This window comes from Streptomyces sp. NPDC001157, from assembly GCF_053598255.1.
The window spans coordinates 57,672-113,430 of record NZ_JBSFJW010000012.1 but is presented as its reverse complement, the minus strand read 5'-3'; the positions used below and the strand labels follow the sequence as shown (position 1 = coordinate 113,430).

52 protein-coding genes and 2 pseudogenes (2 of these 54 only partly in view) are annotated in these 55,759 nt (G+C 70.9%); 16 read left to right on the top strand and 38 right to left on the bottom strand.

Annotation, left to right across the window (positions count from 1 at the left end):
- Positions 1-657, top strand: the 3' portion of a protein-coding gene (locus ACWDAG_RS22555; RefSeq protein WP_450697344.1) for an FMN-binding protein. Its footprint begins 141 nt before the window's first position; only the last 657 of its 798 coding nucleotides appear in the window; the start codon falls outside the window, past its left edge; the stop codon is at positions 655-657.
- Positions 658-712: 55 nt separating this feature from the next.
- Positions 713-1,453 (top strand): FAD:protein FMN transferase, encoded by a 741-nt coding sequence (locus tag ACWDAG_RS22550; protein WP_450697442.1) that lies wholly within the window; start codon positions 713-715, stop codon positions 1,451-1,453.
- 83 nt (positions 1,454-1,536) lie between these two features.
- Here the strand turns inward: ACWDAG_RS22550 and ACWDAG_RS22545 are convergent, their stop codons facing one another.
- The 8 genes from ACWDAG_RS22545 to ACWDAG_RS22510 are packed head-to-tail and all read right to left on the bottom strand — an operon-like array spanning position 1,537 to position 10,380.
- Complete coding sequence (locus tag ACWDAG_RS22545; protein ID WP_115909266.1) at positions 1,537-2,076, bottom strand: arginine repressor; 540 nt, start codon at positions 2,074-2,076, stop codon at positions 1,537-1,539.
- Positions 2,077-2,083: 7 nt separating this feature from the next.
- On the bottom strand, positions 2,084-3,277 hold the full coding sequence (locus tag ACWDAG_RS22540; RefSeq protein ID WP_450697343.1) for an acetylornithine transaminase: 1,194 nt from the start codon (positions 3,275-3,277) through the stop codon (positions 2,084-2,086).
- Entirely contained in the window at positions 3,274-4,188 is a 915-nt protein-coding gene (argB, locus tag ACWDAG_RS22535; protein WP_450697342.1) for an acetylglutamate kinase, read from the bottom strand. The genes ACWDAG_RS22540 and argB overlap by 4 nt, the downstream gene beginning before the upstream one ends.
- Positions 4,185-5,336 (bottom strand): bifunctional glutamate N-acetyltransferase/amino-acid acetyltransferase ArgJ, encoded by a 1,152-nt coding sequence (gene argJ / locus ACWDAG_RS22530; protein ID WP_450697341.1) that lies wholly within the window; start codon positions 5,334-5,336, stop codon positions 4,185-4,187. Before argJ ends, argB begins: the two co-directional genes overlap by 4 nt.
- Positions 5,333-6,361, bottom strand: a complete 1,029-nt coding sequence (gene argC / locus ACWDAG_RS22525) for an N-acetyl-gamma-glutamyl-phosphate reductase (RefSeq protein WP_450697340.1) — start codon at positions 6,359-6,361, stop codon at positions 5,333-5,335. The genes argJ and argC overlap by 4 nt, the downstream gene beginning before the upstream one ends.
- 45 nt (positions 6,362-6,406) lie before the next feature.
- Positions 6,407-6,778, bottom strand: coding sequence for a GtrA family protein (locus ACWDAG_RS22520; protein WP_450697339.1), 372 nt, complete (start codon positions 6,776-6,778; stop codon positions 6,407-6,409).
- 35 nt (positions 6,779-6,813) lie between these two features.
- Positions 6,814-7,764: a glycosyltransferase family 2 protein gene (locus ACWDAG_RS22515; protein WP_450697338.1), complete on the bottom strand. Its 951-nt coding sequence runs from the start codon at positions 7,762-7,764 to the stop codon at positions 6,814-6,816.
- 21 nt (positions 7,765-7,785) lie between these two features.
- Positions 7,786-10,380 carry a YfhO family protein gene (locus tag ACWDAG_RS22510; RefSeq protein ID WP_450697337.1) on the bottom strand — a complete coding sequence of 865 codons (2,595 nt, stop codon included), beginning with the start codon at positions 10,378-10,380 and terminating at the stop codon, positions 7,786-7,788.
- Between the two features lie 248 nt (positions 10,381-10,628).
- Here ACWDAG_RS22510 and ACWDAG_RS22505 point away from each other — a divergent pair, with 248 nt between their 5' ends.
- Both ACWDAG_RS22505 and ACWDAG_RS22500 read left to right on the top strand, forming a co-directional pair.
- Entirely contained in the window at positions 10,629-11,051 is a 423-nt protein-coding gene (locus ACWDAG_RS22505) for a MerR family transcriptional regulator (protein WP_450697336.1), read from the top strand.
- Positions 11,048-11,488: a carboxymuconolactone decarboxylase family protein gene (locus tag ACWDAG_RS22500; protein WP_450697335.1), complete on the top strand. Its 441-nt coding sequence runs from the start codon at positions 11,048-11,050 to the stop codon at positions 11,486-11,488. Before ACWDAG_RS22505 ends, ACWDAG_RS22500 begins: the two co-directional genes overlap by 4 nt.
- Here ACWDAG_RS22500 and ACWDAG_RS22495 read toward each other — a convergent pair.
- On the bottom strand, positions 11,475-13,961 hold the full coding sequence (locus ACWDAG_RS22495; RefSeq protein ID WP_450697334.1) for an alpha-L-arabinofuranosidase C-terminal domain-containing protein: 2,487 nt from the start codon (positions 13,959-13,961) through the stop codon (positions 11,475-11,477). The two genes, ACWDAG_RS22500 and ACWDAG_RS22495, sit on opposite strands and share 14 nt — an antisense overlap.
- Positions 13,962-14,104: 143 nt before the next feature.
- On the opposite strand from ACWDAG_RS22495, the gene ACWDAG_RS22490 reads away from it, so the two are divergent.
- Both ACWDAG_RS22490 and ACWDAG_RS22485 read left to right on the top strand, forming a co-directional pair.
- Positions 14,105-14,356 carry a hypothetical protein gene (locus tag ACWDAG_RS22490; RefSeq protein ID WP_450697333.1) on the top strand — a complete coding sequence of 84 codons (252 nt, stop codon included), beginning with the start codon at positions 14,105-14,107 and terminating at the stop codon, positions 14,354-14,356.
- A gap of 2 nt (positions 14,357-14,358) precedes the next feature.
- Positions 14,359-14,802 (top strand): DUF6314 family protein, encoded by a 444-nt coding sequence (locus tag ACWDAG_RS22485; protein WP_450697332.1) that lies wholly within the window; start codon positions 14,359-14,361, stop codon positions 14,800-14,802.
- On the opposite strand, the gene ACWDAG_RS22480 is transcribed toward ACWDAG_RS22485, so the two are convergent.
- The 3 genes from ACWDAG_RS22480 to ACWDAG_RS22470 form a co-directional block, all read right to left on the bottom strand.
- Entirely contained in the window at positions 14,784-15,377 is a 594-nt protein-coding gene (locus ACWDAG_RS22480) for a histidine phosphatase family protein (RefSeq protein WP_450697331.1), read from the bottom strand. The genes ACWDAG_RS22485 and ACWDAG_RS22480 overlap by 19 nt on opposite strands.
- A gap of 103 nt (positions 15,378-15,480) precedes the next feature.
- Complete coding sequence (locus tag ACWDAG_RS22475; RefSeq protein WP_450697330.1) at positions 15,481-15,921, bottom strand: GNAT family N-acetyltransferase; 441 nt, start codon at positions 15,919-15,921, stop codon at positions 15,481-15,483.
- Between the two features lie 145 nt (positions 15,922-16,066).
- Positions 16,067-17,509, bottom strand: coding sequence for an aminotransferase-like domain-containing protein (locus ACWDAG_RS22470; RefSeq protein WP_450697329.1), 1,443 nt, complete (start codon positions 17,507-17,509; stop codon positions 16,067-16,069).
- Here ACWDAG_RS22470 and ACWDAG_RS22465 point away from each other — a divergent pair.
- Both ACWDAG_RS22465 and ACWDAG_RS22460 read left to right on the top strand, forming a co-directional pair.
- Positions 17,508-18,458, top strand: coding sequence for a DMT family transporter (locus ACWDAG_RS22465; protein WP_450697328.1), 951 nt, complete (start codon positions 17,508-17,510; stop codon positions 18,456-18,458). The two genes, ACWDAG_RS22470 and ACWDAG_RS22465, sit on opposite strands and share 2 nt — an antisense overlap.
- A 94-nt stretch (positions 18,459-18,552) precedes the next feature.
- Positions 18,553-18,747 (top strand): DUF1918 domain-containing protein, encoded by a 195-nt coding sequence (locus ACWDAG_RS22460; RefSeq protein WP_450697327.1) that lies wholly within the window; start codon positions 18,553-18,555, stop codon positions 18,745-18,747.
- Between the two features lie 151 nt (positions 18,748-18,898).
- On the opposite strand, the gene ACWDAG_RS22455 is transcribed toward ACWDAG_RS22460, so the two are convergent.
- The gene (locus ACWDAG_RS22455; protein ID WP_450697326.1) at positions 18,899-20,158 is read right to left on the bottom strand and encodes a glycoside hydrolase family 10 protein; all 1,260 of its coding nucleotides are present in this window, start codon (positions 20,156-20,158) and stop codon (positions 18,899-18,901) included.
- 184 nt (positions 20,159-20,342) lie between these two features.
- On the opposite strand from ACWDAG_RS22455, the gene ACWDAG_RS22450 reads away from it, so the two are divergent.
- Positions 20,343-21,218 carry a 3-hydroxybutyryl-CoA dehydrogenase gene (locus ACWDAG_RS22450; protein WP_450697325.1) on the top strand — a complete coding sequence of 292 codons (876 nt, stop codon included), beginning with the start codon at positions 20,343-20,345 and terminating at the stop codon, positions 21,216-21,218.
- A gap of 223 nt (positions 21,219-21,441) precedes the next feature.
- The gene (locus ACWDAG_RS22445; protein ID WP_450697324.1) at positions 21,442-21,699 is read left to right on the top strand and encodes a hypothetical protein; all 258 of its coding nucleotides are present in this window, start codon (positions 21,442-21,444) and stop codon (positions 21,697-21,699) included.
- Positions 21,700-21,752: 53 nt separating this feature from the next.
- On the opposite strand, the gene ACWDAG_RS22440 is transcribed toward ACWDAG_RS22445, so the two are convergent.
- The 10 genes and pseudogenes from ACWDAG_RS22440 to infC all read right to left on the bottom strand — a co-directional run bounded on the left by ACWDAG_RS22440 (position 21,753) and on the right by infC (position 32,823).
- Positions 21,753-22,292 carry an NUDIX hydrolase gene (locus ACWDAG_RS22440; protein ID WP_450697323.1) on the bottom strand — a complete coding sequence of 180 codons (540 nt, stop codon included), beginning with the start codon at positions 22,290-22,292 and terminating at the stop codon, positions 21,753-21,755.
- 74 nt (positions 22,293-22,366) lie between these two features.
- On the bottom strand, positions 22,367-23,707 hold the full coding sequence (locus ACWDAG_RS22435; RefSeq protein ID WP_450697322.1) for a transcriptional regulator: 1,341 nt from the start codon (positions 23,705-23,707) through the stop codon (positions 22,367-22,369).
- Positions 23,708-24,045: 338 nt separating this feature from the next.
- Positions 24,046-25,122, bottom strand: coding sequence for a PP2C family protein-serine/threonine phosphatase (locus ACWDAG_RS22430; protein ID WP_450697321.1), 1,077 nt, complete (start codon positions 25,120-25,122; stop codon positions 24,046-24,048).
- A gap of 301 nt (positions 25,123-25,423) precedes the next feature.
- Entirely contained in the window at positions 25,424-27,937 is a 2,514-nt protein-coding gene (gene pheT, locus ACWDAG_RS22425) for a phenylalanine--tRNA ligase subunit beta (RefSeq protein ID WP_450697320.1), read from the bottom strand.
- The gene (pheS, locus tag ACWDAG_RS22420) at positions 27,937-29,058 is read right to left on the bottom strand and encodes a phenylalanine--tRNA ligase subunit alpha (RefSeq protein ID WP_450697319.1); all 1,122 of its coding nucleotides are present in this window, start codon (positions 29,056-29,058) and stop codon (positions 27,937-27,939) included. Before pheS ends, pheT begins: the two co-directional genes overlap by 1 nt.
- 150 nt (positions 29,059-29,208) lie before the next feature.
- A complete protein-coding gene (locus tag ACWDAG_RS22415; protein ID WP_450697318.1) occupies positions 29,209-30,345 on the bottom strand; it encodes an ATP-binding protein in 1,137 nt (378 codons plus the stop codon).
- A gap of 55 nt (positions 30,346-30,400) precedes the next feature.
- Positions 30,401-31,249 carry a TrmH family RNA methyltransferase gene (locus ACWDAG_RS22410; protein ID WP_450697317.1) on the bottom strand — a complete coding sequence of 283 codons (849 nt, stop codon included), beginning with the start codon at positions 31,247-31,249 and terminating at the stop codon, positions 30,401-30,403.
- 92 nt (positions 31,250-31,341) lie between these two features.
- Positions 31,342-31,725, bottom strand: coding sequence for a 50S ribosomal protein L20 (rplT, locus tag ACWDAG_RS22405; protein WP_004933571.1), 384 nt, complete (start codon positions 31,723-31,725; stop codon positions 31,342-31,344).
- A 111-nt stretch (positions 31,726-31,836) separates the two neighbouring features.
- Positions 31,837-32,031: a 50S ribosomal protein L35 gene (gene rpmI, locus ACWDAG_RS22400; RefSeq protein WP_004933563.1), complete on the bottom strand. Its 195-nt coding sequence runs from the start codon at positions 32,029-32,031 to the stop codon at positions 31,837-31,839.
- Between the two features lie 110 nt (positions 32,032-32,141).
- Positions 32,142-32,823 (bottom strand): annotated as a pseudogene (gene infC / locus ACWDAG_RS22395) (translation initiation factor IF-3).
- Positions 32,824-33,159: 336 nt separating this feature from the next.
- Between infC and ACWDAG_RS22390 the strand changes: the two are divergent.
- Complete coding sequence (locus ACWDAG_RS22390) at positions 33,160-33,528, top strand: DUF1844 domain-containing protein (RefSeq protein WP_450697316.1); 369 nt, start codon at positions 33,160-33,162, stop codon at positions 33,526-33,528.
- 18 nt (positions 33,529-33,546) lie between these two features.
- On the opposite strand, the gene ACWDAG_RS22385 is transcribed toward ACWDAG_RS22390, so the two are convergent.
- Positions 33,547-34,278 carry an SseB family protein gene (locus tag ACWDAG_RS22385; protein WP_450697315.1) on the bottom strand — a complete coding sequence of 244 codons (732 nt, stop codon included), beginning with the start codon at positions 34,276-34,278 and terminating at the stop codon, positions 33,547-33,549.
- 160 nt (positions 34,279-34,438) lie between these two features.
- On the opposite strand from ACWDAG_RS22385, the gene ACWDAG_RS22380 reads away from it, so the two are divergent.
- Positions 34,439-35,434, top strand: coding sequence for a serine hydrolase (locus ACWDAG_RS22380; RefSeq protein ID WP_450697314.1), 996 nt, complete (start codon positions 34,439-34,441; stop codon positions 35,432-35,434).
- A gap of 13 nt (positions 35,435-35,447) precedes the next feature.
- On the opposite strand, the gene mycP is transcribed toward ACWDAG_RS22380, so the two are convergent.
- Together mycP and ACWDAG_RS22370 are read right to left on the bottom strand one after the other, a co-directional pair.
- Entirely contained in the window at positions 35,448-36,629 is a 1,182-nt protein-coding gene (mycP, locus tag ACWDAG_RS22375; protein WP_450697313.1) for a type VII secretion-associated serine protease mycosin, read from the bottom strand.
- Complete coding sequence (locus tag ACWDAG_RS22370) at positions 36,626-37,441, bottom strand: hypothetical protein (protein ID WP_450697312.1); 816 nt, start codon at positions 37,439-37,441, stop codon at positions 36,626-36,628. The genes mycP and ACWDAG_RS22370 overlap by 4 nt, the downstream gene beginning before the upstream one ends.
- Before the next feature lie 1,710 nt (positions 37,442-39,151).
- Between ACWDAG_RS22370 and ACWDAG_RS22365 the strand changes: the two genes are divergently transcribed.
- Positions 39,152-40,354, top strand: coding sequence for an amino acid deaminase/aldolase (locus tag ACWDAG_RS22365; protein ID WP_450697311.1), 1,203 nt, complete (start codon positions 39,152-39,154; stop codon positions 40,352-40,354).
- Positions 40,355-40,387: 33 nt separating this feature from the next.
- On the opposite strand, the gene ACWDAG_RS22360 is transcribed toward ACWDAG_RS22365, so the two are convergent.
- Genes ACWDAG_RS22360 through ACWDAG_RS22345 form a run of 4 tightly spaced genes read right to left on the bottom strand, consistent with a single transcriptional unit; the run spans position 40,388 to position 45,171 of the window.
- Positions 40,388-41,626, bottom strand: a complete 1,239-nt coding sequence (locus ACWDAG_RS22360) for a haloacid dehalogenase-like hydrolase (RefSeq protein ID WP_450697310.1) — start codon at positions 41,624-41,626, stop codon at positions 40,388-40,390.
- A 25-nt stretch (positions 41,627-41,651) separates the two neighbouring features.
- Complete coding sequence (locus tag ACWDAG_RS22355) at positions 41,652-42,434, bottom strand: 3-oxoacyl-ACP reductase (RefSeq protein ID WP_450697309.1); 783 nt, start codon at positions 42,432-42,434, stop codon at positions 41,652-41,654.
- Positions 42,431-43,804 carry an aldehyde dehydrogenase family protein gene (locus ACWDAG_RS22350; protein ID WP_450697308.1) on the bottom strand — a complete coding sequence of 458 codons (1,374 nt, stop codon included), beginning with the start codon at positions 43,802-43,804 and terminating at the stop codon, positions 42,431-42,433. The genes ACWDAG_RS22355 and ACWDAG_RS22350 overlap by 4 nt, the downstream gene beginning before the upstream one ends.
- A gap of 8 nt (positions 43,805-43,812) precedes the next feature.
- A complete protein-coding gene (locus ACWDAG_RS22345; RefSeq protein WP_450697307.1) occupies positions 43,813-45,171 on the bottom strand; it encodes a glutamine synthetase family protein in 1,359 nt (452 codons plus the stop codon).
- Positions 45,172-45,266: 95 nt separating this feature from the next.
- Between ACWDAG_RS22345 and ACWDAG_RS22340 the strand changes: the two genes are divergently transcribed.
- Both ACWDAG_RS22340 and ACWDAG_RS22335 read left to right on the top strand, forming a co-directional pair.
- Positions 45,267-46,001 carry a FadR/GntR family transcriptional regulator gene (locus ACWDAG_RS22340; protein WP_450697306.1) on the top strand — a complete coding sequence of 245 codons (735 nt, stop codon included), beginning with the start codon at positions 45,267-45,269 and terminating at the stop codon, positions 45,999-46,001.
- Between the two features lie 85 nt (positions 46,002-46,086).
- Positions 46,087-46,833: a gamma-glutamyl-gamma-aminobutyrate hydrolase family protein gene (locus tag ACWDAG_RS22335; protein ID WP_450697305.1), complete on the top strand. Its 747-nt coding sequence runs from the start codon at positions 46,087-46,089 to the stop codon at positions 46,831-46,833.
- Here the strand turns inward: ACWDAG_RS22335 and ACWDAG_RS22330 are convergent.
- Together ACWDAG_RS22330 and ACWDAG_RS22325 are read right to left on the bottom strand one after the other, a co-directional pair.
- Positions 46,793-47,773: a phosphotransferase gene (locus ACWDAG_RS22330; RefSeq protein ID WP_450697304.1), complete on the bottom strand. Its 981-nt coding sequence runs from the start codon at positions 47,771-47,773 to the stop codon at positions 46,793-46,795. The genes ACWDAG_RS22335 and ACWDAG_RS22330 overlap by 41 nt on opposite strands.
- A 246-nt stretch (positions 47,774-48,019) precedes the next feature.
- Positions 48,020-48,943 (bottom strand): LysR family transcriptional regulator, encoded by a 924-nt coding sequence (locus ACWDAG_RS22325; protein ID WP_450697303.1) that lies wholly within the window; start codon positions 48,941-48,943, stop codon positions 48,020-48,022.
- A 70-nt stretch (positions 48,944-49,013) separates the two neighbouring features.
- Between ACWDAG_RS22325 and ACWDAG_RS22320 the strand changes: the two genes are divergently transcribed.
- On the top strand, positions 49,014-50,186 hold the full coding sequence (locus ACWDAG_RS22320; RefSeq protein ID WP_450697302.1) for a TDT family transporter: 1,173 nt from the start codon (positions 49,014-49,016) through the stop codon (positions 50,184-50,186).
- Here the strand turns inward: ACWDAG_RS22320 and ACWDAG_RS22315 are convergent.
- The 6 genes and pseudogenes from ACWDAG_RS22315 to ACWDAG_RS22290 form a co-directional block, all read right to left on the bottom strand.
- Positions 50,098-50,817 (bottom strand): helical backbone metal receptor, encoded by a 720-nt coding sequence (locus tag ACWDAG_RS22315; RefSeq protein ID WP_450697301.1) that lies wholly within the window; start codon positions 50,815-50,817, stop codon positions 50,098-50,100. The genes ACWDAG_RS22320 and ACWDAG_RS22315 overlap by 89 nt on opposite strands.
- Before the next feature lie 5 nt (positions 50,818-50,822).
- Positions 50,823-51,398 carry a helix-turn-helix domain-containing protein gene (locus ACWDAG_RS22310; RefSeq protein WP_351466284.1) on the bottom strand — a complete coding sequence of 192 codons (576 nt, stop codon included), beginning with the start codon at positions 51,396-51,398 and terminating at the stop codon, positions 50,823-50,825.
- Between the two features lie 159 nt (positions 51,399-51,557).
- On the bottom strand, positions 51,558-52,238 hold the full coding sequence (locus tag ACWDAG_RS22305; protein WP_450697300.1) for a hypothetical protein: 681 nt from the start codon (positions 52,236-52,238) through the stop codon (positions 51,558-51,560).
- Positions 52,239-52,421: 183 nt separating this feature from the next.
- Positions 52,422-52,856, bottom strand: coding sequence for a hypothetical protein (locus tag ACWDAG_RS22300; protein ID WP_450697299.1), 435 nt, complete (start codon positions 52,854-52,856; stop codon positions 52,422-52,424).
- A gap of 23 nt (positions 52,857-52,879) precedes the next feature.
- A complete protein-coding gene (locus ACWDAG_RS22295) occupies positions 52,880-53,245 on the bottom strand; it encodes a hypothetical protein (RefSeq protein WP_450697298.1) in 366 nt (121 codons plus the stop codon).
- 211 nt (positions 53,246-53,456) lie between these two features.
- A pseudogene (locus tag ACWDAG_RS22290) lies at positions 53,457-55,759 on the bottom strand (ABC transporter permease/substrate binding protein); it runs 326 nt beyond the window's last position.

The window sequence follows — 55,759 nt, the reverse complement described above, 5'->3', positions numbered from 1 at the left end:
GCGCAGGAGTCGCCCCAGGGCGGCACCGCGGCGTCCGGGAGCGGCACGGTCGACGGCAGCGTGGCCCAGACCCAGTACGGAAACGTCCAGGTCCGGCTGACCGTCAGCAACGGCAAGATAACCAAGGCCGAGGCGATCCAGGCGCCCAAGGGCGGCACCAGTGACCAGAAGACCGCCCTGTCCATACCCAAGCTGACCAAGGAGACGGTCACCGCGCAGAGCGCGCAGATCGACTCGGTCTCCGGGGCGACGTACACGAGCAACGGCTACAAGCAGTCGCTGCAGTCGGCGATCGACAAGATGAAGGCGAGCGCCGGTTCCGCGCAGAGCAGCGGCGGCTCCGCGTCCGGCAGCTCCCAGGGCTCGGGCTCCGCGAGCACCCAGGCCAAGACCGTCACCGGCAGTGTCGCGCAGACCCAGTACGGGCCCGTCCAGGTCCGTATCACCGTCAGCAACGGCAAGATCACCAAGGCCGACGCGGTGCAGGCGCCCAAGGGCGGGCTCAGCGACCAGAAGACGGCGATGGCCGTCCCCAAGCTCAACCAGGAGGCGGTGGCGGCCGGCAGCGCGAAGATCGACGCGGTGTCGGGTGCCACGTACACGAGCAGCGGCTACAAGCAGTCGCTGCAGTCGGCGCTGGACCAGGCCGGTGGCTGAGTCGGTGGCCGAGTCGGCAGAAGCTCCCGCCGCGGTGCGTCATGCGGAGGAGGTCATGGGGACCGTCTTCTCCTTCGACGTCCGCGGCGGGGATCCCGGTGCGGTGCAGGCGGCGCTGGAGGAGGCGATCGCCGGACTGCACCGGGTGAACGAGGTGTTCAGCACGTACCGCGACGACAGCCAGGTCTCCCGGCTCGCGCGCGGTGAGCTGACCGTGGAGCAGTGCGCCCCCGAGGTCGCCGAGGTGCTCGCACTGGGCGCCGAGGCGGAGCGGGTGAGCGACGGCTGGTTCAGCATGCGCTACGAAGGGCGGCTGGACCCGACCGGCATCGTCAAGGGCTGGGCCGCCGAGCGCGCGGCCCGGCTGCTGGCGGCCACCCCCGGCGTGAGCGGCGTGAGCATGAACGGCGGCGGGGACGTCCAGCTGCTCGGCATGCCCGAGCCGCACCGGCCCTGGCGGGTCGGGGTGGCGGACCCGCTGCGTCCGGGCGGGCTCGCGGCGGTCGTCTCCGCGGCCGGCGCGGACGAGCTGGCGGTGGCCACCTCCGGCACCGCCGAGCGCGGCGCCCACATAGTCGACCCCCGCACGGGCCGCTCCGCGGTGACCGACCTGGTGGCGGTCACGGTCGTGGCCCCCAAGCTGACCTGGGCGGACTGCTGGGCCACAGCGGCCTTCGCCATGGGCTCCAACCAGGGCCTGCGCTGGCTGGAGTCCCTCCCGGACGTGGAAGCACTACTGATCACGGCGGGCGACGAGGTGAGATGCACAGGGGGGCTCGCTGCTCGACTTGGGTGACTGGAGCGCCTCTTCAGGGGCGCGGGGAACTGCGCGAGCAACTCCCCACAACCCGCAGCCGGCGAACGACCGCAAGCCCCCCTTCAGTGCCCGTTCTGAGCGAGCCTCAGCAAATGCTCGGCAAGCGCATTACCGCCACTGGGATCCCGACTGATCAGCAACAACGTATCGTCACCGGCAATCGTGCCGAGAATGTCGTGCAGCTCGGCCTGATCGATGGCCGAGGCCAAGAACTGCGCAGCTCCCGGAGGCGTCCGCAGAACCACAAGATTCGCCGACGCCTCGGCAGAGATCAGCAGCTCCTGCGACAACCGCCGCATCCGCTCTTCCTTCGCCGACTCCCCCAGCGGCGCCCGGGGGGTCCGGAAACCCCCCTCGCTCGGCACCGCATAGATCAGGTCGCCGTCGTTGTTGCGGATCTTCACCGCGTTCAGCTCGTCGAGATCCCGGCTCAGCGTCGCCTGCGTGACGTTCAGCCCGTCGTCGGCCAGCAACTTCGCCAACTGGCTCTGCGACCGCACCGGTTGCCGGTTGAGGATGTCCACGATCCGGCGGTGGCGTGCGGTGCGGGTCTGCGGCACGGCAGGCCCGGCGTGCTGTGCGTCGTCCTGCGCGTGACTCATCGTCGTCTCATTCTCCGGATCCGTCCCCGTCGGCCTGGTCCAGGATGCCGGGGAGCGCCCGGAGGAACGCGTCCACCTCGTCGTCGCCGAGAGTCAGCGGTGGCATCAGCCGTACGACGTCGGGGGCGGGTGCGTTCACCAGGAATCCGGCCTCCTGAGCCGCCTGGCGCGCCTGGGGCGCGAGCGGCTCGGTGAGCACGATACCCAGGAGGAGGCCCGCACCCCTGACATGGGCGATCAACGGGTGCCCCAGTGACTCGATTCCGTCCCGCAACTTCTCGCTCTGCTGTTTGACGTTCTCCAGCAACCCGTCGTTCGCAATCGTGTCCAGGACGGCGAGGCCGGCGGCGCAGGCGACCGGGTTGCCGCCGAAGGTCGTGCCGTGGTGCCCGGGCTGCAGCAGCTCCGCGGCCCGGCCGAAGGCGACGGTCGCGCCGAGCGGCAGCCCGCCGCCGAGACCCTTCGCCAGCGTGACGACGTCCGGCAGGACGCCCTCGTGGGCCTGGTACTCGAACCAGTGGCCGGTACGGCCGATTCCGGTCTGCACCTCGTCCAGGACCAGCAGCGCACCGGTCGCGGCGGTGATCGCACGGGCGGCCTTGAGATAGCCGGCGGGCGGTACGACGACGCCGATCTCGCCCTGGATCGGCTCCAGGATCACCAGCGCGGTCTCCTCGGTGACGGCGGCCGCAAGGGCCTGCGCGTCGCCGTACGGCACATGCGTGACCTCACCCGGCAGCGGCAGGAACGGCTCCCGCTTGCCCTGCTGGCCGGTCATCGCGAGGGCTCCCATGGTGCGGCCGTGGAAGGCGCCCTCGGTGGCGACGACGTGGGTCCGCCCGGTCAGCCGACCGATCTTGAAGGCGGCCTCGTTGGCCTCGGCACCCGAGTTGCAGAAGAACACCCTGCCGTCCCGCCCGAACAGCTGCAGCAGTCGCTCTGCAAGGGTCACGGTCGGCTCGGACATGAAGAAGTTGGAGATGTGGCCCAGGGACGCGATCTGCGTGCTGACGGCCTCGACGATGGCCGGGTGGGCGTGGCCGAGCGCGTTGACCGCGATACCGCCGACGAAGTCCAGGTACTCCTTGCCGTCGGCGTCCCACACCTTGGCGCCCTCGCCGCGTACCAGGGGCAGCAGCGGGGTGCCGTAGTTGTTCATGAGCGCGCCCTGCCATCGCGCGGTCAGTTCCTGGTTGCTCACGACTCCCCCTGTACGTGCGGATTCTCGTCGGGCACGACCATCGTGCCGATGCCCTCGTCGGTGAAGATCTCCAGCAGGATCGAGTGCTGGACCCGGCCGTCGATGACGCGGGCGGTGGTGACGCCGTTGCGCACGGCGTGCAGACACCCCTCCATCTTCGGCACCATGCCGGAGCTCAGCTCCGGCAGCAGCTTCTCCAGCTGGGAAGCGGTGAGGCGGCTGATCACCTCGTCGCTGTTGGGCCAGTCCTCATAGAGACCCTCGACGTCCGTGAGGACCATGAGAGTCTCCGCTCCAAGAGCAGCAGCGAGTGCCGCAGCCGCCGTATCAGCATTGACGTTGTAGACATGTCCGTCGTCCTGGCTACGGGCGATCGACGAGACGACCGGGATGCGGCCGTCGGCGAGCAGTGCCTCGATCGCGCCCGTGTCGATCTCGGTGATCTCGCCCACCCGCCCGATGTCGACCAGTTCGCCGTCGATCTCGGGCTGGTGCTTGGTGGCGGTGATGGTGTGCGCGTCCTCGCCGGTGAGGCCGATGGCCAGCGGGCCGTGCTGGTTGAGCAGCCCGACCAGCTCGCGCTGGACCTGCCCGGCGAGCACCATCCGTACGACGTCCATGGCGTCCTCGGTGGTGACGCGCAGGCCGGCCTTGAACTCGCTGACGATGCCGTGCTGGTCGAGGGCGGCGCTGATCTGCGGGCCGCCGCCGTGCACGACGACCGGTTTGAGGCCCGCGTGGTGCAGGAAGACGACGTCCTGCGCGAAGGCGGCCTTCAGGTCCTCGTCGATCATGGCGTTGCCGCCGAACTTGATGACGACGGTCTTGCCGTTGTGGCGGACCAGCCAGGGCAGCGCCTCGATGAGGATCTGGGCCTTGGGGAGCGCGGTGTGCTTACGAGTAGTGCTCATGACGAGTAGGCGCTGTTCTCGTGGACGTAGTCGGCGGTGAGGTCGTTGGTCCAGATGGTGGCGGTCTCGGACCCGGCGGCGAGGTCGGCCACGATGTGCACCTCGCGGTAGCGCATGTCGACCTTCTCGCGGTCCTCGCCGACACCGCCGTTCTTGCAGACCCAGACGCCGTTGATGGCGACGTTGAGCCGGTCCGGCTCGAAGGCGGCCTTCGTCGTGCCGATCGCGGAGAGCACGCGGCCCCAGTTGGGGTCCTCGCCGTGGATCGCGCACTTGAGGAGGTTGTTGCGGGCGATGGAGCGGCCCACCTCGACGGCGTCGTCCTCGCTCGCCGCGTTGATCACCTCGACCTTGATGTCCTTGCTGGCGCCTTCGGCGTCGCGGATCAGCTGCTGGCCGAGGTCGTCGCAGACCTGCCGTACGGCTTCGGCGAACTCCTCGTATTCCGGGGTGACTTCGGAGGAACCCGAGGCGAGCAGCAGCACCGTGTCGTTGGTCGACATGCAGCCGTCGGAGTCCACGCGGTCGAAGGTCGTGCGCGTCGCCGCCCGGAGCGCCTTGTCCAGTACGTCGCTGTCCAGGGCCGCGTCGGTGGTGAGGACGACGAGCATGGTGGCGAGGCCGGGCGCGAGCATGCCCGCGCCCTTCGCCATGCCGCCGACGGTCCAGCCGTCCCTGGTGACGACGGACGTCTTGTGGACGGTGTCGGTGGTCTTGATGGCGATGGCGGCCTTCTCGCCGCCGTGCTCCGACAGTTGGGCCGCGGCGGTCTCGACGCCCGGGAGCAGCTTGTCCATCGGGAGCAGCACGCCGATGAGACCGGTGGAGCAGACCGCGACCTCGATGGCGCCCCGGTCGAGGGCCTCGGCGGCCTTCTCAGCGGTGGCGTGCGTGTCCTGGAAGCCCTTGGGACCCGTACAGGCGTTGGCGCCACCGGAGTTGAGGACGACCGCGGAGACCTGGCCGCCCTTGAGGACCTGCTCGGACCACAGCACCGGCGCGGCCTTCACACGGTTGGAGGTGAAGACACCGGCGGCGGCGCGGCGCGGGCCGTTGTTGACCACGAGGGCCAGGTCCGGGTTGCCGTTCTCCTTGATCCCGGCGGCGATGCCGGCCGCCGTGAATCCCTTGGCTGCCGTGACGCTCACGGTGCGACTCCGATCGTGGAAAGCCCCGTGGACTCGTCGAGTCCGAGGGCGAGGTTCATGCTCTGGACGGCACCGCCCGCGGTGCCCTTGGTCAGGTTGTCGATGGCGCTGATCGCGATGATGCGGCCCGCCCCCTCGTCGTACGCGACCTGCACCTGAACGGCGTTGGAACCGTAGACGGACGCCGTGGCGGGCCACTGCCCCTCGGGCAGCAGGTGGACGAACGGCTCGTCGGCGAAGGCCTTCTCGTAGGCGGCGCGCACGGACTCGGCGGTCACCCCCGGCTTGGCCTTCGCGCTGCAGGTGGCGAGGATGCCGCGGGGCATCGGCGCGAGGGTCGGCGTGAAGGAGACGCTCACGGTCTCGCCGGCCGCCGCGCTGAGGTTCTGGATCATCTCCGGGGTGTGCCGGTGGCCGCCGCCGACGCCGTACGGCGACATGGAGCCCATGACCTCGCTGCCCAGCAGATGCGGCTTGGGCGCCTTGCCCGCGCCCGAGGTGCCGGAGGCGGCGACGATCACAGCCTCGTTCTCGGCGAGTCCGGCGGCGTAGGCCGGGAAGAGGGCCAGGGAGGCGGCCGTCGGGTAGCAGCCGGGTACCGCGATGCGCTTGGACCCCTCCAGCGCGGCGCGGCCACCCGGCAGTTCGGGGAGGCCGTACGGCCAGGTCCCGGCGTGCGCGGAGCCGTAGAACTTCTCCCAGTCGGCCGCGTCCTTCAGCCGGAAGTCGGCGCCCATGTCGACCACGAGGACGTCCGGGCCGAGCTGCTCGGCGACGGCGGCGGACTGGCCGTGGGGCAGGGCGAGGAAGACGACATCGTGCCCGGCGAGGACCTCGGGGGTGGTCTCCTGGAGTATCCGGTCGGCGAGCGGCAGCAGATGCGGCTGCAGCGTGCCGAGCCGCTGGCCCGCGTTGGAGTTGCCGGTCAGGGCCCCGATCTCGATCTCGGGGTGCGCCAGGAGCAGACGCAGGAGCTCTCCGCCCGCGTATCCGCTCGCTCCGGCCACTGCCGCACGTACCGCCATGTCATCCTCCTCCTGGATGGCATGACTATACGTATCGATGCACGTTTATGCAATCGGAGCGGGGTCCGCCTTCGGAAGCATGATCCGGCGGGAGACGAGGAAGGTCACCGGGATGGCCGCCAGGGACGCGAGCAGCGGGGCGAAGCGGCTGCTGAAGTGCAGGAGGTCGACAAGGACGTAGACACCTGCTGTCGTGCTGAGGAAATTCGCGGCGTTCGTCAGGGGGAACAGCAGGAATTTACGCAACGTCGGACGGATCCGGTAGGTGAATCGCGCATTGAGGAAAAATGAACCGGTCAGGCTGATCGCGGTCGCGAGGATATGGGCGAGGAGGTACGGGAAGCGGGCGAGGAGCAGCAGGTAGGCGGCGTAATACGTGCCTGTGTTCACCACACCGATCACGGCGAAGGTGATCATCTGCCTCGAAACCCTCGAATCAAGTGCGGCACGCATCAGGGAATGAGGTCCTTCGCGCGGTCCACATTGCTCGCCTTCACCAGGAAGTGCGGGCGCCGTTTGACCTCGTAGTAGATGCGGCCGGTGTACTCCCCGATGACCCCGAGCATGATCATCTGCACTCCGGCGACACCGGTGACGGCGGTGATGATCGTGACATAGCCGGGCGTCTGCACGCCGTTGACGAGCGCCGCGCCCACGATCCACGCGGTGTAGGCGAGGGCGCACAGCAGCAGGCCCATGCCCAGGTAGAGGGCGAGGCGCAGGGGCCTGTTGTTGAAGGAGAGCAGCCCGTCGATGCCGTAGTTGAGCAGGCTGCGCAGGCTCCAGGAGCTGCGGCCGGCCTCACGTACGGCGTTCTCGTACTCGAAGGTGGTGCTCGGGAACCCCACCCAGGCGAACAGGCCCTTGGAGAAGCGGTTGTACTCGGTGAGCTCCAGGACCGCGTCCACCACGCGGCGGGACATCAGCCGGAAGTCGCCGACTCCGTCGACGAGTTCCACGTCGACGAGGCGGTTGATGAGCCGGTAGTAGAGGCGGGCGGTGACGGTGCGGGTCATGCGGTCACCGGTCCTGGTGCGCTTGGCGATGACCTGGTCGTAGCCCTCCTTGCGCAGTTCCACCATGCGCTTGATCAGTTCCGGCGGATGCTGGAGGTCCGCGTCCATGACGATCACGGAGTCTCCCGTGGAGTGGCGCAGGCCGGCCAGCAGGGCCGCCTCCTTGCCGAAGTTGCGGCTGAAGGAGAGGTAGCGCACGCGCGCGTCCCGGTCGGCCAGCCGCTCCAGCGCGGCGAGCGTACGGTCGCGGCTGCCGTCGTCGACGTAGACGAACTCCATGTCGTGGCCGAGCGGAAGGAGCTCCTCCGCGACCTTCTGGACCTGGTCGTGGAAGCGCTCGATGACGTCTTCTTCGTTGTAGCAGGGTGCGACGATCGATATGAGCATGGTTTTTCCCCTGGGGACGCGTCAGAGAACGCCGGTCATGGGCTCGCGCTGGCGGGTACGGGTGGTCGGTGGGGTCGGCGGCGCGGAACGCCGTCGGCGTACGGCGGTGACGGCGCCGAGCAGGATCAGGGTCAGCAGCGAGGCGGCCCCGACGGCCGTGCCGAGCCGCAGGCCGGGCGGATGGAAGGTGCAGGTGACGCTGGTCGTGGAGCCGTCGAGGGGGACGGCGATCAGGCCGTGGTACTCCTCGGCCGGTACGGCGGCGCCGTCGCCCGCGGCGCAGCGCCAGCCCGCGATGCGGGGAGCCGCGAGGACCGCGGTTCCCCTGCTGCCCGCGGGAAGCTCGGCCCGGACGGTGGCGTCGGAGACGGTGACGTGTGTGGCTCCGGTGTCCTTGAGGTGTTCGACGGCCCTGTGCAGCCGGGTGCTGTCCAGGCAGCCGACGGCACCCCGCGGGATGCGGCCGACGCGGTCGGGGGTCAGTTCGATGCGCAGCCGGCCGGAGGCGGGGGCCGTGCCGAGCGGTGCCATGGCGGCCCGGTTGCGCGGGTACTGGGCGCGGAAGAGCACGGTGTGACCTGCGAGGCGCGCGGTGCCGGAGTAGCGCGGGGCCCACAGGTAGACCTGGCTGCCGGCCCGGCAGTCGGCCGTGATCGTCGGGCGGGTCAGGGCGGTCCCGTAACCGACCCAGTCCTTCTCCCGGAGCGGCTTGCCGTTGTCGTCGTGGACGGCGGTCCGGGGCACGGAGTAGACGCGGGCGCCGAGCAGGAGCTCCTGGTTGCGGTACGGCGACGGTCCGAAGGCAGCCCGGTCGGGCGCGCCGCGTACGGTCACCAGGGGCGGCACGTCCTGCCGGGAGACCGTCAACGGGTCGCCGAGCTGCGGCAGGTAGGCCTGGTGCGGGTCGATCGGCGAGTGCACCCGCGCTCCGACGGAGAAGATCGCGTCGGTGACGGGGTTGTCGAGGCTCTGCAGATTGCGGCCCCGCGAGGTCGAGCCGCCGCCGAGGGCGGTGAGGGTGCGGCTGAGGACGTCGGAGGTCAGGCTGCTGTAGTACTGGGCGCCCTGGCCGCCGACCACCAGCGGGTCGTTGGCGGCGGTCTGCTCCCGGCCGGGGTCGGTGCGGTAGCGCGGCCAGCCGTCGGCCCGTGCGATCGCCTCCGCCTGGGCCTCCTGACGGGCTCCCCAGGGCGCGTAGTCGTCCATGTGGCCGTAGCGGACCCGGGTGGCGACGGCGGCGGTGGCGGCCGTCTCTCCGAACTGCCCGCCGAACAGCAGCACCAGGGCGAGCCCGGCCAGGACGGTACGGCCACGGCCGTCGGCGCGGCGCAACAGCAGCAGTCCGCCCGCCGCGCCGATGACGGCGAGCACCAGCACCGGCCACGCCACCGGCTTCACCAGAGAACTCAGGCTCGCCACGGCGGTGATCAGGGCGAGCAGCGCTCCCGCGGCCCCCAGCGCGCGCCGGTCGGGAAGGCCGTACGACAGGGCGTGCCAGGCGGCCATCACCAGCAGCGCACACAGGACGAAGGCCTGCCGGTAGAAGCTGCCCTGGGGGGTGACGAAGGCGTGCCAGACCAGATGGGTCGGCCCCCACTGCATCGACAGCGCGACGGCGACGACGAGCAGCGTCCATCCGGTGCGCACCCGTCCGGGAACCGCGCGGTGGAAGGGCAGCGCGAGGGCGAGCAGCAGCGCCGCCGTGCCCACGTAGACGGCCGGACTGCCGAAGCTGTACGTCGTGGGCAGCAGACGGGCCAGCAGGTCCTGGGTGCCGACGGGCGCGAACTGCACGATCCGGCCCGGGTAGGCGTGCCTGGTGCCGAAGTACACGACGGTCACCAGCGGTGCGGCCAGGCCCATGCCGAGAGCGACGGTGCCGACGCCTCGGCCCGCCGCCAGGAGTCGCTGCCGGCGGGAGAGGTCGGAGAGCCACAGCCGGAGCAGCAGCACCAGTCCGGCGCAGAGGGTGGCCATGTAGGCGGTGTAGAAGTTGGCGATCCAGGCGAGGGCCACGATCAGCACGCCGAGCAGCGGGCGCCGGCGCTGGAGGGTCCACTCGCCGACCAGGCACAGCAGCGGCAGGGCCACGAGGCCGTCGAGCCACATCGGGTTGTAGTCGCCGGCCGTCACGGTCCAGCCGCACAGGGCGTACGAGGCGCCCAGCAGCCCGGCGCCCCACCAGCGGCCGGGGCGCAGACTCAGCAGCAGCCAGGCCATGGCCGCCCCGGCGGAGGCGATCTTCAGCACGGTGATCACGTAGACCGCGAGGTCGATCTCGTCCCGTGGGAACACGCCGACCAGCAGGGCGAACGGGCTGCTGAGGTAGGTGCCCAGGTCGGGCAGGAAGCTGGAGCCGAAGCCGGACTGCCAGTTGACGAAGAGGCCGCCGTCGGCCCGACCGTGCAGCAGGTCCCACAGGTGCGCGTGGAAGGGCACGTACTGGTTGCCGAGGTCGTTGACATTGCGGGTGCGGGGGCCGAAGGGGTAGCTGCGGGCGACGGCGTCGGCAGCGCAGAACACGGCGGTGGAGATGACGGCCGCGAGCAGGGCCGCGGCCTTCTTCGGTGAGGAATGACCGCTCGAAACGGCTGTGTTCAGGGTCGAGCGATCCATTCCTTGTTACTCCCCGCAGGTTATCGATTCGAGGACTTAGACGGACTTTGTTTCCGTTCGGTTGTGCCGTCCACGAAAAGTGGTGAAGCCAATTCCGAATACGAGCGGGTATTTATGAGATGGTGAACGGACGGGAAACAAAACCCACCCGGTGCGTTATTTGATGGTGAAATTCGACGGGCTCCGGGCTCGACCGGTCCACGCCAGGGCTTGACCTGGAGCACACTCCAGGTTCTACGGTTGTGTTCATGACCAGCGGACACCCCCTCCCTCAGGACCGGGAGCCGACTCTCACGATCGCCGAGGTCGCCGAGCGCACGGGCCTGACCCACGACACCCTGCGCTACTACGAGAAGGCAGGCCTGATCGAGCGGGTCGGCCGGACCACCGGCAACCAGCGCCGCTACGACGCGGCCGACCTGGCCTGGCTGGAGTTCCTGCTGCGGCTGCGCGAGACCGGCATGTCGATCGCCGACATGCAGCGCTTCGCGCAGCTGCGGGCGAAGGGGGATGTCTCGGTCGCCGACCGGCTGGCGATGCTCCGCGAGCACCGCACAGACCTGGGCAACCGGATCCGGGCCTTGCGCCGCAACGCCCGGGCCCTTGACGACAAGATCGACCACTATGAACGACTGCTCGACGAGCGGTCGGGATCGGAAGACCCGAAATGAGCGAGAGCACCACCCGCGAAGACCGTTTCGCCCACGGGATGGAGGTCCTGAAGAGGGTCGACGGCGAGGCCGGCCAGCGAGTCGTGGACTCCCTCGCCGACATCAACCCCGAACTCGGCCATCAGGTCGTCGCCTGGGCCTTCGGCGAGATCTACGACCGCCCCGGACTCGCCCCGCGCGACCGCCAGCTGGTCACGCTGGGGATGCTCACCGCGCTCGGCGGCTGCGAGGCCCAGCTCGACGTGCACGTCAACGCGGCCCTGAACGTGGGCCTCACCCCCGAGCAGATCGTCGAGGCCCTGACCCACTCGGCGGTGTACTGCGGCATGCCGAAGGCGCTGAACGCGACCTTTGCCGCGAAGAAGGTCTTCGCGGAGCGCGGGCTGCTGCCGCTCGGACAGCAGCCCGCCCAGGAGGCCCCGGCTACCTCTGCCTGATCCGCAGGAAGGTGATCGAGTTCGCCGGGAAGGTGTACGAGAACCGGGCGGCGACCCCCTCGAAGGTGGACGTCACGGGCGCGACCGCCGTGGACGTCTCGGTGTTCACCGCGTCCGGCGCGGCCGCCAGCGTGGTCACCCGGGCCCTGGACGCGACCTTCGCGCCACCGAGGTCGATCGCCGTACGGGCAGCCGACGCCTGGGCGTTGACCACCTTGACGATCAGGTCACCGGTCTTCGCGTCCTTGGTGACGACCTGGCGGAACGGCTCGGCCGGCTTGTCGTCCTTGAAGCTGCCCCACTCCTGCCCGTCGAGGTACAGCGTCACCTGACGGCCGCGCACCTTGACGTCGACGCCGTAGGTACGACCGGTCTCGACCGAGCCCGGCTTGGCGATCAGCGTCGACTTGCCGCCGTCCACGGCCTGCTCGACGGCGGACTGGGTGTTGCCCCAGCCGCCCAGGTTCCACCAGTAGTAGTTGCCGGTGTCCTTGACGCCGAAGGCGACGAGGAAGCCCTCCTTGCCCGACTTCTTGGTGGCCTTCACCCGCAGGTCGTAGTCGTGCCAGGCGGGGTCACCGGCGGAGACCATGGTGTTCTCGGCGGCGGTGTCCGTCTGGACGTACTGCCCGTCCTGGATGCTCCAGCTGCCGCCGCCGGTGTGCGTCCACTTCGAGGCGTCACCGGAGAAGTCGTCGGTGAGCAGCGTCTTCCCGTCGGCGTCGGTCACCTTCACGTCGTCGTACGCGGCGCTGGTGGCCCATGTGGAGAGGCCGACCGCGCCGCTGATGGGGGCGAGCAGCGACGGCGTGCTCGTGGCGGTCGACGGAACCACCCGGTCGCCGACGTTGTTCATGAACAGCTTCTGGACCTGGTAGTCGGCCGAGCCCCAGGAGGCGTGGTTGTTGAACCACACCATGTCCGGGCGCCACTGGACGTAGTCCTCGTTCGCGAACAGCGGGGCGTACGAGGCGAGTTCGACGACGTCCGCGTTGCGCTCCAGGCCGGTCATGTACGCGGCCTCGGCGAGCCCGTTCTTGAAGGCGTTGCCGCCGGAGGCGTACTCGCCCAGGAAGACCTTGGGCCCGCCGCGGTCGTAGGAGTCGTAGCGGTCGTTGTTCTGCAGGAACCACTGCGGGCTGTTGTAGTAGTGCTCGTCGACCATGTCGACCTTGGCGTCCCTGTTGAGCTTCCAGGCCGTGTCGAAGGTCGTGCCGGAGTCGTCCGGGCCGGCGTTGGAGATCACCTTCAGGTACGGGTACTCGGCCTGGATGGCGGCGCGGAACTGCTTGAAGCGCGCGAAGAACTCGTCCGGCAGGGTCTCCTCGTTGCCGACCTCGATGTGGGTGAGGTGGAAGGGCTCGGGGTGGCCCATCCGGGCGCGCTTCCTGCCCCACTCGCTGGTCACCGGCCCGTTGGCGAACTCGATGAGGTCGAGGGCGTCCTGGATGTGGCGCCTCAGCAGCGCGTCGTCGTCGACGGCCTTGTTCTGGCCGCAGCCGGTCACCAGGGCCGGGACCACGGGCAGCGGCATGGCGCCGATGTCCTCGGCGAAGCGGAAGTACTCGTAGTAGCCGAGGCCGTAACTCTGGTTGTAACCCCAGAAGTTGGAGTTCGTCGCGCGCGTCTCGACCGGGCCTACCGTGTCCTTCCACTGGTACGAGCGCTTGCGCTGCCAGCCGGAGCCCTCGCTGTAGTCCTGCATGGAGCCGGTGTTGACGAGGCAGCCACCGGGGAAGCGGACGAAGCCCGGGTGCAGGGCGGCGATCTTCTCGGCGAGGTCCTTGCGCAGCCCGTTCGGCTCGTGCTTGTAGGTGTCGCGCGGGAAGAGGGAGACCATGTCGAGCGCCGCCGCGGCCGAGGAGGCGACGGTGAGGCGGCCGTCGGAGCTGGTACGGGTCGCGGTGAAGGTGGCCCTGTACTGCGCCCAGCCGTTCTTCTTCACGGCCACCTGGCGGGCGGCCGCAAGCGTGCCTCCGGCGTCCTGCAGCGACACCGTCAGCGTCGTGCCGCTGTCGGCGCGCGCCCACACCGAGAAGTCGTACTTCTTGCCGTCCTCCACCCGGATGCCGGTGTTGTAGCCGGCGTTCGTGACGGACGAACCGGCGCCCAGGGAGAGGTAGTTGCGGTTACGGGCGTTCAGCCGGCCGTCGTCGTTCACGACCTGCGCGGTGCCGTCGACCGTCCAGGCGGTCAGGGGCGTGTACGACGTGTTGTCGTCGGTGGAGTACTCGAAGGACCGGTTCTGCACGAGCTCGGCGTACAGTCCGCCGTCGGCGGCGCGGTTGATGTCCTCGAAGAAGACGCCGTACATCGTGTCGTCGATCCTCGCGCCCTTGGCGGTGGGGTGGACGGTGATCGAGTAGTCGGTGACGTCGTCGGCGTGGGCGGGGGCCGGGACGAGACCGGCAGCCAGCAGGAAAGCGCTTGCTGCGAGGCCGAGTCTCAGCCGATTGCGGGTGGTGCGCGACATGGATACTCCGCGGCTCTGGGGACTCTTGCGATGGCACACACGGTTCGAAATATCAGACAGCGGTCAGCACTTCGAACGGCAAGATAAGGAAGGGGCGTGAGCACGTCAATGGGGCGGACAAGCGCGGGCGTAAGCTCGACGCCATGGACGCGCTGCTGCCCTACTTCGCCCTGACGGGCTTTGTGGCCGCTGTGATGGCGGCCTTCACCTGGCTGGCGCTGCGGATCCGGCGCCGCGGCACGGCCGGTGGCGGACTGGGCGGGGCGCTCGCCGCGTACGAAGAGGCCTTCCGCACCACCAGTCACGCCGCGCACTACGAGATCCGCGCCCAGGCCGACCGCAAGACGCCCACCGGCTCGCCCGATCCCCTGCGGCACCGACGGAAGACGGGCTGAGCATGGGCGGGTTCTGGCCCGTGGCGGACGTACTGGCCCATCTCGCCGGGCGCTGGCGTGTGGAACGCACTGTGCGGGATCTCGCAAGCGGCGACGAGGGCCGCTTCGAGGGCACGACCATCTTCCGCCCGCTCTCCGAGGGCGGGTTGCTGCACGAGGAGTCCGGCACGTTCACCTGGCAGGGCGTCGCGCGCCCCGCCGAACGCACCCTGCGCTTCCTGCCCGGCGGTTCACCGGGCACCGCGGACGTGCGTTTCGCCGACGGGCGCCCCTTCCACCACCTGGACCTGGCCTCCGGCCACCATGTCGCCGACCACCCCTGCGCCGCGGACCTCTACCGCGGTGAGTTCACGGTCCGGGACGCCGACCACTGGCGGACGGTGTGGCGGGTGGGCGGCCCCGCCAAGGACCTCGTCCTGACCACCGACTACGTCCGCGAGGGCTGAACCGGAGCCCCGTCGAAACGCAGGTTCCAGCGCCCGGCGTGACCCGTCACGGTGGTCGTCGACAGAGGGCGCACGTCGATGTTCCAGTACGTCGACGGCGGCGCCTTCAGCGCGTACACCAGGGCCGCGCGGACGACGGACGGCTCGGCCACGGCGACGATGCGGCCGCCGTCCTCGACGGGCCGGGTGTCCAGCCAGTTGCCGACCCGGGCGATGAAGCCCAGCAGCGACTCACCGCCGTGCGGGGTGGCCCGCGGGTCGGCGAGCCAGGCGTCCACCGCCTCCGGCTCGCGGGCCATCGCCTCGCCGAGGGTCAGCCCGCGCCAGCGGCCCATGTCGCAGTCCCGCAGGGCGAGTTGAACCAGCGGCGCATAGCCGAGGGCGTCGCCGGTGGCGCGGCTGCGCGGCGTGGGCGAGCAGTAGCGCAGCTCCGCCGCCGCAAGGGGCACCAGATCGCGGGCGACGCGCTGCACCTCGTCCCAGCCGGCCTGGTCCAGCGGACGGTCGTCCTCGAAGCGCTCGGCGAGCAGCGGGGAGCTGCGCGCGGCGGCGACGAATGTGACCCGAAGTTGCATGCGGCGATGGTGTGTCGGGAAAGTGCGCAGGTCAAGGGGTGTTGGTGAGCATTCACCGACGGTGTCCAAAACCTTACTTCAGGGTCAGGATCTGCCGGACAAGTCACTCGAAAACGAGGGCCATCCAGATGTCCGGCTGCGCCAGCGGCTCGAATCCGAGCTTCGCGTAGACACCGTGCGCGTCGGCGGTGGCGAGCATGATGCGCCGCAGCCCGTACGGCTCCAGGTGATCACGGACGGCGCCCACCATCGCCGTACCGATGCTCTTCCCGCGCACGGACCGATCTACATAGACGTCGCACAACCAGGCGAAGGTCGCCCGATCGGTGACGACCCGGGCATAAGCAACCTGCTCCCCCGAAACCACGTCGTACACCCCGAAGTTGAGCGACCCGGCGATCGCGCGCTCCTGCTTCTCGCGCGGCCGGTCCTTTGCCCAGTACGCGTCGGTGGACAGCCACCGGTGCACGCGGTCGACGTCGAGACGGTCGGGGTCGGTGGAGATCTCATAGCCTTCGGGAAGGCTCGGGGTGTCCTCGGTCATGGCGGGAGGCTCGCAGGCGAAGGACGAAGACGTCGAGCGGTTTTCGAGGGCACGGCAGCGGCTTCAGGGGCGCGGGGCTGTGTCGATATGCGGCTCCGCCGCGCGGGCGCGACCAGCCACGACGGCGCCGCGCCCGAAAGACGACCTATCCCGGCACACAGACCTCGTCAAATGCCACCCGCAGCCGCCGAACCCCCTCCGCAATCTCCACGTTCCCCGCGACCGCCGCAAAGCTCAACCGGACGTACGGCGCCGGAGATTCCGCACTGAAGTACGGACCGCCAGGCGTGATGGCGACCCCCGCACGCAGCGCCGCTGCCGTGAGGGCGGATTCGTCCGTGCCGTCGGGCAGCCGCAGCCACAGGTGGTAGCCGCCCGAGGGGATGTGCGGGAGGGACAGCTCGGGGAGTTCCAGCCGCAGCGCCGTCGTCATGGAGTCGCGGCGGCTCTTCAACTCCGCGGAGATCACCCGCAGATGGCGCGGCCACGCGGGCGAGCCCACGAGTTCGAGGGCCGCCTCCTGGAGCGGCCGGGGCACGAAGAAGGTGTCGACGACCTGGATGGCGCGCAGTCGTTCCAGGACCGGGCCGTGGGCGGCCAGCGCGCTCACCCGGAAGCTGGGCGAGGTCGCCTTGGTGAGCGAGCAGACGTGGACGACGACCCCGTCGGGGTCGTCGGCGGCCAAGGGGCTCGGCAGGGGCCCCGCGTCCTCGTGCACGAGCCGTCGTACGAAATCGTCCTCGACGACGAACGCCCCGGCCTCGCGGGCGATCCGCAGCACCTCCGCGCGCCGGGCGGGGGCGAGCACGGCTCCGGTCGGGTTCTGGAACAGCGGCTGGCAGACGAAGACCCGCGCGCCGGTCGCCCGGAACGCGTCCGCGAGCAGCGCGGGCCGGACCCCGTCCGCATCCACCGGGACCGGCACCGGCCGCAGGCCGGCCGCCCGCGCGATCGCCAGCATGCCCGGATACGTGGGCGATTCGACGAGCACCGGTGCTCCGGGCGGGGCGAGCGCGCGCAGGGCGGTGGTCAGCGCGGACTGGCCGCCCGCGGCGATCAGTACCCCGGCGGCGGTGACCCCGCCGCCGATGCTCCGCGCGAACCACTCGCGCAGCTCCGGCAGCCCCTCCATCGGAGGCCGCCCCCAGGCGCCGGGGCGACGGCCCGCCCGGGACAGGGCCGCCGCCATCGCCCGCTCGGGCTGCAGAGAGGGATGCAGGTAGCCGCCGTTGAACTCGACGACTCCGGGCGGCGGGGCGGCAAGGGAGACCGTGACTCCGGAGGCGTCCACGGAGCGCGGTACGAGGTCGGCGGCGCCGTCCGCGCTGAGCGCGACCTCCTGCCAGGAGGTGTCACCGACTGGAGCGGCCCCGCCGCGCGGCTCGGCGCGGAAGGCGCCGGCGCCCGGCCGGGTGACCACCAGCCCCTCGGCGGCCAGCTGCCCGAGGGCACGCGAGACGGTCACGGGACTGACCCGGAACCGCTCGACGAGCGACCGGCTCGACGGCAGCTTTCCACCGGGAGAGTAGCGGTCCAGTTCCCGCCGTAGCTGCTTCACCAGTTCGCCGACACTGCTACGCTCATGCATGAGAGCACAGAGTAGCGCTACTACCCCCAACCGGATAGCGGTCGACGGTGAAGCCCGACCCGTCGCCGCAAGCACCCCGGTGACGGCGGCGAGCCGCCGCTCCGGCACCCTCCTGGCCGCCCTCGGCGTGGTCGCCTTCTCCCTCACCTTCCCCGCCACCGCCTGGGGACTGGAGGGTTTCGGACCCTGGTCGCTCGTGGCCGTGCGCAGCGTTCTCGCGGCGCTGATCGCCGGGGTCTGTCTGCTGGCGCTGCGCGTGCCACTGCCCGGCCGAGGGCACCTGGCGGGCCTGGCGGTCGTGGCCGCCGGTGTCGTCGTCGGCTTCCCGCTGCTGACCACGCTCGCCCTGCAGACGTCGACCACCGCGCACGCCGCCGTCGTGGTCGGCCTGCTCCCGCTCACGACCGCCCTGTTCTCCGCGCTGCGCATGGGCAGCCGCCCGTCCCGCACCTTCTGGACGGCGGCTCTCGCGGGCGCGGCCGCGGTCGTCGCCTTCACGGTGCAGCAGAGCGGCGGCGCGCTGACGACCGCGGACCTGTACCTGTTCGCCGCACTGCTGGTGTGCGCGGCCGGCTACACCGAAGGCGGCCGGCTGGCCCGGGTCATGCCGGGCTGGCAGGTCATCGGCTGGGCGCTGGTGCTGTGCCTGCCGCTGAGCGTGCCCGCCGCCGTACTGGCGCTGTCGTACGAACCCGTACGGCTGACCGCGCACAGCGTGGCCGGGCTGCTGTGGGTCGCGGCGGGCTCGCAGTTCCTCGGGCTGGTCGTCTGGTACCGGGGGATGGCGGCGATCGGCATTCCCAAGGCCAGCCAGTTGCAGTTGGCCCAACCCCTGCTCACACTGGTGTGGTCGGTGCTGCTGCTGGGCGAGCACCTGACGGTGGCCGCCCCGCTGACGGCCGCGGCGGTGCTGGTGTGCATCGCCGTCACGCAGCGGGCGCGGGGCTGACGGCGCGGGTACGCGCCGGTTCCAACCGTGGCCCTGCGCCGTAGACTCAAGGCCACGGACCGCTGCTCCCGCACCTGGTGAGGAGGCCCTACAGATGCGTGCAACCGTGGGCGACCAGCTTGTCCAGCACGGCAGGGTGGTCGGCCAACACGACAAGGTCGGCGAGATCGTCGAAGTACTGGGCCAGGAGGGCAACCCTCCGTACCGCGTCCGCTTCGAGGACGGGCACACGGGTATCTGCTCACCCGGCCCGGACACCGAGATCCGCCACAGGGAAATTCAACGTTAGCGCTCCGCCGGGAGAGCCACGATGGGCCGTCGGTCATGTGCGGCTCCGTCGTGGCTGGTCGCGCCCGCGCGGCGGAGCCGCATGGTGATGCGGCCCCGCGCCCCTGTGGGGCGCTGCCGAACCGCCGCGGACATCGCTCGGCCCGCTGACATCAACGCGGGGGCCTCGCCGGCTGCTGGTAGTGGTCGGCGACCACCCGTGCCATCGCGCCGATCCGATCCGTCGCCACGTCCTTGGCGGCGAAGAAGATGTGCCCGTGTACCTGCGGATGGTCCTTGGCCAGGGTGAGGTGGCGGGAGAGTTCGGCGACGTCCTGCCAGGCCGCGGACTGGGCCGGATCGCCCGCCTTGTACAGGGCCTCCCCCACGTACACCTGCGTCCCGGTGCCGCGCGCGACCTCCGACCACCACGGCAGCAGCTTGGCGTAGTCGGCGGCGGCGAAGCCGATGTTCCAGTAGACCTGCGGGGCGATGTAGTCGATCCAGTGCTCCCGCACCCATTTGCGGGTGTCCGCGTGCAGATCGTCGTAGGTCTGCACACCGGCGCGGGTGTCCGAGCCGTGCGGGTCGGTGGCGGCGTTGCGCCACACCGCGAACGGGCTGATGCCGAAGCGGGTGCCCGGCCGCACCTGCTTGATCCGCGCGCCCATGTCGTACACCAGCTTGTCGATGTTGTTGCGGCGCCAGGCGTTCCGGTCCGGGAAGGCCTTGCCGTGGCGGGCGTAGGCCGCGTCGTCGTCGAAGGTCTGGCCGGTCACGGGATACGGGTAGAAGTAGTCGTCGAAGTGGACGGCGTCCACGGGGTACTTCCGCACCGCGTCCAGCATCGCGTTCTGCACGAAGGCACGGACCTTCGGCAGCCCCGGGTTGTAGTAGAGCTTCCCGCCGTACGGCACCACCCAGTCAGGGTGCTTGCGCGCGGGGTGGGAGGCGACCAGTTTCGTCACGTCGGTGTGGTTGGCGATGCGGTAGGGGTTGAACCAGGCGTGCAGTTCCAGACCGCGGGCGTGGGCCTCCTTGACCGCCGTACCCAGCGGGTCCCAGCCCGGGTCCTGGCCCTGGGTGCCGGTGAGCACCTGCGACCAGGGCTCGTACGGGGAGGGCCACAGGGCGTCGGCCGTCGGACGCACCTGGAACATCACGGCGTTGAGGCGGCTGTGCACGGCACGGTCCAGGATGGCGATCAGCTCGGCCCGCTGCTCGGCCGCGGTCAGCCCCGGCTTGGAGGGCCAGTCCCGGTTGGCCACGGTCGCCACCCAGACGCCCCGCATCTCCCGCACGGACCGCCGGCGCCCGGAATCGCCGCCCGCCATCGCCGCACTCGCCGCCACTGCACCGCCCCCCGCCACGAGAGCCGACAGGGCCGTCGCTGCGAACGCCCGTCGCGACAGCCGAGACCTACGGTGCAGCATTCCCCTACCTCCATGCGCCGATGTGCGTGACCGGGGGAGATTCTCGACCCGGGCCGCCTCCGCGTCAGGCTGCCACGCGGACCCGAACGATCGATCAACGATCGCCGGAGGTAACGTGCAGGTTTGGAGCAGGCACCGAACCACCGGGGCGCTGCCGGATTCGTAGATCAGCGAAGGGGTCGATGTGACGGACTTCCCATCGGGAGACATCTCGCGCGTCGGAGTGGTCGGCTGCGGCCAGATGGGGGCGGGCATCGCCGAGGTGTGCGCCCGGGCCGGTCTGGACGTCAAGGTCGCCGAGACCACCGGGGAGGCCCTGGAAATCGGCCGGACCCGGCTGTTCAGCTCCCTGGGCAAGGCGGCCGAGCGCGGCAAGATCACCGAGCAGGAGCGGGACGAGACGCAGGCGCGGCTGAGCTTCACCACCGACCTGGGCGAGTTCGCCGACCGCGACCTGGTGATCGAGGCCGTCGTCGAGAACGAGCAGGTGAAGACGGAGATCTTCCAGGTGCTCGACCAGGTGGTGACCCGCCCGGACGCCATCCTGGCCTCCAACACCTCCTCCATCCCGCTGGTGAAGCTGGCGGTCGCCACCTCCCGCCCGGACCACGTCGTCGGCATCCACTTCTTCAACCCGGCCCCGGTGCAGCAGCTGGTCGAGCTGATCCCGGCGCTCACCACCTCCGAGGGCACCCTCAGCCGCGCCCAGGCGTTCGCCGAGAAGGTGCTCGGCAAGCACGCGATCCGCGCCCAGGACCGCTCCGGCTTCGTGGTCAACGCGCTGCTCGTGCCGTATCTGCTGTCCGCCATCCGCATGTTCGAGTCGGGCATCGCGGGCCGCGAGGACATCGACAACGGCATGGAGATGGGCTGTGCCCACCCGATGGGCCCGCTGAAGCTGTCCGACCTGATCGGCCTGGACACCATCGTCTCCATCGCCAACTCGATGTACGCCGAGTACAAGGAGCCGCTGTACGCCGCTCCCCCGCTGCTCCAGCGCATGGTCGACGCGGGCCGGCTCGGCCGGAAGACCGGGTCGGGCTTCTACAACTACGGCTGATCCGGTCGGCCTTTTGCACAGTGCCCGTTCCAGGGTGCTGATTACACAGTGCGAGCAACACGGGCCCGGCACTCTTCGGAGCGCCGGGCCCGTGTCATTCACACACCGTGTGCGCGCCGGGCCCGCATATGCCCCTCGCACACGCTCCCCACGTGTCCACCAGGCGAGTTGACTCTTCATGCGCAATGCAAGGGATGTGACGACTACGGAAAGGAGCGGACCCGTGACCGCCGACCCGGAGCATCCCGTGGTCCATGGAGAACTCGCAGAGTTACGCCGCCGCCTCGATGTCGCGTATGCGCGCGTCGAGGGCGGGCTGGCTCTGCTCAACCATCGCACCGAGGAGACGCACAAGGAACTCGACGACCTGAGCGCACGGATCATCGCCCTGGAGCACGCCCGCTGGCCGCTGCCCGCGGTCGCGGCGCTGACGGCAGTGGGCGCGCTCGTCGTGACGGTATGGCAAGCCCTGGGCCACTGAGGGACAAGGGCTCGGTGGGGGGAATCAGGGTGGGCGCGGTGGGGGAATCAGAGTCAGGCGTCCTGCCCGAGCCTGAGGTGGTGCAGGAGCAGTAACGCGGCCGCCATGTTGGCGGCCGGGACCTCGCCGCGGGCGACCATGTCGGGGACGAGTTTGAGGGGGACCCATTCCCGGCGGTCCGACTCGAAGTCGTCCACGGGATGTCCGACGTACTCGCCGTCGTCGGCCCAGTAGATGTGATGCCGGGCGTCGGTGAGGCCGTTGGACGGCTCGACGCTCATGAGGTGCTGCAGCGGTCCCGGTCGCCAGCCGGTCTCTTCCTCGAGTTCCCTGGCGGCCGCGACGGCGATGTCCTCGCCGTCCTCGACCACGCCCGCAGCGAGTTCCCACCCCCAGCTGTCGGTGATGAAGCGGTGGCGCCACAGGAGGAGGACTTCATTGGCCTCGTTCACCACCGTGGCCACGGCGACGGGCCGCAGCCGTATCAGAAAGTGGTCCAGGTGCCGCCCGTCCGGCAGTTCCACATCTGCCAGGTTGACGGTGAACCAGCGGTTTGCATACACAGTTTGTTCGTTCTGTTTCGTCCACTGCACGGTTCTGCCACCTTCCGTCGAGTAAGTGGCAATATCGCAGCAGGGACTGTGGGTGTCGGTGCTCAGGAACCTGCCTACAGCGGTACGCGCAGTGCCCCGTCGATGAGTTCGGCGGCTTCGGCGGTGCCCGCGCAGCCGCTGCGCACCAGGTGCTCGCGTACCGCGCGGAGTCTGTCGCGCAGCCGCTGGGACTCCATTCCGCGGGCCTGTTCGGCCATCTGCACCGCGGTGGCCACGGCTTTGTCGGCGTTGCCCTGGCGCAGTTCGATCGTGCTGAGCATGGCGAGCCGATGGACCCGGCCGCGGTCGTGCGCCGGGTTGTCGACCGCCGCCGCGGCGTGCTCCCCCGCGGCCACGAGTTCACCGAGGCTGAGCAGTGCCTCCGCCACCTGGACGTTGACAAGGCCCGGCTGGACATAGCCGGTTTCGTCGGGTTCGTACCCGCGCCGGATGCGTTCGGCGGCCTGCTCGGCACGCCGGATGCACGACAGCGCGGTCGTACTGTCGCCCAGGTGTGCGTACGCCTTGGCCTGCATCGCGTAGAGATCGCAGGCGAGAGCGGGCGTGATGTGCTTGCCGGCGGCGCGCAGCGCGGCCTCCGCGAAGGCGACCGCCTGCCGGTGCTCCCGCATGAACAGCGCCTGGTTGACCAGCAGGGCGATCACGTATGCGCCAAGTCCCCGGTCCCCGCTCGCCTTCGCCAGCCTGAGCGCCTGGTGGAAGTAGCGCTGGGCGAGTCCGTGTGCGTCGGAGTCGTAGGCGCAGATGCCCGCGATGGCCACCAACCCGCCCGTGGCCCGATGCAGTTGACGGCCGGTGGCGTCGGTGTAGCTGCCGCGCAGCAGCGGGGCGGCCTCGGCGTTGAGGAAGCCGACGATCCGCGTGCGCGTGGCTATGCCCCCCGCCTTGCGGTACATCTGCTCGTAGTGGGTGCGGGCCGCGCGCAGCATCTCGATGTCGCCCGGGGTGACCCGGTGCCGGCCGCCGCGCGAGACATCCACGTCCTCGGGCGGGTTCTCCCACTCCCACACGGGCATGACGGCTGGCGTGCCGGTGACCGCGGGCGCACCCAGGATGTGCGGGCGCTGCTGCTCGTCGGAGCGCCACAGGGCGGTGGCCCGCTCGACGAAGCCGGACAGCGAGGTGCCGTGCGGGGTGGACGGCTCTCCGGGCACGCCGAGGCCGATGTCGTCGAGCGTGACCGGACGGTGCAGCCGTCCGGCGAGCACCTCGCAGATCAGGTCGGGCACCTGGCCTCGGGGCCGCTGCCCCTTCAACCACCGCGCTACGGCGGTGTGTTCGTACCGGAGCGCGAGACCTCGCGCCCGCCCCGCCTGATTGACGTGTGCCGCCAGCCCCGCATGCGAGATCCCGGCCTCGTCCAGGATCGCGTCGAGCAGAGTGTTGGGCTGCATGGGTGCCCCCCGGATCGCTCGGTGCCGTCAGCGTAGTGCGAACGGCTTCACACGGGGTGTGAACGGAGTGCTCGAATCCGCAGCGTACGCGCACTGTCGCGGAGAGTTTCCAGCCGGTTGACTGAAATGCCTCGCAAGAGGCCGGCCGGGCCGCCGGCTCCCCCTCGTACAGTGCGGCGGCCCGCTTCCGCGCCGTCCGCCCAGCTGCCTGCCCGACACTCCGTGGCGGGGCGGACGGCGTGCCGCGCCGATACGACACACCATGAATGAGGCCCGCCAAGACCACGCGGGAGCGCCGGGCGCACCGCGGGGGTACGTGACAGTTCGCGGCCTCGACGTCACGTGAGGCGGTGCGCCCGGTGTCCGACCGGCTCGCCAGGGTGTCGTACGGCATGGCGGCGGTCGTTGCGCAGGACGAGCAGCGCGACGTCGTCGGCGGGTCTTCCCCCTGCATGGCGCAGCAGCCCGGCGAAGACGGCGCGCAGCACCGACTGCGGGGAGACCGGCCCGGCACCCACGGCCTCGGCGAGCGCGGCCGGCAGCGGAAAGAACCGGCCACGTCCGTCCCGGGCATCCTCGACACCGTCCGTGTGCAGGAACAGCGCCTCGCCGGGCAGGAGCCGGCCGCAGGGAAGGGCGGGCAGCTCGGCGGGCAACGGGAACGGCCCGAGGGGAGGCAGGGGTTCGGCCCGGGGGGTCAGCAGTTCGGCCCGGGCCGGACCCAGCAGATACGGCCAGGGGTGCCCGCAGTTGAGAACGCGCACCTCGCCGTCCGGCTGGATCTCCAGCAGCAGTACGGTGACGAACTCCTCGGCGACCGGGTTGTCCGGCTCCGCTCCGGCCGAGGGGTGCTCGGCGCGGGCCCGCTCCCGCAGATGCCGGGCCAGCGCCCGCTCCAGACGCCGCAGCACACTGCCGAGTTCGGCCTCGTCGTGCACGGCCTCGCGGAAGCTGCCGAGCACGGCGGCGACCGTACTGATGGCGGCGAGCCCGTGCCCGCGCACATCGCCCATCACGACCCGCACACCGTGCTCGGTGGCGATGACCTCGTACAGATCGCCGCCGATGGCCGCTCTGCGGTCCGCGGACAGCTGGGCCGCGGCGATGTTCAGCCCGTCGATCCGCGGCGGCAGCGGTCGCAGCAGCACACTCTGCGCGACACCCGCGACCTGCCGCACCTCCCTGAGCTCGCGCAGCAGCACATGCCGGACGTGAAGTATCAGCCCGGTCCCCACCGCGAAGAAGACGGCGCTGGTGCCGATGCGCGCCCCCAGCCCGTTCTCCTGGGCGAGCGGACAGGCCAGTTTGTACGTGATCGCCATGGCGCCCCACACGGTGGGCAGTCCCAGCTCGAGCACCCGGCGCAGCGGCAGCCGCCCCGCCCTGCGGGGAACGCCAGCCTTGATACGGATCATGCCGATTGGCCCCCCACTCAGGCCCAGAAGCACAGACGGACCGACCCCGAAAGGCCGGTCCGATTCTGTCCACGGCATGGCCCGACAGGGCCAGATCACCCGAAGTTGCCACCCAAATGAGTGACAACCTCCAGGCCATCCGCATTTATGCAGGTGGGGGGCATATTCACAGGGGGGAACTGCAGCGCCCCTTTAAGGGGCGCGGGGCTGTATCGATATGCGGCTCCGCCGCGTGGGCGCGACAAACCACGACGAACCCGCAGCCGCCAACGGACAACAGCTCCCCGCCCCTTGGGCGAACTCAGCCCCGAAGAACCGCTCCCGCCCGCTCGCCCGCGAGGGCCACCGCCGCATCCCGAGCCGCAGACGCCTCGTCAACGGTCAGGGTCCGGTCGGGCGCCCGGAACCGCAGCGCGTAGGCCAGCGACTTCTTCCCCTCGCCCAGCTGCTCTGCGTTCTCGTACACGTCGAACAGCCGGATCGCCTCCAGGAGTTCACCCGCCCCGTCCCGCAGCGCGGCCTCGACCTCGGCGTGCGGCACGAACTTGTCGACGACCAGGGCGACATCCTGCGTGGCCACCGGGAACGTGGAGATGCCCGGCGCCTGCGGGGTGTCGTTGCCGACCTGCTCCAGCACATCCAGGTCGATCTCCATCGCACTGGTGCGCTCGGGCAGGCCCAGGGCCTTCACCACGCGCGGGTGCAGCTCACCCGCGTGGCCGACGACCGTCTCCGTGCCGTCGACGACGACCACGAACTCGGCGCAGCGGCCGGGGTGCCACGGACCGTACTGGCCCTTGCGGACGATCAGTTCGGCACCGGCTTCCCGCGCGGCCACGCGGCCCGCCTCGACCGCGTCGGCCCAGTCCGCCGGACGGCCCTTGCCCCACCAGCCGGCCTGCTCGCGGGCGCCCGCGAGGACGACGGCGATGTGGCGGGGCTGCTCGGGCAGCGCGGCGTTCAGCTCGGCGATCTCCTCGTCGGTGGGACGCCGGTCGACGGGCAGGGCGACGGCGGTCCTCTGCTGCTCGCGCGGGAGGAACACCAGCCCGGTCTCGAACAGCGCGAGGTCGTGCGAGCCCCGGCCGTTGTTGCGCCGCAGGGCACCAAGGAGCCCCGGCAGCAGCGAGGTGCGCAGCGCGGGTTCCTCGTCGCTGAGCGGGTTGGTGAGCTTCACGGCGCGGCGGTTCGGGTCGTCGGCCTCCAGCAGCAGCTGGTCGAAGACCTGCTCGCTGACGAAGGGATAGTTGGGCGCCTCGACATAGCCCGCCCCGGCCAGCGCGCGGCCGACCCGGCGGTGCAGCCGCTGCCGGTGGGTCAGTCCGCGGCCCGAGGGGAGCTTGGGCAGCGTGGAGGGCAGGTTCTCGTAGCCCTCCAGGCGGATGACCTCCTCCGCGATGTCGTTGGCCTCCAGGAGGTCCGGCCGCCAGGACGGCACAGTGACGATCAGCTCGTCCTGCCCGTACACATCGCAGCCGATCTCCTGCAGGCGCCGTACGACGGTCTCGCGGCCGTAGTCGACACCGGCCACCTTGTCCGGGTGGTTGGCCGGGACGGTGATGGTGTGCGGCGCGGACGGCGTGATGACCTCGGTGACGCCGGCCTCGGCGGTGCCGCCGGCGAGCAGCACCAGCAGGTCGACCGTGCGCTGTGCGGCGGCGGCCGCGGCCTGCGGGTCGACACCGCGCTCGAAGCGGCGGGACGCCTCGGAGGACAGCTTGTGGCGGCGGGCCGTGCGTGCGATGGACACCGCGTTGAAGTGGGCGGCCTCGATCACGACGTCGGACGTCGAGTTCTCGGTGTCGTCGTGGTCGGCGATCTCGGTGTTGGCGCCGCCCATGACACCCGCGAGACCGATGGGGCCGCGGTCGTCGGTGATGACGAGGTCCTCGGCGTCCAGAGTGCGGGTGACTCCGTCGAGCGTGACGAGCTTCTCGCCCTGCTCGGCGCGGCGCACACCGATGGTGCCCTGGACCAGCGAGCGGTCGTAGGCGTGCAGGGGCTGGCCGAGCTCCATCATCACGTAGTTCGTGACGTCGACGGCGAGGGAGACCGGGCGCATGCCGACCTTCTGCAGCCGGCGCTGCAGCCAGATCGGGGAGCGCGCCTCGGGGCTGAGCCCGGTGACGGTGCGCGCGGTGAAGCGGTCGCAGCCGAGCGGGTCGGAGACCTCGACCGGGTAGCCGAACGCGTTCGGGCCGGGTACGTCGATCAGGGCCGGGTCGCGCAGCGGCAGGCCGTAGGCGATGGCGGTCTCGCGGGCGACGCCGCGGATGGACAGGCAGTCGCCGCGGTTGGCGGTGACGGCGATGTCCAGGACCTCGTCGACCAGTTCGAGCAGCTCGATGGCGTCCTTGCCGACCTCGACCTCCGGCGGCAGCACGATGATGCCCTTGGTGCCGTCGTCGCCCATGCCCAGCTCGTCGCTGGAGCAGATCATGCCGTGGGACGTCTTGCCGTACGTCTTGCGCGCGGAGATCGAGAAGCCGCCGGGCAGCGTGGCGCCCGGAAGCACGACCACGACCTTGTCGCCGACGGCGAAGTTGCGGGCGCCGCAGACGATCTCCTGGGGCTCGCCGGTGCCGTTGGCCTGGCCGACGTCGACGGTGCAGAAGCGGATCGGCTTCTTGAACTCCGTCAGCTCCTCGATGGTCAGCACCTTGCCGACGACGAGCGGGCCCTTGAGGTCGGCGCCGAGGTGCTCGACGGTCTCCACCTCGAGCCCGGCGGAGACGAGCTTCTCCTGGACGTCACGGCCGGTTTCCGTCGCCGGCAGGTCGACGTACTCCCGCAGCCAAGAAAGCGGGACCCGCATCAGATCTCCATCCCGAACGGCCGGGTGAACCGGACGTCACCCTCGACCATGTCTCGCATGTCCTCGACGTTGTGGCGGAACATCAGCATCCGCTCGATGCCGAACCCGAAGGCGAAGCCGCTGTACTTCTCCGGGTCGACGCCGCAGGCGGTGAGCACCCGCGGGTTGACCATGCCGCAGCCGCCGAGCTCGATCCAGCCTTCGGAGGAGCAGGTGCGGCAGGGGCGGTCGGGGTTGCCGACGGACTCGCCGCGGCAGACGTAGCAGACCATGTCCATCTCGGCGGACGGCTCGGTGAAGGGGAAGAAGTTGGGCCGCAGCCGGGTCTTCATGCCCTCGCCGAACAGGGACTGGACCATGTGGTCCAGGGTGCCCTTGAGGTCGGCCATGGTCAGGCCCTCGTCCACGGCGAGCAGCTCGACCTGGTGGAAGACGGGGGTGTGCGTGGCGTCCAGCTCGTCGGTGCGGTACACCCGGCCCGGACAGATCACGTAGACCGGCAGCTCACGGTTGAGCAGCGAGCGGATCTGGACCGGCGAGGTGTGGGTGCGCAGCACGACACCGGACTCGGTGCCGCCCTTGGGGCCTTCGACGAAGAAGGTGTCGTGCTCGCCGCGGGCCGGGTGGTCCGGGCCGATGTTGAGCGCGTCGAAGTTGAACCACTCGGCCTCGATCTCGGGGCCCTCGGCGACCTCGTAGCCCATGGCCACGAAGACGTCCTCGATCCGCTCCGAGAGGGTGGTCAGGGGGTGGCGGGCGCCGGCCGGTACGCGGTCGTACGGCAGCGTGACGTCCACCGACTCCTCGACCAGCACGCGCGCGTCCCGCTCGGCCTCCAGCTCGGCCTGGCGACCGGCGAGCGCCTTGTTGACGGCGCCGCGGGCCTGGCCGACGAGCTTGCCGGCGGCGGCCTTGGCGTGCGGGGGCAGGGCGCCGATCTCGCGGTTGGCGAGGGCCAGCGGGGAGGTGCCGCCGGTGTGGGCGACCTTGGCCTCCTGGAGCGCGTCGAGGGAGTCCGCGGCCGCGAAGGCGGTGAGCGCCTCGTCCCGCATGCGCTCGATCTCTTCCGGTTTCAAGGCCTCGACCTCTACCGGGTCGTACGACTTATTCGGTGCCGACATCTCTTCCCGTGCTTCCGATTGGCTGGCTGAAGGTCCCCGTCACCGACTCACACAGAGGTCAGAGGGCCGTCCATGGGACACAAAGGTGCCAAAGGCCGAGTCTAACGGGGTGGAGGTGTACGAATGCGCCCGTGGGCCGCTCTCCGGCTCTCAGGTGAGATACGCCGGGGCCGCCACGGGCAACGTAAATCGGAACTCGGCGCCGCCCTGGGTGCCGCGGCCGACCGTGATGGTGCCGCCGTGGGCCTCGACGATGCCCTTGACGATGTAGAGCCCGAGGCCCGTGCCGCCGCGCTTGCTGCCCCGCCAGAAGCGGGTGAAGACGCGGTTCATGGACTCCTCCGGGATGCCGGGCCCCTCGTCGCTCACCGTGACCGACGTGCCGGTGTCCTCGTCCTCGCGGGGGGACTCCGTGGCCGTGATGTCAATCGTGACGGTTCCCTCGCCGTGCCGCACCGCATTTTCCAGCAGGTTGCTCAGCACCTGGTCGATCTTGTCGGGGTCGGCCCACAGCGAGGGCAGCGGCTGCTCGATCCTGAGCAGGAACCGGTCGGCGGGCTGTCCGGCGGCGACGTACGCCTGGATGTGCCGTCCCACGGCCGCGCCGATGTCGACGGGCTGGCGCCGCACCTCAAGCCGTCCGCTGTCGATCCGCGAGATGTCCAGCAGCTCGGCGATGAGCCGGGTGACCCGGTCGGCGTCGGCGTCGACGGTCTCCAGCATCAGCCGCTTCTGGTCGTCGGTGAACCGTTCCCACTTGGCGAGGAGCGTGGCGGTGAAGCCCTTGACGGAGGTCAGGGGCGACCTGAGTTCATGGGCCACGGTCGCTATCAGCTCCGCGTGGCTGCGCTCGGTGCGGCGGCGGGCCTCGGTGTCGCGCAGCGTGACGACGACACGGCGGACCGGGCCGGTGGGTTCACCGCGGACGTACCGGGCCGATACGAGGACCTCGCGTCCACCGGGGAGCAGCAGATTCCGCTCCGGCTGCCGCCGCCGGATGGCGAGCCCGCCGTACGGGTCGGTCAGCTGCCACCAGCGCCGCCCTTCCAGGTCCTCTAACGGCAGCGCCTTCTCCAGCCGCTGCCCGAGGGCGTCCCGGGCGGGGACGGCGGTGATGCGTTCGGCGGCGGCGTTGAAGCAGATGACCTGGCCGTGCTCGTCGGCGACGACGAGGCCGTCGGGCAGTTGGTCGGGGTCGATGCCGAGCTCGGCGAGATCACCGTGCCGGGGCGCGGGTGCGCGCCGCGCGTCCCGTGATCCCCGTGCCCTGCTCGTGCCGACACTCATTCCCCGCAAACCCACCCTTCAGACGGCGCAGGTGGCCCCCGAGCTGGTCACCCTACTAGCTGTCAGTGACGGAACGGCACCCTGTGGAGGCGCGCTGTGCACGGGCCGACGCATACAGACATACGGCGGCCGCGGTGGCGAGGTTCAGGCTCTCGGCCTTCCCGTGGATCGGCACGCGCACGACCGCGTCCGCGAGTGCACGGGTCTCCTCCGGAAGCCCCCATGCCTCGTTCCCGAACACCCAGGCGGTCGGCCCGCCCATGGTTCCCTTGTCGAGCTCGTCGTCCAGGTCGTCGCTCCCGGCCCCGTCGGCGGCGAGGATCCGCACCCCGGCCCGCTTGAGCCCCTCGACCGCGTCCTCGACCGGGACGCCGACGGCGACGGGCAGATGGAACAGCGAGCCCACGGAGGCCCGTACGGCCTTGGGGTTGTAGAGGTCGACGGACGCGTCGGTCAGTACGACGGCCTCGGCGCCGGCGGCGTCGGCGCACCGCAGCACGGTCCCGGCATTCCCGGGGTCGCGCACGTTGGCGAGTACGGCCACCAGCTTCGGTTCGGCGGCCAGGATCTCCGCGAAGGGCGTGTCGATGAACCGGCAGATCCCGACGAGCCCCTGTGGCGTGACGGTCGTCGAGATGTCGGCGATCACGTCGTCGGCCGCGAGATGCACCCGGGCGCCGGTGGCTCGCGCCTCGCCGATGATGTCGGCGTACCGATCGGCGGCCTCGACCGTCGCGAACAGCTCGACCAGCGTGTCCCCGTAGGCCGCCGCCTCACGCACGGCCTGCGGCCCCTCGGCCAGGAACAGCCGCTCCTTGCCCCGGAAGTTCCGCCGGGCGAGCCGCCGAGCGGCCAAGACACGGGGGGAACGGGGGGAGATCAGCTCGGGGCTGGCGGAGGGCATGGGGCTCACTTTCGGAAAACTACACAACAGGACCCGCAAGCCCTCAGGCCTGCGGGTCCCTCATGTCACGTCGGCTCAGAGCCGGTGCGGCGTCACGCGGCCTTCGGGGCGTTGACGTCGGCCGGAAGGGCCTTCTGCGCAACCTCGACCAGCGCGGCGAACGCGGTGGCGTCGTTGACGGCCAGCTCGGCCAGGATCTTGCGGTCGACCTCGACGTTGGCGGCCTTCAGACCCTGGATGAAGCGGTTGTACGTGATGCCGTTGGCGCGGGCAGCGGCGTTGATGCGCTGGATCCACAGCTGGCGGAAGTCACCCTTGCGCTTCTTGCGGTCGTTGTAGTTGTAGACCAGCGAGTGGGTGACCTGCTCCTTGGCCTTGCGGTACAGGCGCGAACGCTGACCGCGGTAGCCGGAGGCCTGCTCGAGGATCGCCCGGCGCTTCTTGTGGGCGTTGACTGCCCGCTTGACGCGTGCCACTTGTTAACTCCTTGTAGCGGGGCCGTGGTTGGACTCACACGGCCCGGAAACGATTGGGTCCCGGTCCAGACGTACGGCGCTCGGCGATCGAATGATCAGGCGCCGCTCACGTCACTTGCCGAGAAGCTTCTTGATCTTCGCGGCGTCGCCCGGGGCCATCTCGGCGTTGCCGGTCAGGCGACGCGTCACGCGGGACGACTTGTGCTCGAGCAGGTGGCGCTTGCCGGCGCGCTCACGGAGCACCTTGCCGGAGCCGGTGACCTTGAAGCGCTTGCTGGCACCGCTGTGCGACTTGTTCTTCGGCATAGCGCCGTTCTCTCCTCGTCGGTGGCGCTCCGGTGCCCGGTCGCGAAACCGGGCACGGTGGAGCGTCGTTCGTGTTTCGGTTACATCCTGGGGACTTGCGTCCCCCGGGATCACGCCTCGGCGGAAGCCTCGGCAGGTGCCTCGGTCTCCACGGCGTTCTCGGTCTCCGCGGCGTTCTGCGACTTGCCGGGGTTGGCCTTCGCTTCTGCCTTGCGGGCTTCCTGCGCCTGGCGGGCCTCGGCCATCGCCTCGGTCTTCTTCTTGTGCGGACCGAGGACCATGATCATGTTTCGGCCGTCCTGCTTCGGGTTCGACTCCACGAAGCCGAGGTCCTGGACGTCCTCCGCGAGACGCTGCAGCAGTCGGTAGCCCAGTTCGGGCCGGGACTGCTCGCGACCACGGAACATGATCGTGATCTTGACCTTGTCGCCCTGCTTGAGGAACCGGACGACGTGACCCTTCTTGGTGTCATAGTCGTGCGGGTCGATCTTCGGCCGGAGCTTCATCTCCTTGATGACCGTGTGCGCCTGGTTCTTGCGCGCCTCACGGGCCTTCATGGCCGACTCGTACTTGAACTTCCCGTAGTCCATGAGCTTGCACACGGGCGGACGGGCGTTCGCCGCGACCTCGACCAGGTCCAGGTCGTACTCCTGCGCAAGCTCCAGTGCCTTGGCCAGCGGGACAATGCCCACCTGCTCGCCACTGGGACCGACAAGTCGCACCTCGGGAACGCGAATCCGGTCGTTGATGCGGGGCTCGGCGCTGATGGATCCTCCTCGGTTAGCACCACACGGCGGTCTGGCGGACAGCCGCGTATGTCTCTTTCGTCAGACCTAACCGCGCCAGAGCATGAAAAATGCCCCGGACGATCACAGGCGGGGCTCCAATGCACTACCGGAGCACCGCCGCGATGACGCGGGGCGCGCTTTCGGGCGACTCCATCGTCCGTACGGAACGATGGTGGCCGCCTGACCGGGGTGACCTGCCGTCCCGGAGGACAGTCAGGTGGGAGATCGGAGCCTCCACTTGTGGGCCGGACACGTGAGCGTCCAGCCGGTCGTCACACAAGGTTAGCAGCAACCCGGGGGTGGTGCTAACCGGCCTGCTCCGGGCCCTATCGTGTGGGGCATGAGTGACACCCCTCCTGAGTCCCCCGAGTCCCCCGCCGACTTCGACGCCATGACCCGCGACATCGCCGAGGTCCCCGCCGTCGAGGTGATCGTGACGGTCGCCGTCAACCTGATGAGCGCCGCCGCGGTGAAGCTCGGGCTGACCGAGGAGGGCGACAAGTACAAGGACCTGGACGAGGCCCGCAAGCTGATCCACGCTCTGGCCGGCCTGCTGGACGGCAGCGCGACCGAGATCAGCTCCTTCCACGCGGCGCCGCTGCGCGACGGCCTGAAGTCGCTGCAGCTGGCGTTCCGCGAGGCGTCCCTCGTCCCGGACGAGCCGGGCCAGGGGCCGGGTGAGAAGTACACGGGCCCGGTCTACGGCTAGGTCCGGGTAGTAAAACAACTAGCCACGTACGTACAAGGGCTCGCCCGGCGGCGTCGCCCCGGCCGGCAGCAGTGCCAGGTCGAGGCCGCGCACCAGGCGGGCCCTCAGTGTTTCGTCGGCGGCGAGGCGCCGAGCGACTGCGTGGACGCTCGCGTCGTTCGGCATTCCGGGATAGAGGACCAGGGCGAGAGTGCCGTCGCCCTGCCCAGGGCCGAGATAGGCCCGCTCCACCGCGCCCACGGCAGCGACGGCATCACGTACCGATTCCACGACCGCGGGATCGGCCAGCGGGTCGGTCGTCGTGCGGCCCTCGGCGAGTGCGAGCAGCGCGGAGCCGGTCAGTTCGAACGGCACCGGACCGGCCAGGTCCAGCACCACCGTGTCCGCCTTCTCGTGCGCGGCGGCCTGCAGTGCCTGGTGCAGGGGTACGGCGACGGGGCGGGCCGCCGGATCCCAGCGGGCCAGGGAGTCGGTGGAGGTGAAGGCCGGCAGGGCGGTGCGGGACCCGGCCTTGAGGGTCGGTACGGCCATGTCGCTGGTCTTCTCGCGGCGCAGCCCGTTCTCGTCCTCCTCTACCTCACCGAGGACGGCCACCACGGGGACGAGCAGCCGGGCGCCCTTGAGTGCCTCCAGGACGGGGCCCACAGCGGTGCGGTCCTCGGCCCAGGCGGTGAGCGCGGCACTGAGCCGGGGGTCGGCGGTGCCGTCGTCGTCGGAGAAGCCGGAGTCGGGAATGTTCTTGTTCGCCACGGTCACCGACCCTATCGGGCGGATATCGGGGGGATGCTGCTGGGCTTGTGCGGCCCCGGAAACCGCTGGTTCACAGGGTTCACGGCTTTCTCAGATTTCCCTGACACACATCTAACCTCGGGCTAACGGAGCGCACAGTCGCCGCCTCCAGCATCGCGGGATGGAGTCCCCCAGAGCCCGCCGCAGCCGCCGCGTTCGTCCGTCCAGGACGCGCATCCTGCTCCACGCCGCCCTCGCCGTCGTGGCCGTGGTCGGTGGTACGGCCGCCGGGACCGTGTATGTGAAGGCTCGGGCGCACTCCGGTGCGAGCCCCGTATCGTCGTCGGCGACGGCGTCGGCCTCCACCTCGGCCACGGCGGACGGGGAGGATGCGGTGGAACCTGTGGCGGAGCCGGCGGTGGACTATGACGCGCTGCTGGCAAAGGCCCTGAAGCCGGTGTCCGTCGAGGACGGCGCGAAGGTGTCGGTGGCGGTGCTCGACCTGGACTCGGGCGGGAGCGCCTCGTACGGGGACGGCGCGTTCGACACGGCCAGCATCGTCAAGGTCGACATCCTGGCGGCGCTGCTGCTCCAGGCGCAGGACGCGGACCGGCACCTCACGGCGAGCGAGAAGTCGTACGCCACCACGATGATCGAGAACAGTGACAACACCGCCGCGTCCGCCCTGTGGCGGACCATCGGCAAGGCGCAGGGGCTGGACGCCGCGAACGAGCGGCTGGGGCTCACGGACACCGTCGGCGGTGACGGCATGCTGTGGGGGCTGACCCAGACCACGGCCGCAGATCAACTCACGCTGCTGCGGCAGGTGTTCGGGGACGACTCGGAGCTGAGTGAGGCCTCACGGACGTATCTGCAGGCGCTGATGGGACAGATCGAGGCCGACCAGCACTGGGGTGTTTCGGCGGCGGCCGACGGCTCCCGGTGGGCGCTGAAGAACGGCTGGCTCCCCCGCAGCACGACCGGGCTGTGGGACATCAACAGCATCGGGCGGGTGACGGCCGACGGCCGCGACCACCTGGTGGCCGTGCTGTCCAAGGGCAACTCGACGCAGGCGAAGGGGATTTCGCTGGTCGATTCGGCGGCGAGGGCGGCGGTTTCGGCGCTGGCGGACGCTTCGTCCTCGTCCGCCTCACCCTCCGCGTCCGTCTCGGAGTGACGGGCCGACGGTCTCAGAAGCCGTCGAAGCGCGGGCGGCGGCCGCGCCACACGAAGACCGCCGCGACGAGCAGTGCCACGCCGAGGCCGCCCGCGAGCGGAGCCGCCCAACCGCTGGTGTCGTCACCGGACGTGGACTCGTCCGGGCCGGGGCCGAAGTACTTGTCGCCGTACGACACCGCCTGCAGGCCCTCGGGCTTGACACGGCCGGCGGCCTTGATCGCGGCGGCCGGGTCGATCATGCCGAACCCGCGGGAGTCGTCGCGACCGCCGGCGGGAGGGTTGCGGGCGGTGTCCTCGAGGAGCTGCTTGATCTGGGCGGGGGCCAGTCCGGGGTGGGCTGCCTTGATGAGGGCGACCGCGCCCGAGACGAAGGCCGAGGCGGCGCTGGTCCCCCAGCCCTCGTAGTACTTGTGGTCGGGGTCGGCGATGACGATCTTGTCGCCGGGGGCGCTGACGGTGGCGTACCACCGGCGGGTGGAGAACGAGGCGCGGATGCCGAAGCGGTCGACGGCCGTCGCGGCGATGACGCCCGGGTAGGCCGCCGGGTAGGAGACATGGTCGCCCTTGTCGCCGCCGTTGCCGGCCGAGGCGACGACGGTCACGTTCTTCTTCAGGGCGTACTGGACGGCCTCGTCCTCGGCGGGTTCGGGGTGGGCGGAGGCGGAGTCGTCGCCGAGGGAGAGGTTGATGACGTCGGCGCCGTGGTCGGTGGCCCAGCGGATGCCTTCCGCGAGGGCGTTGCCGCGGGTGGAGCGGGCCTTGCCGCGGGCGGTGTCGCCGTCTTCGAGGATCACCCGCACCGGCAGGATCTTCGCCTCGGGGGCGATGCCCATGACGCCGTCGGCGTCGCCGGGGCCGTGTCCGTGCCCGGCGATGATGCCGGCCATGGCGGTGCCGTGCCGGGCCCATGCCCGGTCGCCCTGCTGCGCCCCGAAGCCGATCATGTCCTTGGCGGGCAGGACGTTGCCGACGAGGTCGGGGTGGTCGGCCTCGACGCCGGTGTCGAGGACGGCGACGGTGATGCCCTTGCCCTTGGTGGTCTGCCAGACCTGCTGGGTGTGCATGGCGTCGAGGGCCCACTGCTGGGCGCGGATGCCGTCGGCGTGCGCGACGGTGGACGGCACCAGGGCTAGGGAGGCGGCGAGGAGGACGCTGAGCGCTCCCACGCGGCGCTTTCCGCTCCAGGGCTTCACGAGGGGTTCTCCGTGGGCGAGGTGACGTCTTTGCGCAGGGCCCGTTCGATGCGGTCGGCGAGGCCCTCGGCCTCGTTGCCGAGGCCTGCCTGGGCGGGGGCCGCGGTGGCGCCGGTCTGGGTGGCCTGCTCGGCGGCGACCGGGGTGTCGACGGTGCGGCCGTCGGCCCAGCCGGAGACGGCGTAGACGACGACGGGGGCGTCGGTGAGGACGGAGACGGTCCAGGAGGCGCGCTGCTTGCTGCCGAAGCGGGCGGCAGCGGTGTTCTTCGCGGCGTAAGGGAGGGGCATGAGGTCGGTGCGGGTGCCCAGGCTCTGGCTCTGGAAGCGTTTGGCGAGGGAGTTCATGGATGCGGTGTCGGCCTCGGTGAAGAGGAGGCCGACGGTGGTGACGAAGCTCTGGGTGGCGTCGGTGTAGGTGGCACGGAGCAGCCGCCGGCAGCCGACCGGTGCGAGGGCCTTCTTCAGCAGCGGGTCGAAGGCGTCCTTGCATCCGCTGTCGGGGGCGACGGCGATGCGGGTCCAGGTCCGGTCGGCGCCGCCAGGGCCGGCGCCCGTCCCCTGCACGGTGCGCGGGAACAACCGGTCCACGGGCACGTTGTGCCACAGATCCCCGGCCGCGGCGAACGTGTCCTGCCCGCCGTCGTCCCCGGAGTCCCCGACCAGCCAACTCCCGGTCACGGCCCCACCGATGAGCCCGAGCCCGAGCACGACGCAGGCGGCGACGGCGGCAGTACGCGAGCGCACCCGCCCGCCCAGCGGCCGCGGCCTGGCCCGCTCGTCATACCCCTCGGGCTCCCCGAACGACACCACGGGCCGTCCGCTCCCGAACCCGCCACCGGGCACACCAGGAGCACTCCAGGAAAGCGCCGGGTCGGGCCCCCCGCTCAGGCCTTCCACCCGCGTGCCCGGCAGGGGCGGCATGGGCGGCGACTGCGAGCCGTGGCCGGAGCTCGGCCGGGTGGACGGCATGGGAGGCGTGGCCGCGCCGGGGCGGCCGACCGGAGCAGCGGGAGTTGAGCTCGACGGGGCAGGCGGCATCGCCGTGGACGAGCCGGGCCCACGGGTCGGTACAGCGGGGGCAGCAGCCGGGCGCGGCGGCGCCGAAGCCGCACTCGGCCGCCCGTCCGCCGACGGCGGGGTGCTGCCGGACGACTGCGCGGCAGCACCAGGGCGGGAAGCCGATCGGGCAGGCGGCATCGACACGGACGAGCCGGGCCCACGGGTCGGTACGGCGGGGGCACCGGCCGGGCGGGGCGGCGGCGTGGCCGCGTCCGCCGATGGCGGGGTGCTGCCGGGACGGCCGGACGGCTGCGCGACAGCACCGGGACGGCCAGGAGGCATGGGCCCGGCGGTCGAGCCGGGGTGCCGTGGCGCACCGGTGGGAGCCGGCGGCGTGGTCGAACCGGCAGGGGTCTCCGCCGGACGGGCAGGAGGCACGGACGCAGAGGCCGGCTCAGACCGTCGCGACGCCTCAGCAGACGGCGAGGACTGCGGCGCCCCAGGCCGCCTACCCGAACCAGCCGAAGCATCCGGACGCGGCGGAACCGCCGAGCCAGCGCCCGAAGCCACACGCGCGGAGGGCATACGGCCATCAGCCGCATCACCACGCCGCCGCGGGTCGGCGGACGGCGCGCCCGAGCCCGACGCAGCAGACGAACCCGACCCTGAAACCACACGCCCAGAAGGCATACGACCAGCAGCCGAATCACCACTCCGCCGCGGGTCGGCGGACGGCGCCGCCGATCGCGTACCCGGACCGGCCGGAGCGTCCGAAGTGGTCGGGGTCACCGGCGGGATCGGGCGCAGGCGTGTGGTGGATTCCTGGGAGGTTTCCGCGGGGGCGTTCGTGGTGCCGGGCGGCGGGGTGGGGCGGTGGCTGGGTCGTGGTGGTACGGCTGTGCCGGGTGCGGTCGCGCTGGCGCCGTTGCCGGTGCCTTCCTCACGGCCGGCCCCCGGAGGGGTGTCCGGGAAGCGGGCCGAGGCCGGGGGCGGGGGCGGGGGGCTCGACCAGGACTCGCCCCCCGCGACACCGTCCCGATTCGGTTCGGGCTCGGCGGACGAGTCGGGGCTCGGCTCGGCGTTCGCCCCCGTGGAGGGCGTGCGGTGGCCGAACGCCTCGAAGCGTTCGGAGCCTCGCCACGGGGACCACACCCCGCCGTAGGCCGTTTCGGCGTCCTGCGGCCGGCCGACCGTCGGAGGCTTGGGTGGGCGCGGCGGAATGGAGGCGTGCTGCGCTTCCGTGCTCATGCGCCCCCCGTTTCCTCGCGCCCGGGCCGTCTACCTGTACGCGGGCCGTCGTCCTTGCGCTCAACCGGTCGACGCCGGGCCAGTCCGTCCCGGGCACGCATACCCGTACGAGCCGACCGGCATCCGGATGCATGTGCAACGGTCGCCGATCCGCCGTACGTGGCGTCACTCTACGGGCTGCACCTGGCAGAACGGGAACCAGTCCACGAGCACGGGGCATCTGCCCGGAACGTCCCCCTACCCTGCGGTAATCCTGTCTGGCAGGCTTCGTTCATGACTGCGCGCGCCGCCGACAGGGTCCGTTACGACCGGGCCACCGCCCATCTCGACGCCCCTCTCGCCATCGTGGACCTGGATGCCTTCGACGCCAACGCGGACGATCTCGTGCGCCGCGCGGGCGGCAAGCCGATCCGGGTCGCCAGCAAGTCCGTCCGCTGCCGGGCCCTGCTGGAGCGGGTCCTGGCGAGAGAAGGGTTCGCGGGCATCATGTCCTTCACCCTCGCCGAGTCCCTCTGGCTGGCGCGCGGCGGCTTCGACGACATCCTGCTCGCCTATCCGTCCGCGGACCGCGCCCGCTTCGCCGAGCTGGCCTCCGACCCCAAGCTCGCCGCCGCGGTGACCGTCATGATCGACGACCCCGCACAGCTGAGGTTCATCGACGAGGCCCGCGACGGCGGGCGTGAGGTCATCCGGGTCTGCCTGGAGTTGGACACCTCTCTGAAGCTGTTCGGGGGGCGGGTGCGCGTCGGGGCGCGGCGCTCGCCGCTGCACTCGCCCGCCCAGGTCGCCGACATGGCCCGGCTCGTGGCCGGGCGCCAGGGCTTCAAGGTCGTGGGGATCATGGCGTACGAGGGCCATGTCGCGGGCGTCGGTGACTCCGTCGCCGGGCGGCCGCTGCGGTCCCGTGCCGTGCGGCTCATGCAGGCGACGGCCCGCCGGGAGCTCGCCGAGCGGCGCGGCGAGGTGGTGCGTGCGGTGCGGGCCGTCGTACCGGATCTGGAGTTCGTCAACGGCGGCGGCACCGGGAGTGTGCAGCACACCGCCGCCGAGGAGGCCGTCACCGAGATCGGCGCCGGCTCGGGGCTGTACGTGCCCCGGCTGTTCGACAACTACACGTCGTTCAGCGGACGTCCGGCGGCCCTGTTCGCCCAGCCCGTCGTACGCCGGCCGGGGGTCGGGGTCGTCACGGTCCTCGGCGGCGGATACCCGGCCTCCGGTGCTGCCGGAAGCGACCGGCTGCCCGTCCCGCACCTGCCCGAGGGGCTGCGCTACGACCCCCAGGAGGGGCCCGGCGAGGTGCAGACCCCGCTGCTCGGCTCCCCCGCCGACGATCTGCTGATCGGTGACAAGGTGTGGTTCCGGCACGCCAAGGCCGGTGAGCTGTGCGAGCGCTTCGACGTGCTGCATCTGATCGAGGGCGATGCGGTGACGGCGACCGTCCCGACCTACCGCGGGGAAGGTCACACCTTCCTGTAGCGGACCAGCCGGTGCACGACCGGTCCATGCCGGTCAGTACACGGTGTCCGGTTGGTCCGGGACGACGAAGCCGTCGTCCCGCAGGAGGGCATCCTTGGCGCCGTCGGACGCGTTGTGGGCCTTGGTCGAGCACGGGTACGGCTCCGGCCTGCGCGGCAGGGGTTCGATGAACATGGGGTTGATCAGCCAGCGGCCGTCGGCGTTGTCGTAGGCCCGGCACATCAGTTCCGGCTTGTTGCGGTTGAGGACGAGGTGCGCGCCGGTCGCGTCGCCGACGAAGGTGACGTCGGTGTCGGCGTCCCCGGCGGCGAGGGCCGGGCGCCGCGGCCATGGCTGCCGTTGCCAGGCCGCGGCGCCATCGACGCCGTAGATCTCCTGGTTGATCCAGCAGCGTTTGCCGTCGATGTACGGGATCGCCGTGCCGCGGGTCGCGGGTACGTTGCCGCAGCCCTGGTTGCTGGGCGTGATGCGGCCGCGGCGGTCGAGGAGGGAGCGGATGGCGATGGTGTGGGCGGCGTCGATGCCGATGGCCCGGGACCAGACCTCCGTGATGGGTTCGGAGCCCGCGGAGACGATGTAGACGTCGAATCCGGCCCGTTGGAGGGTGTGGATGAGGTCGCGCTGCTGGTCGTAGTAGCGGACGTAGGCGGGGACGGTGTGGGTGCCGAGGGTGCGGGTGGCGCCGATGGGGGCCGCCAGGGCTTCGGTGCGGGCCCGGCGGGCGTAGGAGGCGAGTTCGGCGGGGGTGCGGCCGGCGAAGAGCTGAGGGATCCAGGCGTACTGCGGGACGGTGCGGCGGTGGTTCCAGGTGCCGGCGAAGGCGGGGGCGCCGCTCGCGGTGGTGGCGTTCTCGCGGATGTCGAGGATCTCGTCCGTGCAGCGGGGGTTGGTCGAGGTGCGCAGGGGTTCGGGGGTACCGGTGCCGCAGGCCTCGGCCAGGGCGCGGTCGGCGGCGTCCGTGAGCCAGGGGCTGGTGTTCTTCCAGCTTGCGGGGCGCAGGAGTCCGTCGTGCCTGAGGGACCAGGAGAGGGTGGCGTCGGTGACGTCGTTCTTGGTGACGGTGTTGTCCCAGTCGAAGACGGCGACCGGGTGGCCGCCGGCTCCCGAGCAGGTTCCGCGCTCGTCGATCACCTGCTGGAGGCGGGCGCGGTTGTCGCCGTACCAAGTGCCGGTCAGGCGCGGGCAGTTCGGGTGCGGGGAGACGGGGGGTGCGGTGGGCGCGGCCGCCAGGGCGGCGGCCGCGGCCAGGGTCCACGCGAGAAGGTGTCGCATACGCGTGGACCGTACCGTTTCGTCCCTACAGGGGCGTGACGTACGCGCCCGCGATTCCGCCGTCCACCAGGAAGTCGGTGGCGTTGACGAAGGAGGAGTCGTCGCTGGCCAGGAAGGCGACGGCGGCGGCGATCTCCTCGGCCTCGGCGAACCGGCCGACGGGGATGTGGACCAGGCGGCGGGCGGCCCGCTCGGGGTCCTTCGCGAACAGCTCCTGGAGGAGCGGGGTGTTGACCGGGCCCGGGCAGAGGGCGTTCACGCGGATGCCCTCGCGGGCGAACTGCACGCCCAGCTCGCGGGACATGGCGAGCACGCCGCCCTTGGAGGCCGTGTAGGAGATCTGGGAGGTGGCGGCACCCATCCGCGCCACGAAGGACGCCGTGTTGATGATGGAGCCCTTGCCCTGCTGCCGCATGTAGGGGATGGCGGCCTTGCAGCACAGGTAGACAGAGGTGAGGTTGACCTCCTGGACGCGCTTCCAGGCCTCCAGGCCGGTCTCCAGGATGGAGTCGTCGTCGGGCGGGGAGATGCCCGCGTTGTTGAAGGCGATGTCGACGCTGCCGTAGGTGTCGAAGGCCGTCTTGAAGAGGGCCTCGACCTGCTCGGGGTCGGTGACGTCGACCTTCACGAAGGTCCCGCCGACCTCCTCGGCGGCCGCCTTGCCGCGGGCCTCGTCGACGTCGCCGCAGACGACGTGCGCGCCCTCGGAGGCGAGCCGGCGCACGGTGGCGAGGCCGATGCCGCTGCCGGCTCCGGTGATGACGGCGGTACGCCCGACCAGGCGTCGGCAAACAGGGGTGTCGGTCACTGTGCGGGGCCTTCCGTGCTGATGAAGACGTTCTTGGTTTCGGTGAAGGCGGTCAGGGCGTCCGGGCCGAGCTCGCGGCCCAGTCCGGACTGCTTGTAGCCGCCGAAGGGGGTCCAGTAGCGGACGCTGGAGTGGGAGTTGACGGAGAGGTTGCCCGCCTTGACCGCCTGGGAGACGCGCAGGGCGCGGCCCAGGTCGCGGGTCCACAGGGAGCCGGCGAGGCCGTACGGGGTGCCGTTGGCGAGGCGGATCGCGTCGGCCTCGTCGGTGAAGGGCAGCAGGACGGCGACCGGGCCGAAGATCTCCTCGCGTGCCGCCTCGGAGTCGTGCCGCTCGCCGGTGAGGACGGTCGGCGGGAACCAGAAGCCGGGCCCCTCGGGGGCGCTGCCCCGCAGGGCCGGGGCCTCCTCCGGCACCAACGACCGTACCCGCTCCAGCTGTTGACGGCTGATCAGCGGACCCATCTGGGTCTTCTCATCGGCGGGGTCGCCCACCACGACGGACGCCAGCGCGTCGGCGAGCAGTTCGCGGACCTCGTCGTAGACGGACTCCTGGACCAGGATCCGGGTGCGGGCGCAGCAGTCCTGGCCGGAGTTGTCCAGGAAGGAGAAGGGGTCGACGGCGGTCCCCAGGTCGGCGTCGGCGAAGACGATGTTGGGGCTCTTGCCGCCGAGTTCGAGGGTGACCGGCTTGACCAGGCGGGCGCAGCGCTCCATGATCTCGCGGCCGGTGCGGGTGGAACCGGTGAACACGATCTTCGCCACGTCGGGGTGGTCGACGAGGGCACGTCCTGCGATGCGGCCGTGGCCCGGGACGACCTGGAAAAGGTGCTCCGGCAGGCCCGCCTCCAGGGCGAGCTCGGCCAGGCGCAGGGCCGTCAGCGGGGTGGTCTCGGCGGGCTTGAGGACGACCGCGTTGCCCGCGGCGAGGGCCGGGAAGGAGCCCCAGGCGGCGATGGGCATGGGGAAGTTCCACGGGGCGATGACGCCGACCACGCCGAGCGGTTCCTGGAAGGTGACGTCCCAGCCACCGGTCACGGGGATCTGCTTGCCGAGGAGGCGTTCGGCGCCGCCCGCGGAGTACAGCAGGAGGTCGCGGGCGTTGCCGGCCTCCCAGCGGGCGTTGCCGAGGACGTGGCCCGCCTCACGGACCTCCAGCTGGGCCAGCTCCTCGACGTGCGCGTCGACGACGTCGGCGAAGCGGCGCAGCAGCCGGGCCCGGTCTGCGGGTGCGGCGGCCGCCCAGGTCCGCTGGGCGGCCGCCGCGCGGGCGACAGCGCGGTCCACCTCGGCCGCGTCGGCGGCGGGGACGGTGGCGACCACCTCCTCGGTGGCGGGGTTAAGGACGACGAGTTCGTGCTCGGCAGACAACAGGGGCCTCACATGCGTTCGAAGGAGCGGCGCAGCTCCCAGTCGGTCACCGCGGCGTCGAAGGCCTCGAGCTCGACGCGCGCCATGTTGCGGTAGTGCGCGACGACCTCGTCGCCGAAGGCGGCCTTGGCGATCGGGCTGTTCTCCCACAGCTCGGCGGCCTCGCGCAGAGTGGTCGGGACGTGCTCGTACTCGGCGGTGTACGCGTTCCCCGGACAGGGCTCGGGAAGCTCCAGCTTCTGCTCGATGCCGTACAGCCCGGCCGCCACCAGCCCGGCGACGGCGAGGTGCGGGTTGACGTCACCGCCGGGCAGCCGGTTCTCGAACCGCAGGGACCGCCCGTGACCCACGACCCGCAACGCGCAGGTGCGGTTGTCGTGGCCCCAGGCCACGGCGGTCGGCGCGAACGAACCCGGCTGGAACCGCTTGTAGGAGTTGATGTTGGGGGCGTAGAGGAGGGAGAAGTCGCGCAGCGCGGCCAGCTGTCCCGCCAGGAAGTACCGCATGACGTCGGACATGCCGTCCGGACCGGCCATCGCGTTGTTCCCGGCCGCGTCCGCCAGCGAGAGGTGGATGTGGCAGGAGTTGCCCTCCCGCTCGTTGAACTTGGCCATGAAGGTGATCGACACGCCCTCCTGGGCGGCGATCTCCTTGGTGCCGGTCTTGTAGATCGCGTGCTGGTCGCAGGTGACGAGGGCGTCGTCGTAGCGGAAGGCGATCTCGTGCTGGCCGGGGTTGCACTCGCCCTTGGCGGACTCGACGGTGAGGCCGGCGCCCGCCATCTCGTTGCGGATACGGCGCAGCAGGGGCTCGATACGGCCCGTCCCCAGCACCGAGTAGTCGATGTTGTACTGGTTGGCTGGCGTCAGCCCTCTGTAGTTGGCGTCCCAGGCCTGCTCGTAGGTGTCCTTGAAGACGATGAACTCCAGCTCGGTGCCGACCTGGGCGGTGAAACCGTGCTCGGCGAGGCGCTCCAGCTGGCGGCGCAGGATCTGCCGCGGGGCGGCGACCACGGGCGAGCCGTCGTTCCAGGCCAGGTCGGCGATCAGCATGGCGGTGCCGGCGTTCCAGGGCACCCGGCGCAGGGTGCGCAGGTCCGGATGCATGGCGAAGTCGCCGTAGCCGCGCTCCCAGGAGGACATCGCGTATCCGTCGACCGTGTTCATCTCGGTGTCGACGGCGAGGAGGTAGTTGCAGCCCTCGGTGCCGTGGTGGAGGACCTCGTCGAGGAAGAAACGTGCGGCGAACCGCTTGCCCTGGAGCCGACCTTGCATGTCGGGGAAGGCCAGGACGACAGTGTCGATCTCACCGCTCGCGACGAGGGCATGCAGCTCCTCGACGCTGAGCGGGGGTGTGCGGTCTGCCACGGGAGAGCTCCTTCGGCTTCTGCTCGCTTTTTCGACCGGGCCGGAAGCCATAAGGTATTGCGGAGAACCATTGCTTGGGAAGGGGGTGCGGCGGGATGTCGCTGGATCCGGACGGCAGCCTGGAGGACCGGTTGACACCGGTACTGCGGCCGGTGCGGGCGGGCAACGGCTTCGAGGAGGCACTGGAGCAGATCTTGCAGGTCGTACGGCTGGGCCTGGTGCCGGGGGGCGAGCGGCTGCCCGCCGAGCGGGAGCTGGCGGAGCGGCTCGGGATCAGCCGGGTGACGCTGCGCGAGGTGCTGAAGGTGCTGCAGGACCAGGGTCTGGTGGAGTCCCGGCGCGGACGCTACGGCGGCACGTTCGTCCTGCCCCGCGCGGACGCCGGCGGCGAGGACGAGCTGCGGCGCCGCATCACCGAGGTCGACATCGAGGACGTCCTGCGTTTCCGCGAGGTCCTGGAGGTGGGGGCGGCGGGGCTGTGCGCGACGCACGGCCTGGGCAAGGAGCAGGCGGACCGGCTGCGCGAGGCCCTGGCCCGCACGGGCGACGCACCGCTCGCCGACTACCGGCGGCTGGACACGATGCTGCATCTGACCCTGGCGGAGCTGTGCGGATCGCCGACGCTGACCGCGCAGTACGCGGCGGTGCGGGCGACGGTGAACGACCTGCTCGACTGCATCCCCCTCCTGGTCCGCAACCTGGAGCACTCGCAGCGACAGCACGTCGCGCTGGTGGAGGCGGTCCTGGACGGGGACGCGGACGGGGCGCGGGAGATGATGCGGGAGCACTGCGCGGGGACGGCGGCGCTGCTCAGAGGGTTCCTGGCGTGAGGGACGGGGGCGTTGGAGGCCTTGCCTTCGAGGGCACCTCTCGACAAAGGTATGAATACAATCCTTTGCGGGACCGGGAGGACGCATGGCGGAGCCGCTGATCGGCATCAGTACGTATCTGGAGGCCGGGGCGCGCTGGGGCGTGTGGGAGCTGGAGGCCGCGCTGCTGCCGGCCGGCTATCCGCGGCTGGTGCAGCGGGCGGGCGGACTGGCCGCGATGCTGCCGCCGGACGCGCCGGAGCACGCCTCGGCGACCGTCGCACGCCTCGACGGTCTGGTGATCGCGGGCGGCCCGGACGTCGAGCCGGTCCATTACGGCGCGGAGCCCCACCCCCGGACGGGCCCGCCGGCCCGCGCCCGGGACGCCTGGGAACTGGCGCTGATCGACGCGGCTCTGGCCGCCCGGATCCCCCTGCTGGGCATCTGCCGGGGCATGCAGCTCCTGAACGTCGCCCTGGGCGGCACGCTGGTCCAGCACATCGACGGCCACGCCGAGATCGTCGGCGTCTTCGGCCACCACCCGGTCAAGCCGGTGCCCGGCACGCGGTACGCCGCAGCCGTGCCCGAGGAGACGTCCGTACCGACCTATCACCACCAGGCCGTCGACCACCTCGGCACCGGCCTGATCCCCTCGGCCCACGCGGCGGACGGGACGGTGGAGGCGCTGGAACTGCCGTCCGCCGACGGCTGGGTGCTGGGCGTGCAGTGGCATCCGGAGATGGGCGACGACCTGCGGGTGATGCGGGCGCTGGTGGAGGCGGCTTCGGAGTCTTCCGCTACGGGTTCTTCCGCTACGGGTTCTTCGGCTCCGAGGCCTTCAGCCGTCTCCTGAGCCAGGCGAGGGCGGCATCGCCCTGGGCGCGCTGGAAGGCGCGCAGGGTGGGGAGGCCTGGTGGGGCGGGCAGCAGGGAGTGCTCCACGAAGTACCCGGCCAGTGCGGCGAGCGCGGCGGTGACGCCGTCCGGATCCGCGTCCCGGCCCAGCGGATGTGCCGTGAACACCTCCTCCGGGTCCGGACCGCCCTGGGCCCGCACGCACGGCAGCATGACCAGCAGGTCGAACCACGGTGCGGCGCGCACCGCGTGCGGCCAGTCGACGAAGACGACGCGGTCCTCCGCGGTGAGCAGCATGTTGTCGGCGCGCAGGTCGGCGTGGGCGAGGGTGTCGCCGGACGCGGCCTGAGGCCAGTCCGCGGAGATGTCGGCGAGGCGGGACAATTGAGAGAAGGTCCAGGCGTCGAGCCGTCCGCGGACCTCTAGCTCCGGCCGCGCCCGCAGTCGCTGCCAGCCGGAGAAGTCGTCGACGAGCGCCTCGGCCACGGGCGGGGCGTCCACCGGGGACGGGGTGAGGGTACGGCCGAGCTCTCCCACGGCGTCGAGGACGCGCCGCAACTCCCGCTCCCGCCAGGGGACATGGGGCTGGCGGCCGGGGATCTCCTCCAGGACCAGGGCGACCCAGGTGCCGTCGTCGTAGGTGCCGAGGAGACGGGGAGCGGGGGCGGTGGGCGGGAGGGCGGCGGTGTGGCGGGCCTCGGTGCGGTGCAGGGTGGGGCTGTGCGGGTTGGTGTCCGCGCTCACCGCCTTGACGAAGGCTCGGCGGCCGGCGGCGGTTCGGATGCGGGCGGCTGTGCCTGGGGAGAATCCGCCGGGCTGTGTGACGGCGTGGACGACGGGGGTGCCGTCGAGCATGTCTGCGACGGCGTTGCGCACGGTGGGCGGGAGTGCCTCCCAGGGTGTGCGGACGCCTGCGGCGGGCGGGGCGGGGGTGATCATGCGGTTCATGGTGCGGGCCGGCGGCGCCCGCACGCCAGGGGTTTTCGCCCCCGCCGCCCCTTCCCGTCCCGTCCCTGGGGGCTCCGCCCCCAGACCCCCGTTCGGCCTGAACGGCCTCGTCCTCAAACGCCGGACGGGCTGAGTTGGCTGAGCCAAATTCAGCCCCTCCGGCGTTTGAGGAGCGGGGGTCCGGGGGCCGGCCCCCGGGTCGGGACGGGAAGGGGCGGCGGGGGCGAGGAAAAGTCGTCAGCCACGGGTCAGCGACAACAGCTCCCGTGCCGGCCCCACCGGCCGATGCCCCGTCGGCCACACCGCCCGCAGATCCCTGGCCAGCGCGACGCCGTCGACCGGCACCGGCACGAGGCGCCGCATAGCGAGCTCCTCCCGCACCGCCAGTTCGCTCAGCACCGCCGGCCCCGCCCCACTCACCGCCGCAGCCTTCACCGCGGTCGTCGACGACAGTTCGATCAGCGGCCGCGCCAGCCCGCCCAGCGCCGCATCCAGAACCTGCCGGGTCCCTGAACCCTTCTCGCGGAGGATCAGGGGCGTAGCCGCCAGCTCCGAGGCCTCCAGCGGACGACGACGGCGGGCCCACGCATGCCCCGGTGCCGTCACCACGATCAGCCGGTCATGGGCGATCACCGTGGAGTCCAGGCCGGGCGGCACACTCACCCCCTCCACGAAACCCAGGTCCGCCTCACCCGACAGCAACCGCTCCCCCACCGCCGCCGAGTTCCCCGCAAGCAGGGACACCGCCGTGTCGGGCCGCTGGGCGCGCAGCGCCAACAGCCAGCCGGGGAGCAGGTATTCGGCGATGGTCATGCTCGCAGCCACCCGCAGCCGGGAGTCCCGCCGGTCCCGCAGCGCCTGCGCCCCCGCGTCGAAGGCCTCCGCCGCCTCGACGATCCGCCGCGCCCAGTCCGTGACGAGCGCACCGGCGTCCGTGAGGCGGGAGCCACGCGGCGAACGGTCGACGAGGGCCACACCCAACTGCCGCTCCATGGACCGGATCCGGCTGCTCGCCGCCGGCTGGGTGATCCCCACCTCCCGCGCCGCCCCGCCCAGACTGCCGAGCCGCGCCACCGCCAGCAGCAGTTCCAGCGCCCCGAGATCGGGCACTCGATGCGCCAGCGAGACAACGACGGCCGACGGCTCCTCTCTGTTACCCATAACTCCACCTTATGCCCTCATAGAGACATCCTCCCTGGTCGCAGAGCGCCGGCAGCGGGACCCTCGATCCATGATCACCGCAGCCCATCCCCTTCCGCGTGCCACCGCACGCCCCCCGCGCGCCACGGCCGTCCGCCACCTCGGACCCAACTGGTACGCCGCCGTCATGGGCACCGCCATCGTCGCCTCCGCAGGGTCGGCGCTCCCCCTCGGCGTCCCCGGACTGCGCACCGCCTACGCGGCCGTGTGGGCTCTCTCCCTCGTACTCCTCCTCGCTCTCCTCACCGCCCGCGCCCTGCACTGGAGGCACCACCGCGACCAGGCCCGCGCCCACCTCCTGGACCCGGCGACCGCACCGTTCTACGGGTGTCTCGCCATGGCCCTGCTGGCCGTCGGCGGCGGTGCCGTCACCGTCGGCCGGGACTGGATCGGGCTGGGCGACGCGCTCGTGCTCGACGCCGTGCTGTTCACCGCCGGGACGGTCGTGGGGCTCGCGGGCGCCGTGGCCGTCCCGTACCTCATGGCCGTACGACACGAGGTCGAGCCGGGGCAGGCCACGCCCGTGTGGCTGCTGCCCGTCGTCGCGCCCATGGTGTCCGCGGCGCTCGGGCCGCTCCTGGTGCCGCATCTGCCGGCCGGGCAGCCGCGGGAGGCGCTCCTGCTCGCCTGCTTCACCATGTTCGGACTCAGTCTCATCGCCACGCTGCTGATGCTGCCGGTGATCTTCGGGCGGCTGATCACCGGTGGTCCGCTGCCCCTCACCCTGACCCCGACGCTGTTCCTGGTGCTCGGGCCGCTCGGGCAGTCCACCACCGCCGTCGGCAAGTTCGCGGACGTGGCCCCGGGGGCCGTACCGGCGCCGTACAGCGAGGGGTTCGGCATTCTCGCCGTCCTGTACGGCGTGCCGGTCATGGGCTTCGCGCTGCTCTGGCTGGTGTTCGCCACCGCGCATGTGGTGCGGGCGCGGCGGCAGGGCATGGGCTTCGCGATGACGTGGTGGGCGTTCACCTTCCCGGTGGGGACCTGTGTCACCGGCGCCGAGGCACTCGCCCGGCACACCGGGCTCGTCGTATACGACTGGCTCGCGGTCGGGCTGTACGTCCTGCTCCTCGCCGCCTGGGCCACCACCGCCCTGCACACGGCCCGCGGTCTGGTCAGCGGAACACTGCTCGCAGCGCCTCGCCCAGCACCCGCGGCGCCTCGGCCAACGAGGGCCCGTACCACGTCAGATGACGTCCGCTGACCAGGGCGCACCTCAGTCCCGGGAACGCCTCCGGGCCGTCGTCGGCCGTGAAGCGGTACGGCTCGTCCGGCAGTACGACGACGTCCGGGGCGGCCGCCCGCAGTTCGTCGAGCGGGATTCGGGGGTAGCGGTCGGGGTGGGTGGCGTAGAGGTGGTCGACGCCGAGGCGGGACAGCACGTCGCCCGCGAAGGTGTCCCGGCCCAGGACCATCCAGGGGCGGCGCCAGATCGGGACCACGGCCGTCGTACGGTGCTCGGGGCGCGGCAGGCGGGACCAGGTCGTCTCGGCCTCGTCGAGCCAGCGGGGGCGGGACTTCGCCCCACAGGCCTCCAGCACCCGGGCGAGCTCTGCGAACGCCTGCGGTATGTCACATACCACCGTCACCAGGACCTCGACGCCCGCCGCGCGCAGCGCCGCCAGGTCGGGTTCGCGGTTCTCCTCCGCGTTGGCCACCACCAGGTCGGGGGCGAGCGTGAGGATGCGGTCGAGGTTCGGGTTCTTGGTGCCGCCGATGCGGGGGACGTCCAGGTCCGCGGGGTGGGTGCACCAGTCGGTCGCGCCGACGAGGGCGCCGGGGACCGAGACCGCGACCGCCTCGGTGAGCGACGGGACGAGGGAGACGACGCGCACCGGCACTACCGCGACCGGTTCTGGACCGCCTCGACGTGCTCGGCCACCGCGACGACGACCACGCGCGTGTCCGACACGGTCGCCCGCCACCGGTGGCGTACGCCGCCCGTCAGATACAGCGTGTCGCCGCGGCCGAGCCGGTAGGCCCGCCCCTCGGCCTCGATCTCCACCGCGCCGTCGGCGACATACATCAACTGGTCGTTGCGGTACTGGAATTCGCGGCCCGCGTCATGGTCCCCGGTGAACTCCGAGGCGTGCATCTGGTGATGCCCCCGCACCAGGGAACGCACCCGCGGATCCGCCGCCGGCTCGGGCTCGGCGCGCACGACGTCGACGCTGCACGCCGGGTCGGCGGCGGCGAGGAGTTCCACGGCGGTGGTACGCAGGGCGTCGGCGACCTTTTCGAGGGACGTTCTGCTCGGCCGCGCCCGGTCGTTCTCGACCTGGCTCAGGAACGGAACCGACAGGCCGCTGCGCTCGGCCACGACGGCGAGGGTGAGCTGCAGCGCCCGACGGCGTCGCCGCACGGCCGCGCCCACTCGCAGGGGCTGATCCTTGTGGTCGTCTTTGTGGTCGCCCATCGCTCCGGCTCCCTCCTTCGCTCGTGGTCCGTGTGGCGCGGTTCCGTGTGCCGTGCCCCGGCGTCCGGGTGCGGCAGTTCTGATGAGTTCTCTGCACCTTACGCAGGTTTGGCAAACCGTTTCACGCGCCCGTCACATCCCCGTAAACACTGCGTGCGGTCAATTCGCCAACTCTGGCCCGTGGATGAGCTCTCCGGACTCGCCGGGCGCGGATTCCTCCTTCGGGACGAAGATGCTGACCAGCGGGGTCGAACGGGCCTGCGGGCCGGTGAACGGAGCTGGCCGACGGGTCGGCGAAGGCCCGGCTGCCTCCGGGAGGCGGATCGCCACTCGGCCGGCCCTTTCGGAGGCGGGATCACAGGCGTACGTCCGTCGGCTCCCGAAGTCTCCGCGCCGGCGCTGCACCTCGATCAGGACGAGCCTCTCGCCCCTCAGTTCAAGGCACGAACGGTCGCCGATGTTCCCGCCCGTGCCCCATGCCGGCAGGGCGCAGTCAAGCCTATGATCAGGGGTTGCGTGCCAGGCGGTGAAGGAACGCAGCACGGCGCGGAGTTGGCGGCCGGTGTCGCAGTCGGCCCGGTGGTGGCCGGTCGGTTCGACTCTCCCGCCGTGCACCGAGGTGATGTCCGGGGTGCCTTCGGCACAGCGGGAGAGGGCGCGCGGTGCCTCGAATGTGCGGGCGGCATTTCCGCTCAGGAGGGCGGCGAGGCTTGGGGAATGGCGTAGCGCTGTGTGGTTGGCCGGATCCTTTTCGTACGCACGGACGTATCCGCCGACGTTGTCGTCGGCGTGCGTGGGCCGGCCGGTGCCCGCGCCGAAGTCGTGGCGGGCCGCCGACACGGGACCGCGCTCGACGGCCCTGTCAGGACGGCCGCCACGAGGAAGACCCGAGGGGTGGCCTACCCACCCGCCGTCAGGACGTGTGGGTAGGCCACCCCTCATTCCGAGCGTGAGCGGGCTGGGTAGGCCACCCCTCATTCCGAGCGTCAGCGGGCCGGCTCGCGCCTCAGCCCGTTGCGAAGGTCAGGACGCCTTGGCGGACGTGGCAGGTCCGGCGTCACCGTTGAACAGAGGCGTACTGCCGTTGAACTCGATCCCGCGGAAGGTGATCGTGCGGTTCTCCGGGATGGTGTCGGACCAGCTGCAGTAGGTCCAGCCGGCGTCCGATCCCAGGTAGTCGTGGCACTCGTAGTCCCAGACGTCGGTGTTGCCGTCTCCGAAACCCCAGCCGCCGACGGCGTGGTGGCCGTCCGCCTGCTCGTCCCGCACCCAGATGACGTCGCCCGCCTTCTGGAAGCAGACGGTGACCCCCTTGCCCACCGAGCACGGAGCGCCACTCGGCGGGGCGGAGCCGGCCTTGGCCGTCTGCTTGACGGACTCGGTCGCCAGCGCGGGCGCGGCGGCCAGAACGACGGCGGTCGCCACGGCGCCCACCACTGTCAGGATCCTTGTGTACATGATCGTCGGGCTCCTTGGCGGGGTCAGGACGTGGGAGCGATCGTCTGCGGGCTGGCCCCGTTGGGCACGATCCGGTCACCCTTCATCGTCATCGGCCAGATGGTGATGTTCGTGTGCTCGGGGATGACGTCGGCGAGCCCGTCACACACGGTCCACCCGGCGGCCTTGCCCGCGTAGTCGTGGCAGATCCGGTCGTCGCTCGCACTGCCGCCGGTAACCCACCAGTGGACGGACGCGTGATTTCCGTCATCGCGGGTGTCCCGCACCCAGATCTCGTCCCCGTCCTTGACGAAGCAGCCCTCGGCCCAGCCGCCCGTGGCGCACGCCGCCCCGGCCGGAGGCCCACCGGCCACATTCCGCGCCGTATAGCCACCGGCCCCGAATGCCATCCCTGTTGCCAGAACGGTGGCGAAAAAGGCAGAGCCGATTACAGTCGCAGTTCTCTTCAAAACATCCCCCTTCATCGGTCGCGCACGGGGGGAATTTCGGAATTCGAAATCCGATACCCCCGCGCAACAACAACCTCTCACACAGGCCGAAGGTTGATCAACCCCTGAAGGGGGCAGACAGAGAGAAAAACCGACGGTAATGGATCAGACCTCAGGAGACCGGAGCAAGCTTCTCCTCAAGCCCTGTCCGGGCGTCAAGCCACTTCCTCGCGGACGCCTTCTCATTACCGGCTCCCCCCCTTTTGTATCGCCACCTCGAGGGATGCGAGCTGCTGCTCGGTCAGCTTGAAATCCTTCAGCCATCCGGAGAATTCGGGAAATTCCTTGCTGAAGCCTTTGTGCGCGACGGTGTGGATCTGTTCGCCCTTGCCCCAGGCACCCATCGGATCCTTGAGCTTCTTCAGGTCGTACTTCCCGTACGCCCAGTGCGGCGACCACAACGTCACCACCACCGGCTCCCGCTTCCCGATCGACCGGTCCAGCTCCGCCAGCATCGACGACGTACTCGACGACACCACCTTGTACTCACCCTCCAGCCCATAGGCCTTCAGGACCTTCTTGTTCAGCGTCCCCATCATCCCGGCACTGGCCTCAATACCGATGATCTTGCCGCCGAACTCCTTCCCCCGGCCCTTCAGATCCGCCAGCGAATCGACACCCTTCACATACGACGGAACCGTCAGCTCCAGCGACGTAGGCCCATACCACGAACCCAGATCCTCGAGCTGCCCTTTGTAGCGGTCCACGTATTCCTTGTGCGTGGTCGGCAGCCAGCCGTCCAGTTGGACATCCATCTGTCCTTGGGCGAGTGAGGTGTACAGCGGGCCGGGATCGAGTTGCTGGACCTTGGGCTTGTAACCTCGGTCCTCCAGCACGTTCTGCCAAAGGTAGGTGGCGGCAATTGCCTCGTCCCACGGAAAATAGCCCATGTCGACTTCTTTGCCCGCATCCCTGCCCTGCGCTTTCGCGCCCCCGGCGACCGGGACGAGTTCGTCCACCAGCCCGGCGTTTTTCTTGAGCCAGGCACGCACGCCGTCCTGCTCATGGCCCTCGCCCGCTGCACGGATGTCGTTCTCCAGACTGGTCAACTGCGGCTCGGTGAGCCTGAAGTCCTTCAGCCACTTCGCGACGACCGGGTCCTTCTCGGCGAAGCCTTTGTGCGCGACGGTGTGGATCTGTTCGCCCTTGCCCCAGGCACCCATCGGATCCTTGAGCTTCTTCAGGTCGTACTTCCCGTACGCCCAGTGCGGCGACCACAACGTCACCACCACCGGCTCCCGCTTCCCGATCGACCGGTCCAGCTCCGCCAGCATCGACGACGTACTCGACGACACCACCTTGTACTCACCCTCCAGCCCATAGGCCTTCAGGACCTTCTTGTTCAGCGTCCCCATCATCCCGGCACTGGCCTCAATACCGATGATCTTGCCGCCGAACTCCTTCCCCCGGCCCTTCAGATCCGCCAGCGAATCGACACCCTTCACATACGACGGAACCGTCAGCTCCAGCGACGTAGGCCCATACCACGAACCCAGATCCTCGAGCTGGGAGCTGTACTTGTCCCAGTACGCCTTGTGCGTCGTCGGCAGCCAGGCATCGGTCTGGAAGTCGATGTCCCCCCGCGCCACACCGGAGTACAGCGGTCCCGGGTCGAGCTGCTTGACGTTCGTCTCGTAGCCGCGCTCCTCCAGGAGCTCCTTCCACAGATACGTGGTGGCGGTTCCCTCATCCCAGGGGATGTAGCCGAGGTTGATCTGCTTGCCCTGACCCACGTTCGCGCCGGGCGCGGCGGCGGGTTCCTCGGAGCGGCCGGAGCCGACCAGGTTCATGCCGCCCGCGACAAGAGCGAGAACCACGACACCGACGACCGCGACCGCGGCGTTCGGCTTGTAGCGCGCAAGCCTCCGACGCCCGGCCGCAACGGCGGCCGCCTTGGCCGCCGCCCGGCGGCCGAGCGGCGACACCCGCTCACCCAGCGCACCGGTCATGCGATCCAGGTACATGGCCAGGATGACCACCGCCACACCGCTCTCGGCGGCCAGCCCGACCTTGAGCTGGGTGATCGCGGAGTAGACCTGCTCGCCGAGGCCGCCGGCACCGGCCATGCCCCCGATGACCACCATCGACAGGGCCAGCATGATGACCTGGTTGACGCCGGCCATGATCGTCGGCAGAGCGAGCGGCAGCTGTACCCGGGCCAGGGTGGAGCGCGGGCTGGTGCCGAACGCCTCGGCAGCCTCGATCAGTTCGCCGTCCACCTGCCGGATGCCCAGCTCGGTCATGCGGACACCCGGCGGCATGGCGAAGATGATCGTCGCGAGCAGGCCCGGGGTGGTGCCGACGCCGAAGAACATGACGCCGGGGATGAGGTAGATGAAGGCCGGCATCGTCTGCATGACGTCGAGCACCGGCCGCAGCTGCGCACTGACCCGGTTGCTGTGGGCCGCCCAGATA

Bases quoted from the DNA above. Each gene is read 5' to 3' on its own strand.
- ACWDAG_RS22300 (WP_450697299.1), bottom strand. From the start codon at position 52,856: ATGTACACAAGGATCCTGACAGTGGTGGGCGCCGTGGCGACCGCCGTC.
- ACWDAG_RS22365 (WP_450697311.1), top strand. From the start codon at position 39,152: ATGACTGCGCGCGCCGCCGACAGGGTCCGTTACGACCGGGCCACCGCC.
- ACWDAG_RS22510 (WP_450697337.1), bottom strand. From the start codon at position 10,380: ATGGATCGCTCGACCCTGAACACAGCCGTTTCGAGCGGTCATTCCTCA.
- ACWDAG_RS22515 (WP_450697338.1), bottom strand. From the start codon at position 7,764: ATGCTCATATCGATCGTCGCACCCTGCTACAACGAAGAAGACGTCATC.
- ACWDAG_RS22415 (WP_450697318.1), bottom strand. From the start codon at position 30,345: ATGAGTGTCGGCACGAGCAGGGCACGGGGATCACGGGACGCGCGGCGC.
- ACWDAG_RS22380 (WP_450697314.1), top strand. From the start codon at position 34,439: ATGGAGTCCCCCAGAGCCCGCCGCAGCCGCCGCGTTCGTCCGTCCAGG.
- ACWDAG_RS22310 (WP_351466284.1), bottom strand. From the start codon at position 51,398: ATGGGCGACCACAAAGACGACCACAAGGATCAGCCCCTGCGAGTGGGC.
- ACWDAG_RS22495 (WP_450697334.1), bottom strand. From the start codon at position 13,961: ATGTCGCGCACCACCCGCAATCGGCTGAGACTCGGCCTCGCAGCAAGC.
- ACWDAG_RS22480 (WP_450697331.1), bottom strand. From the start codon at position 15,377: ATGCAACTTCGGGTCACATTCGTCGCCGCCGCGCGCAGCTCCCCGCTG.
- ACWDAG_RS22330 (WP_450697304.1), bottom strand. From the start codon at position 47,773: ATGATCACCCCCGCCCCGCCCGCCGCAGGCGTCCGCACACCCTGGGAG.
- argC (WP_450697340.1), bottom strand. From the start codon at position 6,361: ATGGCGGTACGTGCGGCAGTGGCCGGAGCGAGCGGATACGCGGGCGGA.
- ACWDAG_RS22465 (WP_450697328.1), top strand. From the start codon at position 17,508: ATGAGAGCACAGAGTAGCGCTACTACCCCCAACCGGATAGCGGTCGAC.
- ACWDAG_RS22470 (WP_450697329.1), bottom strand. From the start codon at position 17,509: ATGCATGAGCGTAGCAGTGTCGGCGAACTGGTGAAGCAGCTACGGCGG.
- ACWDAG_RS22490 (WP_450697333.1), top strand. From the start codon at position 14,105: ATGGACGCGCTGCTGCCCTACTTCGCCCTGACGGGCTTTGTGGCCGCT.
- ACWDAG_RS22550 (WP_450697442.1), top strand. From the start codon at position 713: ATGGGGACCGTCTTCTCCTTCGACGTCCGCGGCGGGGATCCCGGTGCG.
- ACWDAG_RS22410 (WP_450697317.1), bottom strand. From the start codon at position 31,249: ATGCCCTCCGCCAGCCCCGAGCTGATCTCCCCCCGTTCCCCCCGTGTC.
- ACWDAG_RS22545 (WP_115909266.1), bottom strand. From the start codon at position 2,076: ATGAGTCACGCGCAGGACGACGCACAGCACGCCGGGCCTGCCGTGCCG.
- ACWDAG_RS22390 (WP_450697316.1), top strand. From the start codon at position 33,160: ATGAGTGACACCCCTCCTGAGTCCCCCGAGTCCCCCGCCGACTTCGAC.
- ACWDAG_RS22325 (WP_450697303.1), bottom strand. From the start codon at position 48,943: ATGGGTAACAGAGAGGAGCCGTCGGCCGTCGTTGTCTCGCTGGCGCAT.
- ACWDAG_RS22295 (WP_450697298.1), bottom strand. From the start codon at position 53,245: ATGGCATTCGGGGCCGGTGGCTATACGGCGCGGAATGTGGCCGGTGGG.
- ACWDAG_RS22335 (WP_450697305.1), top strand. From the start codon at position 46,087: ATGGCGGAGCCGCTGATCGGCATCAGTACGTATCTGGAGGCCGGGGCG.
- ACWDAG_RS22520 (WP_450697339.1), bottom strand. From the start codon at position 6,778: ATGATCACCTTCGCCGTGATCGGTGTGGTGAACACAGGCACGTATTAC.
- ACWDAG_RS22320 (WP_450697302.1), top strand. From the start codon at position 49,014: ATGATCACCGCAGCCCATCCCCTTCCGCGTGCCACCGCACGCCCCCCG.
- ACWDAG_RS22500 (WP_450697335.1), top strand. From the start codon at position 11,048: ATGAGCGAGAGCACCACCCGCGAAGACCGTTTCGCCCACGGGATGGAG.
- pheT (WP_450697320.1), bottom strand. From the start codon at position 27,937: ATGCGGGTCCCGCTTTCTTGGCTGCGGGAGTACGTCGACCTGCCGGCG.
- rpmI (WP_004933563.1), bottom strand. From the start codon at position 32,031: ATGCCGAAGAACAAGTCGCACAGCGGTGCCAGCAAGCGCTTCAAGGTC.
- pheS (WP_450697319.1), bottom strand. From the start codon at position 29,058: ATGTCGGCACCGAATAAGTCGTACGACCCGGTAGAGGTCGAGGCCTTG.
- ACWDAG_RS22505 (WP_450697336.1), top strand. From the start codon at position 10,629: ATGACCAGCGGACACCCCCTCCCTCAGGACCGGGAGCCGACTCTCACG.
- argB (WP_450697342.1), bottom strand. From the start codon at position 4,188: ATGAGCACTACTCGTAAGCACACCGCGCTCCCCAAGGCCCAGATCCTC.
- ACWDAG_RS22475 (WP_450697330.1), bottom strand. From the start codon at position 15,921: ATGACCGAGGACACCCCGAGCCTTCCCGAAGGCTATGAGATCTCCACC.
- ACWDAG_RS22460 (WP_450697327.1), top strand. From the start codon at position 18,553: ATGCGTGCAACCGTGGGCGACCAGCTTGTCCAGCACGGCAGGGTGGTC.
- ACWDAG_RS22455 (WP_450697326.1), bottom strand. From the start codon at position 20,158: ATGCTGCACCGTAGGTCTCGGCTGTCGCGACGGGCGTTCGCAGCGACG.
- ACWDAG_RS22435 (WP_450697322.1), bottom strand. From the start codon at position 23,707: ATGCAGCCCAACACTCTGCTCGACGCGATCCTGGACGAGGCCGGGATC.
- ACWDAG_RS22430 (WP_450697321.1), bottom strand. From the start codon at position 25,122: ATGATCCGTATCAAGGCTGGCGTTCCCCGCAGGGCGGGGCGGCTGCCG.
- ACWDAG_RS22360 (WP_450697310.1), bottom strand. From the start codon at position 41,626: ATGCGACACCTTCTCGCGTGGACCCTGGCCGCGGCCGCCGCCCTGGCG.
- ACWDAG_RS22485 (WP_450697332.1), top strand. From the start codon at position 14,359: ATGGGCGGGTTCTGGCCCGTGGCGGACGTACTGGCCCATCTCGCCGGG.
- ACWDAG_RS22340 (WP_450697306.1), top strand. From the start codon at position 45,267: ATGTCGCTGGATCCGGACGGCAGCCTGGAGGACCGGTTGACACCGGTA.